The 56,605-nt window shown below is 71.1% G+C and carries 54 protein-coding genes and 1 pseudogene (2 of these 55 running past the window's edge); 28 read left to right on the top strand and 27 right to left on the bottom strand.

Translation table 11 applies throughout. The annotated features are described in order from the left end of the window. The 9 genes from L3Q67_RS20865 to L3Q67_RS20905 all read left to right on the top strand — a co-directional run. A protein-coding gene (locus L3Q67_RS20865; protein WP_499191063.1) for a helix-turn-helix domain-containing protein crosses the window boundary here: on the top strand, window positions 1-187 show its final stretch. The gene continues 644 nt to the left of window position 1, outside the view; only the last 187 of its 831 coding nucleotides appear in the window; the start codon falls outside the window, past its left edge; the stop codon is at window positions 185-187. Window positions 188-192: 5 nt separating this feature from the next. After that, the gene (locus L3Q67_RS20870; protein ID WP_499191064.1) at window positions 193-591 is read left to right on the top strand and encodes a VOC family protein; all 399 of its coding nucleotides are present in this window, start codon (window positions 193-195) and stop codon (window positions 589-591) included. An 84-nt stretch (window positions 592-675) separates the two neighbouring features. After that, on the top strand, window positions 676-1,530 hold the full coding sequence (locus L3Q67_RS20875; protein WP_499191065.1) for a GNAT family N-acetyltransferase: 855 nt from the start codon (window positions 676-678) through the stop codon (window positions 1,528-1,530). A gap of 13 nt (window positions 1,531-1,543) precedes the next feature. After that, complete coding sequence (locus L3Q67_RS20880; protein WP_499191066.1) at window positions 1,544-1,999, top strand: hypothetical protein; 456 nt, start codon at window positions 1,544-1,546, stop codon at window positions 1,997-1,999. Window positions 2,000-2,028: 29 nt separating this feature from the next. Further along, window positions 2,029-3,789 (top strand): penicillin-binding protein, encoded by a 1,761-nt coding sequence (locus tag L3Q67_RS20885; protein ID WP_499191067.1) that lies wholly within the window; start codon window positions 2,029-2,031, stop codon window positions 3,787-3,789. Window positions 3,790-3,806: 17 nt separating this feature from the next. After that, the gene (gene map, locus L3Q67_RS20890; protein ID WP_499191068.1) at window positions 3,807-4,664 is read left to right on the top strand and encodes a type I methionyl aminopeptidase; all 858 of its coding nucleotides are present in this window, start codon (window positions 3,807-3,809) and stop codon (window positions 4,662-4,664) included. A gap of 202 nt (window positions 4,665-4,866) precedes the next feature. Next, entirely contained in the window at window positions 4,867-5,619 is a 753-nt protein-coding gene (locus L3Q67_RS20895; protein WP_499191069.1) for a 3-hydroxybutyrate dehydrogenase, read from the top strand. Between the two features lie 41 nt (window positions 5,620-5,660). Beyond that, window positions 5,661-7,007, top strand: a complete 1,347-nt coding sequence (locus L3Q67_RS20900; protein WP_499191070.1) for an MFS transporter — start codon at window positions 5,661-5,663, stop codon at window positions 7,005-7,007. A 4-nt stretch (window positions 7,008-7,011) separates the two neighbouring features. Beyond that, a complete protein-coding gene (locus L3Q67_RS20905) occupies window positions 7,012-8,778 on the top strand; it encodes a helix-turn-helix domain-containing protein (RefSeq protein WP_499191071.1) in 1,767 nt (588 codons plus the stop codon). Here L3Q67_RS20905 and L3Q67_RS20910 read toward each other — a convergent pair. After that, window positions 8,762-9,418, bottom strand: coding sequence for a FadR/GntR family transcriptional regulator (locus L3Q67_RS20910; protein ID WP_209669423.1), 657 nt, complete (start codon window positions 9,416-9,418; stop codon window positions 8,762-8,764). The two genes, L3Q67_RS20905 and L3Q67_RS20910, sit on opposite strands and share 17 nt — an antisense overlap. Before the next feature lie 74 nt (window positions 9,419-9,492). Between L3Q67_RS20910 and L3Q67_RS20915 the strand changes: the two genes are divergently transcribed. After that, a complete protein-coding gene (locus tag L3Q67_RS20915; protein WP_499191072.1) occupies window positions 9,493-10,734 on the top strand; it encodes a CynX/NimT family MFS transporter in 1,242 nt (413 codons plus the stop codon). Between the two features lie 3 nt (window positions 10,735-10,737). Here L3Q67_RS20915 and L3Q67_RS20920 read toward each other — a convergent pair whose 3' ends face one another. Together L3Q67_RS20920 and L3Q67_RS20925 are read right to left on the bottom strand one after the other, a co-directional pair. Continuing rightward, window positions 10,738-12,132 carry a mycothione reductase gene (locus tag L3Q67_RS20920; protein WP_499191073.1) on the bottom strand — a complete coding sequence of 465 codons (1,395 nt, stop codon included), beginning with the start codon at window positions 12,130-12,132 and terminating at the stop codon, window positions 10,738-10,740. 70 nt (window positions 12,133-12,202) lie between these two features. After that, the gene (locus L3Q67_RS20925) at window positions 12,203-12,865 is read right to left on the bottom strand and encodes a M15 family metallopeptidase (protein WP_499191600.1); all 663 of its coding nucleotides are present in this window, start codon (window positions 12,863-12,865) and stop codon (window positions 12,203-12,205) included. A gap of 311 nt (window positions 12,866-13,176) precedes the next feature. Here L3Q67_RS20925 and L3Q67_RS20930 point away from each other — a divergent pair, with 311 nt between their 5' ends. Together L3Q67_RS20930 and L3Q67_RS20935 are read left to right on the top strand one after the other, a co-directional pair. Then, on the top strand, window positions 13,177-13,956 hold the full coding sequence (locus L3Q67_RS20930) for a S1 family peptidase (protein WP_499191074.1): 780 nt from the start codon (window positions 13,177-13,179) through the stop codon (window positions 13,954-13,956). A 58-nt stretch (window positions 13,957-14,014) separates the two neighbouring features. Continuing rightward, window positions 14,015-14,437: a GNAT family N-acetyltransferase gene (locus L3Q67_RS20935; protein ID WP_499191075.1), complete on the top strand. Its 423-nt coding sequence runs from the start codon at window positions 14,015-14,017 to the stop codon at window positions 14,435-14,437. On the opposite strand, the gene L3Q67_RS20940 is transcribed toward L3Q67_RS20935, so the two are convergent. Further along, window positions 14,434-15,594: an 8-amino-7-oxononanoate synthase gene (locus L3Q67_RS20940; RefSeq protein WP_499191076.1), complete on the bottom strand. Its 1,161-nt coding sequence runs from the start codon at window positions 15,592-15,594 to the stop codon at window positions 14,434-14,436. The genes L3Q67_RS20935 and L3Q67_RS20940 overlap by 4 nt on opposite strands. Before the next feature lie 66 nt (window positions 15,595-15,660). Here L3Q67_RS20940 and L3Q67_RS20945 point away from each other — a divergent pair, with 66 nt between their 5' ends. Next, window positions 15,661-16,356, top strand: coding sequence for a PIG-L deacetylase family protein (locus L3Q67_RS20945; protein ID WP_499191601.1), 696 nt, complete (start codon window positions 15,661-15,663; stop codon window positions 16,354-16,356). Between the two features lie 356 nt (window positions 16,357-16,712). Here L3Q67_RS20945 and L3Q67_RS20950 read toward each other — a convergent pair whose 3' ends face one another. Together L3Q67_RS20950 and L3Q67_RS20955 are read right to left on the bottom strand one after the other, a co-directional pair. Beyond that, window positions 16,713-18,194 carry a DEAD/DEAH box helicase gene (locus tag L3Q67_RS20950; RefSeq protein WP_499191077.1) on the bottom strand — a complete coding sequence of 494 codons (1,482 nt, stop codon included), beginning with the start codon at window positions 18,192-18,194 and terminating at the stop codon, window positions 16,713-16,715. A gap of 322 nt (window positions 18,195-18,516) precedes the next feature. Then, window positions 18,517-19,470 carry a serine protein kinase RIO gene (locus tag L3Q67_RS20955; RefSeq protein WP_499191078.1) on the bottom strand — a complete coding sequence of 318 codons (954 nt, stop codon included), beginning with the start codon at window positions 19,468-19,470 and terminating at the stop codon, window positions 18,517-18,519. 249 nt (window positions 19,471-19,719) lie between these two features. On the opposite strand from L3Q67_RS20955, the gene L3Q67_RS20960 reads away from it, so the two are divergent. Both L3Q67_RS20960 and L3Q67_RS20965 read left to right on the top strand, forming a co-directional pair. Next, window positions 19,720-21,246, top strand: coding sequence for a phytoene desaturase family protein (locus L3Q67_RS20960; RefSeq protein ID WP_499191079.1), 1,527 nt, complete (start codon window positions 19,720-19,722; stop codon window positions 21,244-21,246). Window positions 21,247-21,286: 40 nt separating this feature from the next. Continuing rightward, complete coding sequence (locus L3Q67_RS20965; RefSeq protein WP_499191080.1) at window positions 21,287-22,399, top strand: NAD(P)/FAD-dependent oxidoreductase; 1,113 nt, start codon at window positions 21,287-21,289, stop codon at window positions 22,397-22,399. Here L3Q67_RS20965 and yaaA read toward each other — a convergent pair. After that, entirely contained in the window at window positions 22,386-23,129 is a 744-nt protein-coding gene (yaaA, locus tag L3Q67_RS20970; protein ID WP_499191081.1) for a YaaA family protein, read from the bottom strand. The genes L3Q67_RS20965 and yaaA overlap by 14 nt on opposite strands. Window positions 23,130-23,196: 67 nt before the next feature. Here yaaA and L3Q67_RS20975 point away from each other — a divergent pair, with 67 nt between their 5' ends. Next, on the top strand, window positions 23,197-24,180 hold the full coding sequence (locus L3Q67_RS20975) for a GNAT family N-acetyltransferase (protein WP_499191082.1): 984 nt from the start codon (window positions 23,197-23,199) through the stop codon (window positions 24,178-24,180). A gap of 657 nt (window positions 24,181-24,837) precedes the next feature. On the opposite strand, the gene L3Q67_RS20980 is transcribed toward L3Q67_RS20975, so the two are convergent. Then, the gene (locus L3Q67_RS20980) at window positions 24,838-25,191 is read right to left on the bottom strand and encodes a VOC family protein (protein WP_499191083.1); all 354 of its coding nucleotides are present in this window, start codon (window positions 25,189-25,191) and stop codon (window positions 24,838-24,840) included. A gap of 101 nt (window positions 25,192-25,292) precedes the next feature. On the opposite strand from L3Q67_RS20980, the gene L3Q67_RS20985 reads away from it, so the two are divergent. Beyond that, window positions 25,293-27,041: a proline--tRNA ligase gene (locus L3Q67_RS20985; RefSeq protein WP_499191084.1), complete on the top strand. Its 1,749-nt coding sequence runs from the start codon at window positions 25,293-25,295 to the stop codon at window positions 27,039-27,041. Further along, complete coding sequence (locus tag L3Q67_RS20990; RefSeq protein ID WP_499191085.1) at window positions 27,038-27,823, top strand: DUF8017 domain-containing protein; 786 nt, start codon at window positions 27,038-27,040, stop codon at window positions 27,821-27,823. The genes L3Q67_RS20985 and L3Q67_RS20990 overlap by 4 nt, the downstream gene beginning before the upstream one ends. Window positions 27,824-27,952: 129 nt before the next feature. Here L3Q67_RS20990 and L3Q67_RS20995 read toward each other — a convergent pair whose 3' ends face one another. Next, complete coding sequence (locus tag L3Q67_RS20995) at window positions 27,953-28,654, bottom strand: HAD family hydrolase (protein WP_499191086.1); 702 nt, start codon at window positions 28,652-28,654, stop codon at window positions 27,953-27,955. A 118-nt stretch (window positions 28,655-28,772) separates the two neighbouring features. Between L3Q67_RS20995 and L3Q67_RS21000 the strand changes: the two are divergent. Continuing rightward, a pseudogene (locus L3Q67_RS21000) lies at window positions 28,773-29,759 on the top strand (ABC transporter permease). Here the strand turns inward: L3Q67_RS21000 and L3Q67_RS21005 are convergent. The 6 genes from L3Q67_RS21005 to L3Q67_RS21030 are packed head-to-tail and all read right to left on the bottom strand — an operon-like array spanning window position 29,697 to window position 34,538. Continuing rightward, complete coding sequence (locus tag L3Q67_RS21005) at window positions 29,697-30,107, bottom strand: secondary thiamine-phosphate synthase enzyme YjbQ (RefSeq protein WP_209669382.1); 411 nt, start codon at window positions 30,105-30,107, stop codon at window positions 29,697-29,699. The pseudogene L3Q67_RS21000 and the gene L3Q67_RS21005 overlap by 63 nt on opposite strands. Before the next feature lie 16 nt (window positions 30,108-30,123). Next, on the bottom strand, window positions 30,124-30,768 hold the full coding sequence (locus L3Q67_RS21010; protein ID WP_499191087.1) for a response regulator transcription factor: 645 nt from the start codon (window positions 30,766-30,768) through the stop codon (window positions 30,124-30,126). Between the two features lie 10 nt (window positions 30,769-30,778). Continuing rightward, entirely contained in the window at window positions 30,779-32,026 is a 1,248-nt protein-coding gene (locus tag L3Q67_RS21015) for a sensor histidine kinase (RefSeq protein WP_499191088.1), read from the bottom strand. 50 nt (window positions 32,027-32,076) lie between these two features. Further along, on the bottom strand, window positions 32,077-32,313 hold the full coding sequence (locus L3Q67_RS21020) for a hypothetical protein (protein ID WP_499191089.1): 237 nt from the start codon (window positions 32,311-32,313) through the stop codon (window positions 32,077-32,079). 15 nt (window positions 32,314-32,328) lie between these two features. Continuing rightward, entirely contained in the window at window positions 32,329-33,447 is a 1,119-nt protein-coding gene (locus L3Q67_RS21025; protein ID WP_499191090.1) for a fatty acid desaturase family protein, read from the bottom strand. Between the two features lie 17 nt (window positions 33,448-33,464). Beyond that, the gene (locus L3Q67_RS21030; RefSeq protein WP_499191091.1) at window positions 33,465-34,538 is read right to left on the bottom strand and encodes a ferredoxin reductase; all 1,074 of its coding nucleotides are present in this window, start codon (window positions 34,536-34,538) and stop codon (window positions 33,465-33,467) included. A gap of 126 nt (window positions 34,539-34,664) precedes the next feature. On the opposite strand from L3Q67_RS21030, the gene L3Q67_RS21035 reads away from it, so the two are divergent. The 4 genes from L3Q67_RS21035 (at window position 34,665) to L3Q67_RS21050 (ending at window position 38,172) form a co-directional block, all read left to right on the top strand. Further along, window positions 34,665-35,291 carry a TetR family transcriptional regulator gene (locus tag L3Q67_RS21035; RefSeq protein WP_499191092.1) on the top strand — a complete coding sequence of 209 codons (627 nt, stop codon included), beginning with the start codon at window positions 34,665-34,667 and terminating at the stop codon, window positions 35,289-35,291. 99 nt (window positions 35,292-35,390) lie between these two features. Continuing rightward, window positions 35,391-36,491 (top strand): NAD(P) transhydrogenase subunit alpha, encoded by a 1,101-nt coding sequence (locus L3Q67_RS21040; RefSeq protein ID WP_499191093.1) that lies wholly within the window; start codon window positions 35,391-35,393, stop codon window positions 36,489-36,491. Further along, window positions 36,491-36,793 (top strand): NAD(P) transhydrogenase subunit alpha part 2, encoded by a 303-nt coding sequence (locus L3Q67_RS21045; RefSeq protein ID WP_209669375.1) that lies wholly within the window; start codon window positions 36,491-36,493, stop codon window positions 36,791-36,793. The genes L3Q67_RS21040 and L3Q67_RS21045 overlap by 1 nt, the downstream gene beginning before the upstream one ends. Then, window positions 36,790-38,172: an NAD(P)(+) transhydrogenase (Re/Si-specific) subunit beta gene (locus L3Q67_RS21050; protein ID WP_499191094.1), complete on the top strand. Its 1,383-nt coding sequence runs from the start codon at window positions 36,790-36,792 to the stop codon at window positions 38,170-38,172. Before L3Q67_RS21045 ends, L3Q67_RS21050 begins: the two co-directional genes overlap by 4 nt. A gap of 55 nt (window positions 38,173-38,227) precedes the next feature. On the opposite strand, the gene L3Q67_RS21055 is transcribed toward L3Q67_RS21050, so the two are convergent. Continuing rightward, window positions 38,228-38,989, bottom strand: coding sequence for a histone-like nucleoid-structuring protein Lsr2 (locus tag L3Q67_RS21055; RefSeq protein ID WP_499191095.1), 762 nt, complete (start codon window positions 38,987-38,989; stop codon window positions 38,228-38,230). Between the two features lie 127 nt (window positions 38,990-39,116). Between L3Q67_RS21055 and L3Q67_RS21060 the strand changes: the two genes are divergently transcribed. Then, the gene (locus L3Q67_RS21060) at window positions 39,117-40,508 is read left to right on the top strand and encodes a dihydrolipoyl dehydrogenase family protein (RefSeq protein ID WP_499191096.1); all 1,392 of its coding nucleotides are present in this window, start codon (window positions 39,117-39,119) and stop codon (window positions 40,506-40,508) included. A gap of 16 nt (window positions 40,509-40,524) precedes the next feature. Here the strand turns inward: L3Q67_RS21060 and L3Q67_RS21065 are convergent, their stop codons facing one another. Further along, the gene (locus L3Q67_RS21065) at window positions 40,525-42,042 is read right to left on the bottom strand and encodes a hypothetical protein (RefSeq protein WP_499191097.1); all 1,518 of its coding nucleotides are present in this window, start codon (window positions 42,040-42,042) and stop codon (window positions 40,525-40,527) included. 234 nt (window positions 42,043-42,276) lie between these two features. Between L3Q67_RS21065 and L3Q67_RS21070 the strand changes: the two genes are divergently transcribed. Continuing rightward, window positions 42,277-42,780 carry a DUF3145 domain-containing protein gene (locus L3Q67_RS21070; protein ID WP_209669365.1) on the top strand — a complete coding sequence of 168 codons (504 nt, stop codon included), beginning with the start codon at window positions 42,277-42,279 and terminating at the stop codon, window positions 42,778-42,780. 21 nt (window positions 42,781-42,801) lie between these two features. Further along, window positions 42,802-43,401, top strand: coding sequence for a hypothetical protein (locus tag L3Q67_RS21075; protein WP_499191098.1), 600 nt, complete (start codon window positions 42,802-42,804; stop codon window positions 43,399-43,401). A 271-nt stretch (window positions 43,402-43,672) separates the two neighbouring features. On the opposite strand, the gene L3Q67_RS21080 is transcribed toward L3Q67_RS21075, so the two are convergent. The 7 genes from L3Q67_RS21080 to L3Q67_RS21110 form a co-directional block, all read right to left on the bottom strand. Further along, window positions 43,673-44,905, bottom strand: a complete 1,233-nt coding sequence (locus tag L3Q67_RS21080) for a beta-ketoacyl-[acyl-carrier-protein] synthase family protein (protein ID WP_499191099.1) — start codon at window positions 44,903-44,905, stop codon at window positions 43,673-43,675. A 32-nt stretch (window positions 44,906-44,937) separates the two neighbouring features. Next, window positions 44,938-45,183 (bottom strand): acyl carrier protein, encoded by a 246-nt coding sequence (locus L3Q67_RS21085; RefSeq protein ID WP_113693432.1) that lies wholly within the window; start codon window positions 45,181-45,183, stop codon window positions 44,938-44,940. A gap of 64 nt (window positions 45,184-45,247) precedes the next feature. After that, a complete protein-coding gene (locus L3Q67_RS21090; RefSeq protein ID WP_499191100.1) occupies window positions 45,248-46,231 on the bottom strand; it encodes a beta-ketoacyl-ACP synthase III in 984 nt (327 codons plus the stop codon). Then, entirely contained in the window at window positions 46,228-47,151 is a 924-nt protein-coding gene (locus L3Q67_RS21095) for an ACP S-malonyltransferase (RefSeq protein ID WP_499191101.1), read from the bottom strand. The genes L3Q67_RS21090 and L3Q67_RS21095 overlap by 4 nt, the downstream gene beginning before the upstream one ends. A 166-nt stretch (window positions 47,152-47,317) precedes the next feature. Continuing rightward, window positions 47,318-48,532, bottom strand: a complete 1,215-nt coding sequence (locus L3Q67_RS21100; RefSeq protein ID WP_209669357.1) for a PucR family transcriptional regulator — start codon at window positions 48,530-48,532, stop codon at window positions 47,318-47,320. A 17-nt stretch (window positions 48,533-48,549) separates the two neighbouring features. Next, on the bottom strand, window positions 48,550-48,792 hold the full coding sequence (locus tag L3Q67_RS21105; RefSeq protein WP_499191602.1) for a type II toxin-antitoxin system antitoxin: 243 nt from the start codon (window positions 48,790-48,792) through the stop codon (window positions 48,550-48,552). A gap of 4 nt (window positions 48,793-48,796) precedes the next feature. Beyond that, window positions 48,797-49,729, bottom strand: a complete 933-nt coding sequence (locus tag L3Q67_RS21110; protein WP_499191102.1) for an SPFH domain-containing protein — start codon at window positions 49,727-49,729, stop codon at window positions 48,797-48,799. 95 nt (window positions 49,730-49,824) lie between these two features. On the opposite strand from L3Q67_RS21110, the gene L3Q67_RS21115 reads away from it, so the two are divergent. Together L3Q67_RS21115 and L3Q67_RS21120 are read left to right on the top strand one after the other, a co-directional pair. Continuing rightward, window positions 49,825-49,983 carry a hypothetical protein gene (locus L3Q67_RS21115; RefSeq protein WP_499191103.1) on the top strand — a complete coding sequence of 53 codons (159 nt, stop codon included), beginning with the start codon at window positions 49,825-49,827 and terminating at the stop codon, window positions 49,981-49,983. Between the two features lie 605 nt (window positions 49,984-50,588). Further along, entirely contained in the window at window positions 50,589-51,224 is a 636-nt protein-coding gene (locus tag L3Q67_RS21120; RefSeq protein WP_499191104.1) for a nicotinamide mononucleotide transporter family protein, read from the top strand. On the opposite strand, the gene L3Q67_RS21125 is transcribed toward L3Q67_RS21120, so the two are convergent. The 3 genes from L3Q67_RS21125 to aceE form a co-directional block, all read right to left on the bottom strand. Then, complete coding sequence (locus L3Q67_RS21125; protein WP_499191105.1) at window positions 51,205-52,815, bottom strand: L-lactate permease; 1,611 nt, start codon at window positions 52,813-52,815, stop codon at window positions 51,205-51,207. The genes L3Q67_RS21120 and L3Q67_RS21125 overlap by 20 nt on opposite strands. 150 nt (window positions 52,816-52,965) lie before the next feature. Further along, window positions 52,966-54,177 (bottom strand): alpha-hydroxy acid oxidase, encoded by a 1,212-nt coding sequence (locus tag L3Q67_RS21130; protein ID WP_499191106.1) that lies wholly within the window; start codon window positions 54,175-54,177, stop codon window positions 52,966-52,968. A gap of 82 nt (window positions 54,178-54,259) precedes the next feature. Further along, window positions 54,260-56,605 carry the 3' portion of a pyruvate dehydrogenase (acetyl-transferring), homodimeric type gene (gene aceE / locus L3Q67_RS21135; RefSeq protein WP_499191107.1) on the bottom strand. Its footprint extends 462 nt past the window's final position, so 2,346 of the gene's 2,808 nt are visible here — the last part of the coding sequence; its start codon lies beyond the right edge, outside the window; it ends in the stop codon at window positions 54,260-54,262.

Below are 56,605 nucleotides of genomic sequence, written 5' to 3' on the forward strand. Positions count from 1 at the left end.
CAGCGAATCGCTGCTGCGTTCCGGCGGCTGGCGCACCCTGGCCGACGTCGCCGCGCAGGCCGGTTACTACGACCAGGCGCACATGGCCAACGAGTGGCGTTCACTGGCCGGTTGCCCGCCGAGCACCTGGATCGCCGAGGAGCTCCCGTTTCTCCAAGCCGGTGGAACCGCCCTGCTCGCAGACTGACCGGCATGAGCGAACTCAACAATCCGGGTGTGTGGCCCGCCCTGAAGTACGACGACGCCGAAGCCGCGCGGGTGTTCCTCACCGAGGTGTTCGGCTTTACCGAGGCGCTCACCGTGCGCGGCGAAGACGGCGTGTCGATCGCGCACGGCGAGCTGAAGTGGCCCGAGGGCGGCGGCGTCATGTACGGCTCGATGCTCGGCGAAAACGACCTGCCCAAGCCGCGGGCCGGGGGCCAGTGGCTGTGCGTGGCCACCGATGACCCCGACGCGGTGCACAAACGCGCGTCGACCAGCGGAGCCAAGGTGCTGGCCGAGCCCTACGAGACCGAATACGGCTCACGCAACGTCACCATCGCCGATCCCGAGGGCAACGTGTGGACCTTCGGCACCTACCGCGGCGCCTGAACCAAGGGCCGAGAGGGTGAAACCGGTCGCCGCGCGCGGCCGGTTCACTTTCCGTCGTCCGGCCTCATCTGGCAGGCTGAGGGGGTGTTGCGGCTAGCAGGTGCGCGGCTCCTCGATGATCGGGACTTTCCGGCGGTCCGCGCCGCACTGGCCGCCGATCCCGTGGGCAGCTGCATGGTCAGCGCCCGGATCGAGGTGGCAGGTCTCGACCCGTGGCGCCTCGGTGGCGAGCTCTGGGCCGCCGAGTCCCGGCCGCTGCGCTCCGGTCGCATCCAGGGCCTGTGCTTTTCCGGGCCGAACCTGATCCCGCTGCGGGGCAACGCCTCGGCGCTGCGCTCGTTCGCCGATCGCGCGCTGCGCCGCCAGCGCACCTGCTCCTCGCTGGTCGGCCCGGCCGAGCAGGTGCTCGGGCTGTGGGAGGAACTGACCACCGAATGGGGTCCGGCCAGGGAGGTGCGCCACGACCAGCCGCTGCTCGCGCTGGACTCCGCGCCCACCTGCACCCCCGACCACCTCGTCCGCCCGGTCCGGCCGGACGAACTGGAGCGCTACCTGCCCGCCGCGATCGCGATGTTCATCGAAGAGGTCGGCATCGACCCGCGGGCCGGGGACGGTGGGGCCAGCTACCGCGCCAGGGTCGCCGAGCTGATCGCCGGCGGCCGGGCGTTCGCGCGGTTCGAGAACGGCGAAGTGGTGTTCAAGGCGGAGATCGGCGCGATGTCGGCGACCGTGGGGCAGATCCAGGGTGTGTGGGTGCGCCCGGACCGCCGCGGCCACGGGCTGGGCACGCAGGGCACCGCCGCGGTGGTCTCACGGCTGGTCCGGGGTATGGGCCGCACGGCGAGCCTGTACGTCAACGCCTACAACGACCCGGCGCTGGCCGCCTACCGCAAGATAGGGTTCCAGCAGGTCGGCCGCTACGCGACGGTGTTGTTCTGATGGGGGTGCCCTGATGTCGACGATGGCGACCCTGCGCATGCTGGCCGACGACCGCAAGCGCTACTCGGCGCTCAAACCGGCCGACACGCGTGCCCGGCTCCTGACCCTCGGCGTGCTGGCGGTGTTCGCCGCGATCGCCGTGCTCTGCGCGCTGACGCTGGGGTTCTGGGCGACCGTGCCGCCGGCGCTGGTGCTGCCGGCGGTGGTCGGCTGGTACCGCGGTTCACGGGTGGCGCTGCTGGTCAACGCCGCCGGGATCCGGGTGGACAAGGACTTCGTGGCCTGGGACGACCTCGACGCGGTGACCGTGCGCCCCGGGCCCGCGGGTTCGGTGGAGGCCGAGGTCGGCGAGTTCCGGGTGCTGGTGGACGGGAAGCGCTACCAGGGTGACCGGCTGGCGAGCCTGGTCGCCACGCACGCGCCCGAGCACGTCCGGTTCTCCGACACCACGGGTGTCGTGACGGCCTGAGCGGGCTCTCACCGGCGATACTGCTGCGGGTGCGGGCTCTGCGCGGACTGGCGGTGGCGGTGGTCACGGTGCTGACCGCTTCCGGGTGCTCGTGGTTCGCCGACGGGCCGCAGGAGATCACCGAGCGGTTCCTCGCCGCGCTCGCCTCCGGTGACACCGCCGCCGCGGCGGCGCTGACCGACTCCCCGGAGTCCGCGAAGGCCGCGCTCGACCAGGCTCGGACGGCGCTCGAACCGGAGAAGGTCGACCACGCCGTCGAGCACGTGGGCCAGTCGAGCCCGGCCGCCGCGCGCTACCGGCTCGAGTGGCGGCTACCCGGCGGGCGCACCTGGGCCTACGCCGCCGAGGCGGAGTTGTACGCGGTGGACGACACCTGGAAGGTGCGCTGGCAGCCGTCGGTCGTCCACCCGGACCTCGCCACGCGCCAGCAGCTCGCGCTGCGCGTGGACACCCCGCGCCAGGCGCCCGTGCTCGACCGCGACGGTCAGCCGCTGCTGGAGCCGCAGACGGTGGTGGCGGTGCTGCTCGACCCGGCACACGCCGCCACCACCGCGAAGCCGCTGGCCGAAGCGCTGAGCCCGATCGACGCGAGCCTCACCGAGCAGTCCATTGTGGAGGGCGCGAGAGCGGCCCAGCAGGCGTATTCGGTGGTCACGTTGCGTCAGTCCGACTACCTCGCGGTGAAACCGGCCATCTACGAACTGCCCGGCCTGCGCTTCAGCGAGCAGCGCCGCCTGCTGCCGGTCGACCCCTCGCTGGCCGAGCGGTTGTGGCCGTCGATCCGGTCCACTGTGGAGGCGCAGGTGGCCGGGAACGCGGGCTGGCGCGTGCTCACCACGGACACCGGCGGCGGCGAGGTCGCCGAACTGCACGCGCAGGAGGCGAAACCGGCCGACGCGGTGACCACCACGATCAGCCGCCGGACGCAGGCGGCGGGAGAGCGGGCGATCGACGCCGTGCCGGGCGCGGCGATGATCGTGGCGATGCAGCCGTCGACCGGTGAACTGCTCGCGGTGGCCCAGAACGCGCCCGCCGACCAGCAGGGTCCGATCGCGCTGACCGGCCGGTACCCGCCGGGGTCCACGTTCAAGATCGTCACCGCGGCCGCCGGGCTGAGCGCGGGCAAGGTCACCGCGGCGACGCCGGTGGACTGCCCGGCCACGATGGTCGTGGACGGCAGGCTGATCCCGAACAACGACCGGTTCGCGCTCGGCACCGTGCCGCTGAGCCGGGCCTTCGCGGAGTCGTGCAACACCACCTTCGCCACGCTGTCCACCGACCTGCCCGCGATGGCGCTCACCGACTCGGCGCGCGACCTGGGGCTGGGCGCCGACTTCGTGGTCCCCGGCCTGACCACGATCACCGGCTCGGTGCCGCCGGCCGGGAGCATCGTGCAGCAGGCGGAGAACGGGTTCGGCCAGGGCACCGTGCTGGCCAGCCCGTTCGGCATGACGGTGGTCGCCGCGACCGTGGCCAGTGGCCGGATCCCGGTGCCGTCGCTGCTGCGCGGCGGGGTGACCGAGGCGAAGAACCTGGGCGCGCCCGTGCGTCCCGACGTGCTCGAGGCGCTGCGCGCCATGATGCGTGAGGTGGTCACCGGCACGGCGTTGCGGGACCTGCCGGACGTCCGGGGCAAGACGGGCACCGCGCAGTTCGGCGACGGCAGCGACGCACACGGGTGGTTCGTCGGTTACTCGGGTGATCTGGCCTTCGCCGTGCTGCTCACCGGAGCCGGTTCCTCGGGGCTCGCGGTCGAGGCGGCCCACCGGTTCCTCACCGCGCTCGGCTGAAGTCGTAGGCTGGAGGCATGTTTCAGCGTGCCCCTCTGAAGCCCGGTGTGCAGTCGCCGCGCCGCGCCGTCCCCGCGTCCATCAAGCGTCCCGAGTACGTGGACCGGCCGGCCCCGAAGCGCGACACCGGCAACGGGGTGCGCACCCCCGAGGTGATCGAAGCGATGCGGGTGGCGAGCCGGATCGCCGCGCAGGCGCTGCAGGAGGGCGGCAAGGCGGTCAAACCGGGCGCCACCACCGACGACGTGGACAAGGTGGTGCACGAGTTCCTGCTAGACCACCACGCCTACCCCTCGACGCTGGGCTACCGGAACTTCCCGAAGTCGTGCTGCACCTCGCTGAACGAGGTGATCTGCCACGGCATCCCGGACTCGACGGTGATCGAGGACGGCGACATCTGCAACATCGACGTCACCGCCTACATCGGTGACGTGCACGGGGACACGAACGCCACCTTCCTGGCCGGTGAGGTGCCGGAGGAGGCGCGGCTGCTGGTCGAGCGCACGCACGAGGCGACCATGCGCGCGATCAAGGCGGTCCGGCCGGGGCGGCAGCTGAACGTGATCGGCCGGGTGATCGAGGCCTACGCGAAGCGGTTCGGCTACGGCGTGGTGCGCGACTTCACCGGCCACGGCGTCGGCCCGGCGTTCCACACCGCGCCGACGGTCCTGCACTACGAGGAGCCGACGGTCACCACCGAGATCCTGCAGGGCATGACCTTCACCATCGAGCCGATGATCACCCTGGGCACCATCGACTACGACATCTGGTCCGACGACTGGACGGTCACCACCAAGGACAAGAAGTGGACCGCCCAGTTCGAGCACACCATCGTGGTCACCGAAACCGGCTCGGAGATCCTCACCCTCCCATGACCCCAGCGCGGTAACCGGCCGAGCCCACGTCCCCGCCGCCGAGTTGACGGCGAACGCTATGAGTGGGGCATTACTTGCGTTCAACGCAAGTAATGCCCCACTCATAGCATTGAGGAGTGTGGGGAGGGGCCACCATGGGCGGGATAGGTGTGGGCGGCGGGCACATGGTTCGCGTGAAGCGCGGCTCGTAGCGTTCCCTGGCATGAACGAGCCCTCGCTCCGCGGCCGGACCGCGCTGGTCACCGGTGGCGCGGCCGGGATCGGCCGGGCGTGCGTGGTCGCGCTCACCGCGGCCGGTGCCAAGGTGCACTTCGCCGACCTCCACGCCGGGCAGGCGGCCGAGGTCGCCGCCGAGACCGGGGCCATCGCGCACGTCGCCGACCTCACCGCGCCCGGTGCCGTCGAGGCGCTGCCCGACGACGTGGACATCCTGGTCAACAACGCCGGCGTGCAGCACGTGGCACCCATCCACGAGTTCCCGCCGGAGCGGTTCGCCGCGATGCACGAGCTGATGGTGCAGGTCCCGTTCCGGCTCATGCGGCACTGCCTGCCCGCGATGTACCGCCGCGGCTGGGGGCGGCTGGTCGCCGTGTCCAGCGTGCACGGTCTCCGGGCCAGCCCCGGCAAGTCCGCCTACGTGGCGGCCAAGCACGCGCTCGAAGGGCTGAGCAAGGTCGCCGCGCTGGAGGGGGCCGAGCACGGGGTCACCAGCAACTGCGTCAACCCGGGTTATGTGCGCACGGCACTGGTCGAAGGCCAGGTCCGCGCGCAGGCCGAGCGGCACGGCATCGGCGAGGACGAGGTGCTCGACGAGGTCTTCCTCCGCCGGACCGCGATCAAGCGGCTGATCGAACCCGAGGAGGTCGCCGCGGTCGTGACCTGGCTGTGCGGTGACGCCGCCGAGTACCTCACCGGTGCCTCCGTCCCGCTCGACGGCGGCTGGACCGCCGGCTGAGCTCTTGAAACCCCCCGTCACACAACGAAGTGGTGATGTACATGGCTGAAACCGCGTCCCCGCCGCGCCGGAAGATCGTCAAGATCGTCGGCGCCAGCCTCGTCGGGACGACCGTCGAGTGGTACGACTTCTTCCTCTTCGCCTCGGCCGCGACCCTGGTGTTCAACAAGCTCTTCTTCCCCGGCTCCGACCCGCTCACCGGCACCCTGCTGGCACTGGGCAGCTACGCGATCGGCTTCCTCGCGCGACCGCTCGGCGGGCTGGTGTTCGGCCACTACGGCGACAAGATCGGCCGCAAGAAGCTGCTGGTGCTCAGCCTGCTGCTGATGGGTGGCGCCACCTTCGCGATGGGCCTGCTGCCCACCTACGCCACCATCGGCGTGGCCGCGCCGATCCTGCTCACGTTGCTCCGGCTGGTGCAGGGCTTCGCGCTCGGCGGTGAGTGGGGCGGCGCGGTGCTGATCGTCTCCGAACACGGCGACCCGGAGCGGCGCGGCTTCTGGGCGTCCTGGCCGCAGGCGGGCGCACCGGGCGGGAACCTGCTCGCCACCGGTGTGCTGGCGATCCTCGCCTCCGTGCAGACCGACGCCGCGTTCGAGTCGTGGGGCTGGCGCATCCCGTTCCTGCTCTCCGGGCTGCTGGTGGCGATCGGGCTGTGGATCCGGCTCTCGGTCGAGGAATCGCCGGTGTTCATCGAGGCCGCGAAGAAGGCGGGCGGCACGGTCGAGAAGGCGCCGATCATCACGGTCCTGCGCTACAGCTGGCGCGAGGTGCTCATCGCGATGGGCGCGCGCTTCGCGGAGAACGTCTCCTACTACATCCTGACCGCGTTCATCCTGGTCTACATCACCGTCGGGCTGGAGATGCCGAAGAGCGTCGGGCTGAACGCGGTGCTCATCGGCTCGGCGGTGCACTTCGTGACGATCCCGGTGTGGGGCGCGCTGTCCGACCGGCTCGGCCGACGCGCGGTGTACCTGTTCGGCGCGAGCGCCATGCTGGTCTGGTCGTTCGTCTTCTTCGCCATGCTGGACACCAAGTCCTTCGGCCTGATGGTGCTGGCGACCACGATCGGCCTGGTGCTGCACGGCGCGATGTACGGCCCGCAGGCGGCGTTCTTCTCGGAGCTGTTCGATACCAGGGTGCGGTACTCGGGTGCCTCGATCGGCTACCAGCTGTCGTCGATACTGGCCGGCGGGCTGGCCCCGCTGATCGCCACCGCCATGCTGCGCGACCTCGGCGGCAGCCTCCCGGTGTCCATCTACGTCGCCGCGACCTGCGTGCTCACCATCGTGGCGGTCTACCTCGCCAAGGAGACGAAGGGCAGCTCGCTGGCCGAGCCGGAGCGGCCCGCGTCGGTTCCCGAGGACCGCACGCCGGTGACACCATGACCGGATGAGCGTGGAGCTGCTGGGCCTGATCGCCGCCGGGGCGAGCGCGCAGGAACTGGCGGCGGCGGGCGCGGATCCGCGGGCCACCGAGGCGGCCCTGCGGATCCACGCCACGCTCGCCGGGCACACCCGGCGCGAGGCCGAACTGGCGGCGTTGTTCGACACCGCCAGCGACCTCGCCCGCCTGCGTGACACCGACGCGGTGCTGCAGTCGATCGTGCACCGGGCGCGGATGCTGCTGCGGGTGGACGTGTCGTACCTCAGCATGAACCGCCCCGGCGCCGGCGGCACGTACATGCGGGTCACCGACGGGTGCACCTCGGCGTTGTTCAAGGCGTTGCGCCTCGGCATGGGGGAGGGCCTCGGCGGGCTGGTCGCGCAGACCGCCCGCCCGTACGCCACCGCCGACTACCCGACCGATCCGCGGTTCCGCCACACCGGCCCGATCGACGAGGCCGTGCGCGACGAAGGGCTCATCGCGATCATCGGCGTGCCGCTGGCGCTCGGGGACGAGGTGATCGGCGTGCTCTACGCCTCCGACCGCCGCCCCCGGCAGTTCTCCCCTGCCGAGGTGGCGCTCCTTTCGTCGCTGGCCGACCACGCCGCCATCGCGATCGACAACGCGCGCCTGATCGAAACCATCCAGGAACACCACGCGACGATCGCGCGGGCACAGGAGGCACACGACCGGCTGACCGCGCTGGTGCTCGGCGGCAGCGGGGTGCGCGAGGTCGCCGAGGCCGTCGCCGGGGTGCTGGGCGGCGCCATCACCGTGCACGACGCGACCGGCACCGAACTCGGCCGCTCCGGCGTTCCGGCGCGGTACCCGTCCGCCGAGGTCGTGGCCGCGTCGCAGACCAGCGGGCGGGCGGTGGCCGAGGACGGCGTGTGGACCTGTGCCGCGCTCGCCGGGCCCGAACTGCTCGGCAGCATCACGCTCACCGGCCGCGCGGACCTGGTCGACGCCGACCGCAGGCTGTTCGAGCGGGCGAGCGTGGTGACCGCGCTTTTGCTGCTGCTTCGCCGATCCACCGCGGAAGCCGAGGACCGCGTACGCGGCGAACTGGTCGCCGACCTGCTCACCGCTCCGGACCGCGACCCCGGGGCGCTGATCGACCGGGCCCGCCGCGTCGGCGTCGACCTCGGTGCCGGGCACGTGGTGCTGGTGCTGCAGTCCGACGCGTGTTCACGCGGCAGGCTGGCCGCCGCGGTCGCCGGGCACGCGGCACTGGCCGGGCTGCACGCGGAACAGGTGGTCGCGCTGGTGCCGCCGAAGGAGGCCGCCGCCGATCCGGGCAAGCTGGCTTCGATGCTGGCCGGACCGGCCGGTGGCCCGGTGACGGTCGCCGCCGCGGGACCGGCCGCCGGTCCCGCCGGACTCGCCGCCGCGCACGCCGAAGCCGCGCGCTGCCTGCGGGCGATGCTCGCGCTCGGCCGTGAAGGTGATGGCGCGACGGCAGGCGAACTCGGTTTCGTCGGCGTGCTGCTCGGCGATCGGGCGGACACCGCCGGATTCGTGCGTTCGGTGCTCGGCCCGGTACTCGACTACGACGCGCGCCGCGGCACGGAACTGGTCAAGACGCTGGACCGCTACTTCGCCGCGGGCGGGAACCTGGTGCGGGCCAAGGACTCACTGCACGTGCACGTGAACACGGTGGCGCAGCGGCTGGAACGGATCTCCGCGCTGCTCGGACCGGACTGGTCGTCACCGGCGGGCGCGCTGGAACTCCAGCTCGCCCTGCGGCTGCACCGGCTTACTCGATCTCCTTGAGCAGTTCGTCGAGGAAACCGCCCGCTTCGGTGACCGCGCGCTGGGGGTCGCGGGCGGCGATCGCTTCGAGCAATCCGGTGTGCTGGACGTTGTCCGCGTGCTTGGTCGCCTCGACCGAGGCCGTGACCACCTCGCTCAGCCCGCGGTAGAGCTCGGTCAGCAGCGTGTTCCGTCCACATTGGACAACGGCGAGGTGGAAGCTCGCGTCCGCTTGGACGAATTCGTCGTACTCCTTGGCCGACTGGTGCGCGTCGCGGATGCGGAGCAGTTCGGTGAGCCGTTCCAGTTCGGCTTCGGTGCGCTCGGTGGCGGCCAGCCGGGCGCCTTCGACTTCGAGCGTCCGGCGCACCTGGAGCACTTCGCGGAGTTCGGATCCGCACAGGCGGCGAACCGCACCGGAGACCTCGCTGGTCGCGCGGACGTAGGTGCCGTCACCCTGGCGCACCTCGAGCAAACCGCTGTGGGACAAGGCCCGGACGGCCTCACGCACCGTGTTGCGGCCGACACCGAGTGCGGTCACCAGTTCGCTTTCCGGCGGGATGCGTTCGCCCACCGGCCATTCGCCCGCGGTCACGGCTTCGCGCAACTGCCCGATCACCTGGTCGACGAGCCCGGTCCGGCGGGTGGTGGCCAACGGCACTGTGACATTCCTTTCGCGTGCTCCAGGTATTTTCGGGGTTCAACCAATCATCCTACGTCTGTCATACTAACTCCGTGTCCGTCGAACCCGAGGTTGCGATCGAGCAACGTGCCCTGGCCGGCACGATCGAACCCGTCCGCCGGTCACGGAACCTCGCCGTCGCCGGTGGCACGCTCATCGCACTGGCCGTGGTGCTCGCCGCGCTGAACCTGCGACCCGCTATCACCAGTGTGGGGCCGCTGCTCGACGAGGCAAGGGTTTCCCTCGGTGCTTCCGGCACCTGGGCCGGATTGCTCACCACTTTGCCAGGGTTGTGCTTCGCCGTCGCGGGACTCGCCGCACCGCGGTTGGCGCGCAAGGTCGGGATGGGCAGCGCGGTCGCGCTCGCCCTCGGTGTGCTGGGCGTCGGCCTGATCGTGCGGGTGCTCGACGGCCCGCTGGTGGTGCTCGGCGGCACGCTGGTGTCCAGTGCGGGCATCGCGCTGGCGAACGTGCTCGTGCCGGTGGTGGTCAAGGACTCGTTCCCCGCCAGGGTCGGCCTGATGACCGGCATCTACACCGCTTCGCTGAACCTCGGCGGTGCTTCGGGTTCCGCGCTCTCGCCCGAGCTCGACGCGTTGCTCGGCGGCTGGCGCCCGGCGCTGGCGGCGTGGGCGGTGCTCGCCTTCCTGGCGCTGGTGGTCTGGAAGATCGCCATTCGCGGTGGTTCCCGGCACACCGAGCACACCGAAACCGTCGGCGAACCGCGACGGTCGCTGCTGCGCAGCCCGCTGGCCTGGATCGTCACCCTCTTCTTCGGCCTGCAGTCATTCCTGGCCTACATCGTCATGGGCTGGTTCCCGCAGGTGCTGATGGACGCCGGGCTGAGCCGCGGTGACGCGGGCATGGCCGTCGGGCTGATGTCGTTGCTGGCGGTGCCGATCAGCCTCACCGTGCCCGCATTGGCGGCGCGGCAGCGCAACCAGACCTGGTGGATCGTCGGCCTCAGCCTGTTCTCCATGGCGGGGCTCGGCGGCCTGATCCTGGCCCCGACGGCGGCACCGCTGCTGTGGGCGATCCTCACCGGGATCGGCATGAGCGTGTTCTCGATGGCGGTCATGGTGATCGCACTGCGCGCGCGGGCCGGGGACGAGACCGCGCGGCTGTCCGGCATGGTGCAGGGGCTCGGGTACCTGCTCGCCGCGATCGGTCCCTTCCTCTTCGGCCTGCTGCACGACGTCACCGCCGGGTGGACCGTGCCGCTGGCCGTGGCCTTCGGCGTGGTGGTCGCGCAGACGATCTTCGGCGGCCTGGCGGGCCGCGACAAGCTCGTCTGACCCTCAGTCGTCCAGCGGCAGGTTGAGCAGGGCGTTCTCGATCAGCTCCGGCATCGCCGGGTGGATCCAGTACTGGCCACGGGCCATCTGCCGCGCGTCCAGGCCGAAGCTCATCGCCTGGATCACCGGCTGGATGAGGGTGCCCGCCTGCGGCCCGATGATGTGCGCGCCGAGCAACTGCCCGGTGGCCGGGTCGGCGAGCAGCTTCGCGAAACCGGTGGTGTCCTCCATCGCCCAGCCGTAGGCGATGCCCGCGTAGTCCTGCGTGTAGGTCACGTAGTTCACGCCCTGCGCCTTGGCTTCGCCTTCGGTGAGGCCCACGGCCGCGATCTGGGGCGCGGTGAACACCGCGTGCGGGACGAACCGGTGGTCCGCGGCGACGGGGTCGTCGGGGTGGAGCAGGTTGTGCTGCACCACGCGCTGTTCGTGGTTGGCCACGTGCTTCAGCTCGTGCGCCGAGGAGATGTCGCCGAGCGCGTAGATGCCTTCGACGGCGGTGCGCTGGTACTCGTCCACCTCCACGTGTCCACTGTCCCTTGTGGACACCCCGGTGGCGGCGACGTCGAGCAGGTCCGAGTTCGGCCTGCGGCCGGTGGCCACCAGCAGCAGGTCCGCGTCGAGCGTCTCGGTGCCCTCGGGTCCTTCGAGGTCCAGTGAAACCCCGGTCGAGGTGCGACGGACCTTGGTGGTGCGCCGGTTGAGCCGGACGTCGTACTTCTCGGCGGCCAGTTCGGTGAACCGCTCGCTGACCGCTTCGTCCTCCGCCCGCAGCAGCGCGCCGGACCGGGCGATCACCGTGACCGCGACGCCGAACGAGGAGAACACGTGCGCGAACTCGGCGGCGATGAACCCGCTGCCGAGGATGACCAGCCGCTCGGGCAGTTCGTCGATCCGCATCACCGTGTCCGAGGTGTGGTAACCGCTGTCGGCCAGCCCGGGGATGTCCGGGACCACCGGGCGGCCGCCCGCGGCGAGCACGAACCGGTCCGCGGTCAGCGTTTCGGTGCGGCCGTCCGGGAAGTTCACCTGGAGCTCCTTCATCCCGGTGAACCGGCCTTCGCCCTCGTAGACGGTGACGTTGGCGTTGTCCTCGTGCTCCACGCGGTACTGCCTGCCCCCGGCGGCGATCGGGTCGATCCGGCCGAAGATCCGGTCGCGGATCTCGCGCCAGCGCACCTCGTTCAGCTTCATGTCCACGCCCAGCTTCGCGCCGGCGGGCACGGCCGCGGCGAGATCGGCCGGGTAGACGAACATCTTGGTCGGGATGCAGCCCACGTTCAGGCAGGTGCCGCCGAAGGTGCCCTTCTCCACGATCGCCGTCTTCCAGCCGGCGAACCGCGGGTCGAGCACGGAGTTGCCGGAGCCGGTGCCGATGATCACCAGGTCGTAGTGGGGCACTGCAGCCATCCTGTCGGTCGGGGGTCGTCTTCTGGTCGGTCAACCGCGCCCGGGGCCCGGTTTGTTCCCGTCAGCCGCCGGTGGCGGAGAAGTGCATCAGGTCCTTCGGCGAGGTCCAGGTGCCACCCCAGGTCCAGCCGATGGCGCGGAACGCCCGGACCGCCACCCCGCCGGGCAGGATCATGCCCGGCCGCTCGCGTGCGCGGTCGGTGTAGGCCGAGGCCAGTTCGGGCAGCACCAGGTCCGCTTTGAGGTAGGGGTTGCAGAACGGGTTCACGTCGACGGCCAGTCCGGAGGCGTGCGCAGACCAGGTGGTCTGCCCGCGCACCGGGCGGCAGACGAACGCGCTGGTGTTGTTGCCGTCCCCGGTCGGGGCCGCGTCCAGCTCGTCGGCTCTGGTCACCCGCATCTCCTCGATCGGGAACTTCGCCGCGAACAACGCGCCGAATGCTTCGGTGACCGGCTGCGCGACGGAGGCGTTGACCAGCATCTCGCCGGTGTGCACGCGGCCGTCGAAGCCCCAGAAGGACATCGTCAGGTACCGCAGTTGCGCGGCGCCGACCGGGCATTCGGGCTGCCAGGTGCTCCGCGCGAGCACTTCGCCCGGCACGGGCTCGACGGCTGACGCGTACTCGCCATCGGGCGGCGGGGGCAGCAGGTCCGCGGTCGGGAGGTGGCGGTCGGCCAGTTCAGCAGGGGTCGGCAGCACCTGCCCGTAGCCGTCGGCACGCAGCGGCAGCGGGTGGGCGCCGACTCGCCAGCTCGGCTGGGCCGGGGGCGGCTCACTCGATCGAGGAACCGGCGCCTGCGGGGTGGTTGTGGTCGCCACGGGCGGCGAAGGTGCTGGTGGAGGCTCTGCGCCGCAGGCGGAGAGCGCGAGCAGCAGCACTCCGAGAACCGCGGCGGGGGCCTTTAGTCGCACGGTTCCACTGTGACAGAGCCGCAGCGTGACCGGCAGTCCACCCGGTTCAGGGACACCGCTGACGCCCTAGGCCATTTAGGCTAGCCGGACCGCTTCCGACCCCTGTGAGAGGACTCTCCCCGATGCCGAACAAGTCCCGCCGCCGCGGGGTGCTGACGGCGGCCGCGGCCATGCTGGCCGCAGCGGTGACGCTCATCCCGTCGGCCGCGGCGACCAACACCCAGCCGTACATCGTGGGCGGGACCGAGGCCTCCATCGCCGACCACCCGTACGCGGTCTACCTCACCGATCGCGACAACCAGCAGTTCTGCGGCGGTGTGCTGGTCTCGCCGAGGGGCGTGCTCACCGCGGCGCACTGCGCACAGGCGGTGAAGCGCGCGCAGATGCGCGTGGTCGCCGGGCGGCAGGACCAGCGCACCAGCGCCGGCGTGGTCAGCGGGGTGGAGAACGTGTGGATCTCCCCGCAGTTCCAGGACCCGACCAACGGCAGCGACATCGCCCTGCTGACCCTGGAAAAGGAAATGCCCTACACCGCCGCGAAGATGCCTGCCGCGCAGGACACCGCGCTGTACAGCGAAGGCACCAAGGCCCGCGTGCTCGGGTGGGGTCGCACGGCCGAGGACGGGCCCCGCTCGGACACGCTGCGCGGCGCGGTCGTGCCGGTCATCTCCGACGAGGGCTGCCTGCAGACGTTCAGCAACTTCGACAAGACGACCATGCTCTGCGCCGGGTACCCCAACGGCGGTGTCGACGCCTGCCAGGGCGACTCCGGCGGCCCGCTGCTGGTCGGCGACACGGTGATCGGCATCGTCTCCTGGGGCGAAGGCTGCGCCCGGCCGAACCGCCCCGGTGTGTACACGCGGGTGGCCGCGTTCACCTCGGAGGTCCGCTCGCAGGACTGAACCCTCCGCTCCCGGCCCCGACCACGGCGTGTGCTAGGCATACGCCGTGGTTGAAAGCATGGTTCGGGCGGCTACCGGGGACCAGGTGTCCGCCGGCGATCTCTATTCCTTCCTCAAACTGCGCGTCGACGTCTTCGTCGTCGAGCAGGAGTGTCCCTACCCCGAACTGGACGGCAGAGACCTGCTGCCGGGCACCCGGCACCTCTGGCTCGACGGCGAATCCGGGGTCGACGCCTACCTGCGTGTGCTCGAGGAGCCCAGCGGTGGCTTCCGCATCGGCCGGGTCGTCACAGCGGGGGCCGCGCGGGGCGGAGGCCTGGCGGGGCAACTGATGTCCGCCGCACTGGAGTCCATTTCGGACGCTCCGGCGGTGCTGGACGCGCAGACCTACGCCAAGGGTTTCTACGCGAAGTTCGGCTTCGAGCCGACCGGGGAGGAGTTCCTCGAGGACGGCATCCCGCACGTGACCATGCGCCGCTAGCGGGGCGCGCAGTCCACGATCACCTTCACCGCGGCGTCCACATCGGACTCCGTCAGGTCGGCGCGCGCGGTCAGGCGCAGCCGTGAGATGCCGTCCGGCACCGACGGCGGCCGGAAGCAGCCCACGCGAACACCTTGCTCCGCGCAGCTTTCCGCCCAGGCGACGGCTTTCTCCGGCGACGGCGCGTGCACCGACACCACCGCGGCGTCCGGGGTGCTCACGGTGAACCCGGCTTCGGCGAGCCGCTCGGACAGGCGGTTCGCCACCGCGAGCACCTTGCCGGGCAGGTCGGGTTCGGCACGCAGCACGTTCAGCGCGGACAGCGCGGCGGCGGCACTGCCGGGCGCGAGCGCGGTGTCGAAGATGAAGCTGCGCGCGGTGTCGACCAGGTGCTTGATCACGCGACGCGGGCCGAGCACCGCACCGCCCTGCGCGCCGAGCGACTTCGAGAGCGTGAGGGTGGTGACCACGTCCGGAGCCCCGGCCAAGCCCGCCTGGTGCACCGCGCCGCGGCCGCCTTCGCCGAGCACGCCGAAGCCGTGCGCGTCGTCGACCAGCAGGGCCGCGCCGTGCTGGCGGCAGGCTTCGGTGAGTTCACCGAGCTTCGCCAGGTCGCCGTCGACGGAGAACACGGAATCGGTGACCACCAGCGCGCGCGGCTTGCGCCGGGTGGCGAGCGCGTGCGTGATCGCGGCGGTGTCGTTGTGCGCGACGGCGGCGACGTCCGCGCGCGACAGGCGGCAGCCCTCGATCAGCGAAGCGTGGATGTACTTGTCGGTGACGATCGCGGAGTCCGAACCGGACAACGCGGTGACCGCGCCGAGGTTCGCGGTGAAACCGGAGGAAAACACCAGCGCCGACTGCGTCCCGCAGAACCGGGCGAGTTCGTGTTCCAGTTCGGCGTGCAGTTCGGTCGAGCCGGTGACCAGGCGCGAACCGGTGGACCCGGCGCCCCAGCGCAGTGCGGCGGCGGCGGTGGCCCCCGCGACGCGCTTGTCGCGGGCCAGCCCGAGGTAGTCGTTGCCGGCGAGATCGACCTCGCCGGTGTTCGCCGGCCGGGGCCGCAACCGGCGGACCAGCCCGGCGGCGGCGCGCTTCTCCGCCTCGGTGTCGAGCCAGTCGAAAACGTGGTCGGGGGCTGGACCGGGTGCGTTCACGCCTGGCAGTCTCGCACGCGACCGGAACGAGGAGGACGCACGGTGACCACGGACCAGCTGGAGCCCATGCCGGAGGACTGGGAGCGCGCGCTGGCGGTGGTCGCGCACCCGGACGACCTGGAGTACGGCGGGTGCGGCGCGGTGGCGAAGTGGACCGACGCGGGCAAGTCGGTGACCTACCTGCTGGTGACCCGGGGCGAGGCGGGCATCGACAGCCTGCCGCCCGAGGAAGCGGGCCCGCTGCGCACCGCCGAGCAGATCGCCAGCGCGGCCGTGGTCGGCGTGCACGACGTGGAGTTCCTGGACCACCCCGACGGCGTGCTCGAGTACGGCTTGCCGCTGCGGCGGGACATCGCGGCCGCGATCCGCAGGCACCGGCCGGAACTGGTGCTGATGACCAACCACCGCGAGACCTGGCCGGGCGGTTACCTGAACATGGCGGACCACCGGGTGGTCGGCGAGGCCACCCTGGACGCCGTACGCGACGCGGCGAACCGCTGGGTCTTCCGCGATCTCGACCTGGAGCCGTGGCAGGGCGTGCGGTGGGTGGCGGGCGCGTCGTCCCCGCGGTCGACGCACGCCGTGGACATCACCTCGACGCTGGACCGGGCGGTCGCCTCGCTGAAGGAGCACAAGGCCTACCTGGCCGCCCTCGGCGGTGACATGAGCGAGCCGGAGACCTTCCTGCGAGCCGCCGCGGAAGAAACCGGCAAGCGCTTCGGGGGCTGCCTGGCTACCGACTTCGAACTCTTCCCGATGTAGCCCTGAAGCTCCGCCCCGGTTTTCGATTGTGACTACGGCGAAGACCTCGATGTCAAGGCGGGAAAGATGCCCTGACATCGAGGTCTTCGCCGTGTTTTGGCTGTGGACCGGGGCGGGGTGGGGGGCTGGGCGGGTGCTCACGTAAGTGCCCCGGCCGCACTGGTCATCGCCCGGGTCCCCGATGTAGCTGCCCACTCCGTGGCAGACCTCCGTACCAATGCTATGAGTGGGGCATTACTTGCATCCAACGCTAGTAATGCCCCACTCATAGCATTGAGCCGGGCGGCGCCGGGCCGGTGGAAAGCAGGAAGCCCCGCCGGTCACGAGGACGGGCGGGGCTTCCTGGTGGCACAGGATCAGTCGTTCGACCAGCCGCGGCGGGCCGGGCCGCGGCCCGGGCGCTGCGGGCGGCCCGTACCGGTGCCGGTGCCGGTACGCGGCTGGCGGCCACGACCGCCGAAGCTCGGACGACCGCCACGGTTTTCACCGTAGGCACGCGGGCCGCCCCGGCGCGGGGTGTCCCGGCGGTGCTCGCGCTCGATGACCGGCTCACCACTGGGCTGGCGGGCCCCGGTGATCCGGGCCAGCTCGGTGTCACCGGGCCGCACAGTGGCGTTCTCGGCGCGCACGCCGGCGCGGTCGGTCAGGCGCTTCATGGTGCGGCGCTGGTCGTGCGTGATCAGCGTGACCACGGTGCCCGACGCCCCGGCCCGCGCGGTGCGACCGGCGCGGTGCAGGTAGTCCTTGTGGTCGGCGGGCGGGTCCACGTGCAGCACCAGGCTGATGTCGTCGACGTGGATGCCGCGCGCGGCGACGTCGGTGGCCACCAGCACCGGGGTGAGCCCGGCCTTGAAGTCGGCCAGCACCCGGTTGCGCTGCCCCTGGGTCTTGCCGCCGTGCAGGGCGGTGGCGTGCACCCCGGAGGCCCGCAGGCGCTCGGCGAGGCGGTCCACGTGGTGCTTGGTCCGCACGAACATGATCGTGCGGCCCTCACGGGCACCGATCTCGGTGATGACGGCCTGCTTGTCCGGGTAGGACACCTGGAGCACGTGGTGGTCCATGGTGGTGACGCTGGCGGTGACCGGCGCGACCGAGTGCTCGACCGGGTCGGTCAGGTAGCGGTCGACCAGCTTCTTGACGTCACCGTCGAGCGTGGCCGAGAACAGCAGCCGCTGCCCGCGCGCCGGGGTGAGGTCGAGGATCTCCCGCACCTGCGGCAGGAAGCCCATGTCGGCCATCTGGTCGGCCTCGTCGAGCGCGACGAAGTTGACGTCGCCGAGCACGCAGGTGCCCTGCCGGACGTGGTCCGACAGCCGGCCAGGGGTGGCGATCAGCAGGTCGACGCCACGCTGCAGCGCGTCCGCCTGCCGGTTGAAGGCCATGCCGCCGACCGCGGTGCGGCACCACAGGCCGAGCGACTTGGCCAGCGGGGTCAGCGAGTCGGCCACCTGCATGGCCAGCTCACGGGTCGGCACCAGCACCAGCGCACGCGGCCGCTTGGCGCGGGCCTTGCCGCCCTCGAGGCGGGCCAGCAGAGCCAGGCCGAAGGCCAGGGTCTTGCCGGAACCGGTCTGCGCGCGGCCGAGCACGTCGCGCCCGGCGAGCGCGTCGGGCAGGGTGGCCGACTGGATGGGGAACGGAGAGTTGATGCCGGCTTCCCGCAGCACGCGCAGCAGCGGCTCCGGGACGTTGAGCTCGGCGAAGGACTTCAGGGGTGCTGCGGGTGCTGCGGGTGCTGCGGTGACGGCGGCGGCGGGGCCACCGTCGGTGTTCCGAATCCGCGGCTTGCGGTTGCCGTGGCGCGCGGAGGTGTTGCCGGAATCGAGCGTGACTGTCACAAATGCCTCTCGGACGTGGCACGTCGCAAGGGAGGCCCGGTTGTCCGCACGCAGGCAGGACAAGGTGGTGTTGCTGTGGGCTTTCTCGAGGACATACCCGGCACGCGGTGTTCTGCACACCACGCGCCGCTTGATGGTTACCGCGGGCCGGACGTTTTGGCCTTGGAGGCGACGGACACCACTCATCCACGCCGCCGAATGCGGTCTTCTCACAGAATAGCGGAGAGTGTTTCCGACTGCCGCGCGGAGGCGGGGATTGTGGGCAACGCCCCATTGCGGTAACGCGGGAAGGTGAGCGGGCTCACCTTCCCGCGCCCCCCGATCAGGGCAGTCCTGCCGCCCGGCGTAGTTCGCCGACCAGCGCGTCCGCGTCGAGCACGTCCGCCGGGAGACCTCGCGCGGCGAACCAGTCCGCCACGTTGCGCACGTCCCTGGCGAGGAACTCCAGTCCACGCGGATTGGCCACGATGTCCACCACCTGTGGCAGGTCGATCAGCACCAGCCTGCCGTGGTGGACCATCAGGTTGTAGGCCGAGAGGTCGCCGTGCGCCAGGCCGTGCGTGGCCATCGTCTCCAGCGCGGAGACGAGCTGGTACCAGAGGTCGCGCAGTTCCGCTCCCTCCGCACGCACCTGCGCCAGCCGCGGCGCGGCCGTGCCGTCCTCGTCGCCGATGAACTCCAGCAGCAGTTCGGTGCCGCTGCGCTGGACCGGGTAGGGCACCGGCACGCCGGCGGTCCACAACCGGGACAGCGCGGCGAACTCGGCGGAGGCCCACTGCTCGGCGATCAGGTTGCGGCCGAAGGCGGTGCGGGTCTCGATCGCCCGCATCTCCCGCGACCGCCGCATCCGGCGGCCTTCCAGGTAACCGGCGTCACGGTGGAACATCCGGTGCTCGTTGCTGCGGTACCGCTTGGCGGCCAGCAGCGACTGCGGGCCGTCCGGCAGCCCGCGGCGCACCAGGTGGACGTCGGCTTCCTTGCCGGTCTTGAGCACCCCGAGCTCGGTGTCGACCGCGGCCAGCTGGGTGAGCACCCAGCTCGGGCGCGGCAGCGGCCCCTGCTCGCCGTCGGCCCAGGTGGACCAGCGGTCACCGCCACCGGGGATGGCGGTTTCGGTGTAGGCGTCGGCGCGCTGGTGGGCGAGCCGGACGCGTTCTTCTTCGGTGAGCCGCCCGCGGCGGCTCGGTTCGGGTTCGTCGTCGAAGCGGGCGCGGCGGCTCTTGCGGCGCGCGGGCTGACTTTCGAGGTGGTCGAAATCGAGGTCGTGCTTGCGCACTGGAGGGCTCCTGATCAGGGATTGCCCCGCCGGCGCTGAAGTGGACGCGCGCGCGTCAGCCGGCCAGGGCGGTGGATGGGGCGCAGGGCAAGCCCAGGACAGTCCTAGCCACAGGGCACCTCCTCCGCTCTCCACCGGCGTACCGGCTCGTCCATCGATCGCCACGATCTTGCCCATCTCCGGGGAGCTCCGCAACCGAATTAACTGGGGACAGTGAGGATCAGGCATTCGGGAAGAGGAGGGACGCCGGTGACGGGGTACGACGTGGTGATCGCCGGTGGCGGGCACAACGGGCTGGTCGCGGCCGCCTACCTGGCCAAGGCGGGCCGGTCGGTGCTGCTGCTGGAGCGGCGGGCCGAACTCGGTGGCGCGGCGGTCTCGTTCCGCGCGTTCGAGGGCGTGGACGTGCGGTTGTCGCGGTATTCGTACCTGGTCAGCCTGTTGCCGCGGCGCATCGTCACCGAACTCGGGCTGCCGGTGGACCTGCGCCGCCGCCGGATGTCGTCCTACACGCCCGTCGGCGCGGGCGGCCTGCTCGTGGACACCGGCGACACCACGCGGACCGCCGCCTCCTTCGCCGCGATCACCGGTGCTGACGCGGATTTCGAGGCCTGGCAGCGGTTCTACGAGATGACCGGCCGGGTCGCCGAGCGCACCTTCGACACGCTCACCGAACCACTGCCCACCAAGGACGAACTACGCGCGCGAGTAGCCGACGACCAGGCGTGGACCGCGTTGTTCGAACGGCCTCTCGCCGAGACGCTGGAAGCCACGTTCACCGACGACACCGTGCGCGGCGTGGTCCTGACCGACGCGCTGATCGGCACGTTCGCCGCCGCCGAGGATCCCCTGCTGCGCCAGAACCGCTGCCTGCTCTACCACGTGATCGGCAACGGCACCGGCGACTGGGACGTGCCGGTCGGCGGCATGGGCGCGGTCACCGGCGCGCTCGCGGACACCGCCCGCGCGGCCGGGGCCGAACTCCTGACCGGCGCCGAGGTGCTCGGCATCCAGCCGGACGGCGAGGTCCGCTACCGCCACGGCGACGCCGAGCACGTGGTGCACGGCGGTCACGTGCTGGCCAATCTCGCCGCGCCCACGCTGGCGCGGCTGCTCGGCGAACAGCCGCCGCGCGAGGCGCCGGAAGGGGCCCAGCTCAAGGTCAACATGGTGCTCACCAGGCTGCCGCGCCTGCGTGACGCCGGGGTCGCCGCGCACGAGGCGTTCGGCGGCACGTTCCACGTCAACGAGGACTACCGGCAGCTCGCGACCGCCCACGCGGAAGCCGCGTCCGGCGAGATCCCCGCATTGCCGCCGTGCGAGATCTACTGCCATTCGCTGACCGATCCGTCGATCCTCGGCCCGGCCGAACGCGCGGCGGGCGCGCAGACGCTCACCCTGTTCGGCCTGCACATGCCCGCCCGGCTGTTCCGTGAAGACAACGACGCGGCCAGGGAAGCGGCGTTGACCGCCACGCTCGCCTCGCTGAACAGCGTGCTCGCCGAGCCGATCGAGGACTGCCTCTGGCGGGACGCGGACGGGCGGCCGTGCGTCGAAGCGAAGACCCCGCTCGATCTGGAGGCCGAACTCGGCCTGCCGGGCGGGCACATCTTCCACCGCGACCTGTCCTGGCCGTACGCCACCGAGGGCACCGGCCGCTGGGGCGTGGAGACCGCGCACGAGCGGATCCTGCTGTGCGGGGCGGGCGCGGTCCGCGGTGGCGGGGTGAGCGGGATCCCCGGGCGCAACGCGGCGATGGCGGTGCTCGGCCGGTAAGGGTTGTCCCGCGCTGATCCTCTACCCCAGGGTGGTGCCCATGCGCGTCCTCGTGATCGGCTCCGGCATCGCCGGGGCGTCGACGGCCTATCAGCTCGCCCGCCGCGGTGCCGAAGTGGTGCTGGCCGGGCACGACCGCGACGGTGTGGCGACGTCGGCGGGCGCCGGCATCGTCTCGCCGTGGACATCGCGCCGCAGCGACGAGGAGTACCACCTGGCGGCGCGTGCGGCGGCGTTCTACCCGAACCTGGTCGAGCAGCTCGCCGAGGACGGCCGTGAGGACTCCTCGTTCGAGATCGTCGGCGCGATGGTGGTTTCCGCGGACGAGGCCGAACTGGACGCCGCGGAGAAGCGCGTCACCGAGCGGGCGACCACGGCACCGGGGCTGGGCGAGGTCCAGCGGCTCGATCCGGTCGACGCCAGGGCGTACTTCCCGGCGCTGGCACCGGAACTCGGCGCGGTGCACATCTCCGGCGGCGGCCGGGTCGACGGCAGGCACCTGCGCGCGGCGCTGCTCGGCGCGGTGGAAACGCGAGGTGTGCGGTCGATTTCGGGGGCCGCGGAACTGGTGGTCGACGGCGGCAAGGTGACCGGCGCGCGCATCGGCGACGAGGTGGTCTCCGCCGACGCCGTGGTAGTGGCTGCCGGGGCGTGGACCGACGAACTGCTCGCCCCGGTGCACCTGCGCCTCGGCATCGAGCCGCAGCGCGGGCAGATCAGCCACCTGGAGCTGCCCGGCACGCCGACCGACGCGTGGCCGGTGGTGCTGCCGATCTCGAGCCACTACCTGCTGGCGTTCCCGGGATCGCGGGTGGTGGTCGGCGCGACCAGGGAGACCGACTCCGGCTTCGACTACCGCGTCACGGCGGCTGGGCAGCGTGAGGTGCTCGACAACGCGCTGGCCGTCGCGCCGGGACTCGCCGACGCGACGCTGCTGGAGACGCGGATCGGCTTCCGGCCCGCGTCACCCGACGGGTTGCCGGTGCTCGGCAGCCCCGAAGGACATCCCGAGCTGGTGATCGTGACGGGCTTCGGCCCGGCCGGGCTGACGCTGGCGCCGTACTCGGGGCACGTGATCGCCGCGCAGCTGCTCGGCGCGCCGGTCGACAGCGACCTCGCGGCCTACCACCCGGACCGGTTCACTCGCCGGTGAGCATCTCCAGCTCGTGCTCGCCGGTGCGTTCCACGCTCAACCCGGCCTTGGCGGCCACCTTCACCAGCCCGTCCACAGTGGACGGCGCACGCCCGGCCCTGGCCAGCACGGCGGCGAGCTTTCCCTTGTAGGCCTTGTTGAAGTGGCTGACCGTCTTGCGCTGCCCGCGGCCGTCCTCGGTGACCACGCGCACGGTGACCGCGCCGGGGATGCGGGCGAGTGCCGCGTAACCGCCCGAGCGGAGGTCGACCACCAGGCCCTCGACCCCGGCGAACACCGGCTCGAGCGCGGGACGCCACAACGGCCGGAGCCCACCCAGCGCGGGCAGCGTGCTCCCGGCGGAGAGGCGGTAGGCGGGGATGCGGTCGGTCGCGCGGGCGATGCCGAACAACGCGGACGCGACGGCCAGGCGTTCGTTCGCCCTGGTCAGCTCGGCTTTCTTGAAGCTGGTGATGTCCAGGGCGTCGTAGAGCACGCCGGTGTAGCGGCGCAGCGCGGGCAGGGTGGGGGAGGTCCACAGCTCGGCGTTGCGCTGGACCTCGTCGGCCTGGCGCTCGGAGATGCCGAGCGCGGCGAGGCTGGCCGGGACGTCGCGCGCGAGGTCGGTCAGCGCGTCGGCGATCTTGGCGCGCACCGGGTTCAGCTCGGGGGAGGACAGCGAGTCCAGGTCCAGGGGTGGGCCGTCCCCGCCGGTCGCCTTGGTTTCGGAGGGAGGGAGCAGCACCAGCACGTCAGCAGGGTAACCGGCGCGGAAATTCGGTGGGCCGGGCGATGGGGGCCGATTTAGGCTGCGTCACATGGAACGCTCCGAGGTGACCCGGCGACCGCTGACCCTGCCCGACGTGGCGGCGCTCGCCGACCTGTTCGCCATCGCGGAGGCCGCCGACCCGACGGGGGAGCACGAGAGCGCCGAGGACATCAGCGAGAGCATCACCAGCCCGAACGTCGACCTGGAGCACGGTTCGCTGAGCTGGTGGGCGGGGGAGCAGCTGATCGCCTACGCACTGGTGCGGGTCCGCGACGGCGCCGACCCGGTGCACCAGCTGCGGTTCGAGGCGACCGTGCACCCGGAGCACCGGACGGACGAACTCGGCGCGCGGGTACTGGCCTGGGTGGAGCGAGCGGGCCGCGAACGTCACCTGAAGGTGTTCCCGGACGCGCCGCTGGAGCTGCACGGGCACGGGCACGAGAACCAGCGGTGGTACTCCGGGCAGCTGGAGAAGGCCGGTTACCGCCGGGCGCGCGACTTCTTCGACATGCGCGCGGACCTGGGCGCGCTGCCGCCGAAGCGGGCGCTGCCGTCCGAGTTCTCGCTGGTGACCTACGAGGACGAGTACTTCGACGCGGTGCTGACCGCCCGGAACATCACGTTCGCCGAGCACTGGGGCAGCACCGTGCAAAGCCCGGAGGCGTGGCGGCACCTGGTGACGAACAGCGCCTCCTTCCGCCCGGAGCTGTCGTTCCTGTTGCTGCGCGGGGATGAGGTCGTCTCCCTGGTGCTCAGCGACTTCTACGAAAGCGACGCCAAGGCGACGGGTGTGCGGGAGCTGTACATTTCGCACGTGGCCACCTTGCCCGAGCTGCGAGGCCGGGGCGTGGCTTCGGCGCTGCTCGGGCACACCCTCGAGGAAGCGCGGGCAGCCGGGTACGAACGAGCTTCGCTGGGCGTGGACGCGGAAAACGCGAACGCCGCCGTGGGCATCTACGAACGGTGCGGCTTCGCCATCTCCTCGCGCTGGCACGGATACGTCCGGCCAGTCGACACCACGCAGGGTTCCTAGGGGGCGACACTGATGGGTCCCTCGATCGCCACAGGTCCGAAGGTGGCCTGCGACGCCTGAGCGCGCCGGACCCTGTCACTTACGCGCGCCCCTCACGCCTCGAACGCACACCCCCGGCCGCCCGATGTCACCCCAGGCAGAACTCGGCTACCCCGAACAAATCTCGCCGAGCCGAGCGTGGAACTCGGCTACCCGAGTGCGGAACTCGGCCGCCCGAGTGTGGGACTCGGCTACCTCAGTGTGGGACTCAGCTACGCGAGTGTGGAACTCGCCGGACCGGGCCCGGCCTCGGCTGCCCCGGACGCGGAACACCGTCGGCCCGAGCGTGAACCTCGGCTACCCGAGTGCGGAACTCGGGTGCCTGAGTGTGGGACTCGCCGTACCGGGCGCGGCCTCGGTTGCCTCGAACGTGGAACTCCGTCGGCCCGAGCGCGAACCTCGGCTATCCGAGCGTGGAACTCGGCCGCCCGAGCGCGAACCTCGGCTATCCGAGCGTGGAACTCGGCCGCCCGAGTGTGGGGTTCGGCTGCGTGAGTGTGGGACTCGGCTGCGTGAGTGTGGGACTCGCCGGACCGAGCGTCGGCCGGGCTGCTTGAATGCCGAACTCAGCTCCCCGAGTGTGGGGTTCGGGCTCGCGGGGGCGAACGTGGGGCCGGGTTATTCCGCGCTGCCTACGCAGAAGATGTTGTCTTCAGGGTCGGTGAGGACTGTCCATGCCAGTCCCGGGGCGTGGTGCTCTTCGATCTCCGTGGCGCCCAGTGCGACCAGTCGCTTCACCTCCGCTTGGCGGTCCTCGGTGCGCAGGTCCATGTGCACCCGGCTCTTCCCGCCCCGCGGCTGCTCCACCCGCTGCAGGCCGATCATCACCCCGTCCGGCGAGGCGGGGGTGAGCAGCAGGTACTCGCCCCCGTGGTCGACGACGACCTCCGAGCCGAGCGCTTCGGTCCAGAACTCGGCGAGCTTCCGCGGATCGGCGCAGTCGATGGTCACCGCGCCCAGCTGAACAGTCATGGGGGCACGGTAGGCGCCACCACCGACAATCAGCCCGTTGCAGCTGTTCGGCGCCGGTTGACTATCCTGCGCTGAACGCCCGTGTGCCCCTAGGAGCCGTAGTGATCACCAGGATGTCGTCGTTGTTCCTCCGCACCCTGCGCGAGGATCCGGCGGACGCCGAAGTGCCCAGCCACCGCCTGCTGGTCCGCGCCGGCTACGTCCGCCGGGTCGCCCCCGGCGGTTACTCCTGGCTCCCGCTCGGCCTGAAGGTGCTGCGGCGCATCGAGGACATCGTCCGCGAGGAGATGAACGCCTTCGGCGCGCAGGAGATCCAGTTCCCCGCGCTGCTGCCGAAGGAACCCTACGAGGCCACCAACCGCTGGACCGAGTACGGCGACAACCTCTTCCGCCTCAAGGACCGCCGCGGCGCCGACTACCTGCTCGGCCCCACCCACGAGGAGCTGTTCACGCTCACCGTGAAGGGCGAGTACAGCTCCTACAAGGACTACCCGGTCACGCTGTACCAGATCCAGACCAAGTACCGCGACGAAGCGCGCCCCCGCGCGGGCATCCTGCGCGGCCGCGAGTTCGTGATGAAGGACTCCTACTCCTTCGACCTCGACGACGAGGGCCTCGAGCGGTCCTACCAGGCGCACCGGGCCGCCTACATCAGGATCTTCGACCGCCTCGGCCTGGAGTACGTCGTGGTCGCCGCGACCTCCGGCGCCATGGGCGGTTCGGCCTCCGAGGAGTTCCTCGCGGTCGCCCCGACCGGTGAGGACACCTACGTCCGCAGCACCGAGTCCGGTTACGCGGCCAACGTCGAAGCGGTCACCACCCCCGCGCCCCCCGCGCTGCCGGTCGACGACCAGCCCGCCGCGCAGGTGCACCACACGCCGAACACGCCGACCATCGAGACCCTGGTCGACTTCCTCAACCAGGCGGACCTCGGCAGGCAGTTCACCGCCGCCGACACGCTGAAGAACGTGCTGGTGAAGACCCGGGAGCCGGGCGCCAAGGAGTGGCAGCTGCTGGCCGTCGGCCTCCCCGGCGACCGCGAGGTCGACATGAAGCGCCTCGAAGCCGCCGTCGAGCCCGCCGAGGTCGCCCTGCTCGAAGAGGCCGACTTCACCGGGAACCCGTTCCTGGTCAAGGGTTACATCGGGCCGAAGGCGCTGCTGGACAACAAGGTCCGCTACCTGGTCGACCCCCGCGTGGTCACCGGCACCGCCTGGGTGACCGGCGCCGACCAGGCCGACCACCACGTGGTGGACCTGGTCGCCGGCCGCGACTTCACCCCCGACGGCACCATCGAAGCGGCCGAGGTCCGCGAGGGCGACGCGTCGCCCGATGGCCAGGGCACGCTGGTCGCCGCCCGCGGCATCGAGATCGGGCACATCTTCCAGCTGGGCCGCAAGTACGCCGACGCCTTCGAGCTGGACGCGCTGGGCCCCGATTCGAAGCCGGTCCGGATCACCATGGGCTCCTACGGCATCGGCGTCTCGCGCCTGGTCGCCGCCATCGCCGAGCAGCACCACGACGAGCTGGGCCTGGTCTGGCCGCGCGCGGTCGCCCCGGCGGACGTGCACGTGGTCATCGCGGGCAAGGACGAGACGGTGGCGGCCGGGGCCGAGAAGCTGGCGGCCGAGCTGGACGCGGCGGGCGTGCGGGTGCTGCTCGACGACCGCAAGGCCACGCCCGGCGTGAAGTTCGCCGACGCCGAACTGGTGGGCGTGCCGACGATCCTGGTGGTCGGGCGCGGCCTGGCCAACGGCGTGGTCGAGGTGAAGGACCGGCTGTCCGGCGAGCGCGCCGAGGTGGCCGTGGACGCGGTCGTCGAGCACCTGAAGCAGCTCGTCGCCAAGTGAGCGAGCAGCCGCGCCGGTCCTCCGGCGCGGCGTTCGGGTTCTTCGCGGTGATCCTGTTCGGCGCCGGGTACTTCCTCAGTCAGCAGGGTTCGGACGCGACGGACCACACGCCGCCGCCGCCGACCTCCCGCGCGCCGTACACGCCGCCGCCGAAGGTGGTCGTGCCCGCGGTGGTCGACGGCTGGCAGTCGGTCGCAGGTGGGGAAGGTGCCTACGCCTATGACGTGCCCGCCCGCTGGACGCCGAAGCCGGGCACGGTGCACGGCTGGGAGGGCGAAGGCCAGCCGAAGGTCGTCATGTCGACAAGTGCCTTCTACGGCGACGGCTTCTGCCCGGCGGACGACGACGCGCGGCTGGGCGGTGCCGGGGCCAAGTCGGACACCCAGACCGATCCGGCGGCGGCCACCGAGCAGTTCGCGACCTCGGTGGCGAACCGGGCGTACACCTGGGACGGTCCGCCGCCGCAACTGCGAGTCGGCCCGCCCGAAGCGGCGGAGATGTCGCTCGGCGACGGCAAAACCCGCCCGGCCACGCTCCGGCTGGTCGACGTGACCACCAGCGGCGGGCACCCGTGCCTGGCGAAGCAGGCGGTGGTCGGGGTGATCGCGGCGAGTTCGGCGGACACCGCGAAACCGGGCACCGTGCTGCTCGCGGTCTACGCCGACCAGACCGCCCCGGACTTCACCACGAAGGACGAGATCCAGCGGATCCTGCGCAGCTACCGAGCCGTGCCCGCCGCGCAACGAACCACCGTCCCGGCAAGCCCCACCAGCCCACGCTGAATGCTATGAGTGGGGCATTACTTGCATTCAACGCAAGTAATGCCCCACTCATAGCATTCAGGGCCCTCTCCGGCTTGGCTGGCTTGAGGTCCTGAGCGTGGGGCTCGCGTGCGTGCGGGGGTGGCGGGGTTAGGCGGCGGTGAGGGCGCGGACGACGGCGTCGGTGTCCGACAGGTCGGTGAGTACGGTGTGCGCGCCCGAGTCCGCGAGTTCTTCGGCTGAGTGCCGTCCGGTGGCGACGCCGACGGCGATGGCGCCGTGTGCCAGTGCCGCCGTGACGTCGTGCGGGGTGTCGCCCACCACGGCGACCACTTCGGGGGCGAACGGCCGCCCGTGCTTTTCCGAGGCGCGCTCGATGGCGTGTGCGACCAGGTCCGGCCGGTGTGCCGAGAGCGTGCCGTAGCCGCCGATCTCCAGGTCGAGGTGGTCGTGCAGGTCGAACGCCGCCAGTTTGTGCAGCGCGATCTCCGGCAGGTTCCCGGTGACCAGTGACTGCACCACCCCCTGACCGGCCAAAGTGGACAGTGTGAGGGCGGCGCCGGGCAGCGCGTGGCCGAATTCGGCGAGCGTGGCCCGGCCGTGTTCGGACAGCCGCACCAGTTCGCGCCACATGCGCTGGATCAGCTCGTCGGTCGGTTCGATCCCGTGTGCGGTCAGGATTTCCGTGGTGATCGCGCGTTCGGTGCGCCCGGGGAACGACGGCAGTTCGCGCAGCGGGGTGCCGGTGACCGCGAGCAGCGCGTCGGTGTACCAGCGGCCGCCGAGGCCGCGCAGGTCCACCAGGGTCAGGTCGATGTCCCAGAGCACCAGCCGGTGAGGAGTGGGGTTCACCGGGCCGACGGTACCCGGGCGACTTTTCAACGCGTGTTGACTTCACCGCCACCGCGGGCCTACCTTGCGGACAGATTTCAACGGTCGATGAAAAGGAGGTGGAGAGATGGCCGAACGGATGGTGCCGGTGGCCGCGGCGCTGGCCGGCGCGGTGGTAGCCGTGGTGTTCGGGTTCCTGACCTTCGGCGCAGGCGACGGTGGCGCCGGACCGGTTGCCCGTCGCGGTGGCCGCGCCCGACGGGCCGCCGCGCGCGGTGGCGGAGTGGATCGCGGCGCAGGGCGGTGCCCAGCTGGCCTGGCGGATCGCCACGCCGGAGCAGGCGCGGCAACTGCTCGACGACAAGGCGGTCTACGGCGTCCTCGAACTGGGGCAGCCGCCGGTCGTGGTGGTCTCCGGCGCGGTCAACCCGGCCGGGACGCAGGTCGCGCAGCAGGCGCTCACCGGCGTGGCGCAGGCGCTCGGCGGTGGCGCGCAGGTCCAGACCGTGCACCCGGCGAGCGTGGCCGGGCGGACGGCACCGCTGGCGTTCAGCGCCCTCGCCTGGGCCGGTTGCTGGCCGCGGGTGCGGTGCTGGTCCTGGTGTCCACGCGGCGTGCGCACCGGCCGAGCGCGAGCACGCGGCTCACCCAGGTCGCGGCGACCAGCGTGCTCGTCACCGGGGTGGTCGCCGGGTTCGCGAAGCTGTGGGACTCGTCACTGCCGTTGGGCTGGGACGTGCTCGGTTTCCTGCTGCTGACCACCGCCGCCTTCGCCGCGCTGCAAACCGGGCTGCTGCGGTCGCTCGGCGTGCGGGCGATGGCCGTGCTCGGGCTGCTCTACCTGCTCGCGCCCGCGGTCGCCGGGCAGGTCCCGGAGCTGCTGCACGAGGGTTACCGCTGGCTGCTCTGGTCGTGGACCCCGTTCCGGTTCTCCGCCGAGGGCCTGCGCAGCCTGCTGCAGGGCACGCCGGGCGCACCCGACGTGGCGACCGGGGTCTGGGTGCTCGGCGCCCTGCTCGCGGCCGGGCTGGTGGTGCTGCTGTGGCCTACCAAGCCTGTCCGGTCAGCCCGCGAGGAAGCTGAAGCGGACGCGCCGGACGGGGTTGTCCACGTTGGTGTCCACTAGGCAGACCGACTGCCAGGTGCCCAGCGCCATCACCCCGCCGATCACCGGCACCGAGGCGTACGGCGGCAGCAGCGCGGGCAGCACGTGGTCGCGGCCGTGACCACGGGTGCCGTGCTGGTGCCGCCAGCGGTTGTCGCGGGGGAGCAGGTCGTCGAGCGCGGCGAGCAGGTCGTCGTCGCTGCCGGCGCCGGTCTCCAGGATCGCCAGCCCGGAGGTGGCGTGCGGCACCCACACGTGCAGCAGGCCGTCCTCCGCGCCGTGCTCGGCGAGGAACGACTCCGCTTCCTTGGTCAGGTCGTGCACCACGGCGGTGTCGCCGGTGCGGACCTCGATCTCCGTGGAATGCATGGCTCCCACGGTAACCTCACGACTCGAGGTACCGCAGCACGGCGAGCACGCGCCGGTTGTCCCCGTCGGACGGCGCCAGGCCCAGCTTGCCGAACAGGCTCGTCACGTACTTCTCCACCGAACCGGGGGAGAGGAACAGCGTGCTCGCGATCGCCGCGTTCGAGCGGCCCTGCGCCATCAGTTCCAGCACTTCCCGTTCGCGCTGGGTCAGCGTGGCCAGCACGCCCGCCTTCCTGGTGGCCCCGAACAGCTGGGTGACCACCTCGGGATCGAGCACGGTCTCCCCGGCGGCCACCCGGCTCAGCGCGGCCAGGAAGTCGGACACCTCGGCGACCCGGTCCTTGAGCAGGTACCCGACCCCGCCCGCGCGATCGGCCAGCAGTTCCGCCGCGTACTTCGTTTCGATGTACTGGGAGAACAGCAGGATCGGCTCACCCCGGTTCGCCGCCCGCAACGCGATCGCCGCGCGCAGCCCCTCGTCGGTGAACGCCGGCGGCATGCGGATGTCCACAATGGACACGTCCGGCCGGTGCGCGGCCACCGCGGCCCGCAGCGCCTCGCCGTCCTTCACCGCGGCGGCGACCTCGTGCCCGCGCAGGGTGAGCAATTCGGCCAGGCCGGCACGCAGGATGGTCGAATCCTCCGCGATCACTACCCGCACCAGCACCCCCCTAGACCGGAATCTCGACCACGACCACCGTAGGCCCGCCGGGCGGGCTGTCGATCGACAGGTAGCCGTCCACCGCCCGCAGCCGGTCGGCCAGCCCGGCCAGCCCGCCGGACGGGTGTACCCGTGCCCCGCCCCGGCCCCGGTCGGAGACGAACAACCGCAGCACCGAATCCAGTTCGAACAGTTGCAGTTCGGCGCGGTCCACCCCGGCGTGCTTGATCGCGTTGGTCAGCAGTTCCGCCGCGCTGAAGTACAGGATGGACTCGATCGCGGCCGGTGGGCGTTCGGGCAGCGACACCAGCACCTTCACCTCGGCCTCGCTGCGGGCGGCCAAAGTGGACAGTGCGACCTCGAGCCCGGCGTCCAGTGCGGCGGGGTGGATGCCGCGCGCCAGGTCGCGGAGTTCGGCCAGCGCGTCCTTCGCGCCGGTGTGCGCGGCGGTGACCAGTGCGCGCAACCGGTCGAGGTCCACCTGGGCGGCTTCCAGTTCGTCCTTGGCCACGCCCAGTTTCATCGCCAGCGCGACCAGTTGCGCCTGGGCACCGTCGTGCAGGTCCCGTTCGATCCGGCGCAGTTTCACGTCCGCGGTTTCGACCACGGCGGCCCGGCTCCGTTCCAGGTCGCGCACGCGTTCGCTGAGCGTGGTCGGGCCGAGCAGGGCGCGGGCCAGCAGCCGGTCCAGGCCCAGCACCAGGTGGACCAGCGCCGGGGTGGCCAGCAGCAGTGCGGCTGCGAGCAGCGCCAGCGGGAGGGACGGCAGCAGGCCCGCGGTGCCGATGTCGAGCAAAGGCAACGGCCGCCCGTCGAGCACGAACCACCAGAGCGGGTAAGTCAGCGTGCCCAGTCCGTACAGCAGCAGGAACGCCGTCACCAGCAGGTCGATCGTGGCCAGCGGGACGCGGAGCACCAGGTAGGCGACCGCGCGCCAGCCGGGACCGTCGGTGAGTGATGTCCGGAAAGTAGCTGGTTTACTGGTCGGACCAGTAAGTTTCAGACCCAGGAAGGTCCCCACCAGCCGCCGGTGCGTCCCGCCGAGTGCCCGGGCGGCGAGCAGCGCGCCGGCCACCATCGGCAGCCCGATCAGCAACGGGCTCAGCGCGATACCGGACAGCAGGACCAGCGCGGTGCCGATGAGGCTGAGCAGGGCCAGCGGCAGGCCGACCAGGATCCAGCCCAGTTCGGCCCAGAACCGCCCGCGCCACGGTTCGACGGCCCAGCGCCGGAAAAGAGGGGGACCCGCGTTCCGCACGAGGGTCAGCCTGCCTCTTCCGGCGCTGGGCCGACTACCGGGTTATCCCCCTACTTCTCCGGGTCGTCCACGCGCGGAACGGTTCCCGGAACACCGAACTCTTCGTCCTCGCGAGCACGCAGCGACGCCTCGCGCATCTCGATCACGTCCGTGAGCCAGTCGCCGGTTTCCCTGGCGATGTCACGCACCGCGCCGGTGATGATGGTCGCGATGTTGCCGATATGGGTGGCGGCCGATTCCGTGAGCTCCTGCACGGTGTCCTTGCCGCTTTCGAACTGACCCACCATGGTTGTCGTCCTGCCTCAAGCCGCCGCGGGTTGCCGGTCACCGACCACGGTACGGGGACCCGGCTCCGGCTGCTCCTTGCCGGGCAGCGCCAGCTTCACGATCTTGCGCGCCACCGAGAACAGCTGCTTGCGCAGCGGGCCGGTGTGGTACGGCAGGCCGTACTTCTCGCAGATGGCACGGACCTCCGGGGCGATCTGCGGGTACCGCCTGGCCGGGATGTCCGGGAACAGGTGGTGCTCGATCTGGTGCGAGAGGTTGCCGGACAGGATGTGGAACAGCTTGCCGCCGGAGATGTTCGCCGAGCCGAGGATCTGCCGCAGGTACCACTGCCCGCGGTTCTCCGCCTCGGTCTCGGCCTCGGTGAAGCTCTCCACCTCGGCCGGGAAGTGCCCGCAGAAGATGATGGAAAACGCCCACAGGTTGCGGATCAGGTTCGCGCCGGCGTTGCCCGCCAGCGTCAGCGGCGCCATCGGCCCGGTCAGCAGCGGGAAGAACACGTAGTCCTTGCCGAACTGCCGCGCGGCCTTGCGCACGATCTTCGCCCGGACCTCCTTGAAGTCCGACCACTTGCGCTCGCCCTTGAGCACCCGGTCCACCTCGAGGTCGTGCAGCATCACGCCCCACTGGAACAGCAGCGCCAGCAGCGAGGCGTAGACCGGGTTGCCCAGGTAGTACGGGTGCCACTTCTGCTCGGGGTCCATCCGCAGGATCCCGTAACCGATGTCGCGGTCCTTGTCGAGGATGTTGGTGTAGGTGTGGTGGATGTAGTTGTGCGAGTGGCGCCAGTTGTCCGAGGGCGCCACCGTGTCCCACTCGAAGTTCTGCGAGCTCAGCGCCGGGTCACGGGTCCAGTCGTACTGGCCGTGCATGACGTTGTGCCCGATCTCCATGTTGTCCAGGATCTTCGCCAGCGACAGCGCGCCGACCCCGGCGAGCCAGGCCGGCGGGAAGAAGCCGGCGAACATCAGCCCGCGCCCGGCGACCTCGAGGCCGCGCTGGGTTTTGATCATCTTGTGGATGTAGTCCACGTCCTCCTGGCCGAGATCGGCCACGATCCGCTGCCGCAACTCGTCCAGTTCGCGGCCGAATTCCTCGACCTGTTCGGGGGTGAGCCGGTCCTGCAAGCCAGTCATCGCAGAAGTCCTTTCGTTCACGCGTTGATCTCGACGTCCCCGCAGGGGGCGGAGATGCACAGCTGGATTTCCTCGTTGTCCTCGGCGGAGACCTCGCCCGTGCGCAGGTTGCGCACCGGGCCGCTGGTCTTCACCTGCGTGCACGAGAAGCAGATGCCCATGCGGCAGCCGTGCTCCGGCCGCAGGCCCGCGTCCTCGGCCTGCTCCAGCAGCGGCTTGCCGGTGTTGGCGAACTCCTTGCCGCTGCGGGCGAAACGCACCTGCCCGGTGACCTCACCGGCTTCGGCGGCGAAGGCGGGCGGGGTGAACTCCTCGGTGTGCAGTCGTTCACCCAAACCCTCGTCGGCGTACTCCTTGCGCACCGAGTCCATCAGCGGCACCGGGCCGCACAGGAAGGTCTCGGCCTCGCCGAACCACGGCGCCACCTGGTCCAGGTGCGCCCGGGAGAAGAAGCCGTGCAGGTCGCCGCCCCGCTCGGTCATCGTGCAGGCGAACCGGACCCGGAAGTTCGGCCTGCCCGCCACCAGTCCGGCCAGTTCGGCGCGGTAGGGCAGGTCCGCGGGCTCGTTCTCGTAGTGCAGCAGCGCGACCTGGCCGGGGTGGTCCTCGTCGGCCAGCGTCCGCAGCATCGACAGCACCGGGGTGATCCCGCTGCCGCCGCTGATCAGCAGCACGTGCCCGGGCCGCGGGTCCGGCAGGCCGAAGGTCCCGTCCGGCTCGGACAGGCCCAGCACCATGCCCGGCTCCGCGTGCCGGTGCAGGTAGCCCGAGACCAGGCCGTCGTCGATGGCCTTCACGGTCAGTTCGAGCTGACCGTCGGACCGGTACTGCGAGCAGGCGGGGGAGTAGCAGCGGGTGCGCCGGACCCCGTCGATGGTGACCGTCACCCGCACGTACTGACCGGCGCTGAAGCCGCGCCAGGCCCGGCTGGGGCGGATGGTCAGCGTCAGCGTGCTCGGCGTCTGCCGTCGCACGGCGGTCACCCGGCCCCGGATCTCCCGGCGCACCAGCATCGGATCGATGAGTTCCAGATAGCGGTCCACGCCGTGAGGGGTGAGCAGGGCCTCGGCGACCGAAGCGAGCTTGCCCATGGCACCTCTCCATTCAGTGAACATCTGTACACTGAACAGTGTGGAGCACCAGCCAGGGATGTCAACGTGAGCGCGCCCCGATGTGACGTGGGCGATAGTCCGGAGGCGGCGGATAGGCTTCGGCTCGTGACCGCCGAACCCGTCAGCCGCTCCGAGCGCAAGCAGCGGACCCGCCGCGCGCTGCTGGACGGGGCGCTGAACCTGCTGGCGGACCGCGTGTTCGCCACGCTGAGCCTGCGCGAGGTCACCAAGTCGGCAGGCATCGTGCCGACCGCCTTCTACCGCCACTTCGCTTCGATGGAAGAACTCGGCGTGGTGCTGGTCGAAGAGTCGATGCAGGCGCTGCGCGGGATGCTGCGCGCGGCTCGGCGGGACAAGCGGGCCTTCCAGGACGTCATCAGCGCGTCGGTGGCGCTACTCGAGGAGCACGTCCGCGAGCACAAGGACCACTTCCGCTTCCTGCTGCGCGAGCGCTACGCGGGTACCGGGGCGGTACCCGCGGCGATCGGGCTGGAACTGCGGTTGTTCTCCAGCGAACTGGCCGTCGACCTGGCCCGGTTCGACTACCTGCGCGACTGGGACACCGAGGACCTGCACATGATGGCGGAGCTCATCGTCGCCGCGATGCAGGCCACCGTGCTGGAGCTGATCGAGGCGAACGGGCCCGAGGCGACCGCGCGAGTGGTGCGAACGGCGGAGAAGCGGCTCCGGCTGATCGTGCTCGGGGTACCGAATTGGCAAAGGACCTCCTGAAGACGGGAGCGATCAGGCCACTCTGTGTGATACACCTGGAGTGATCCAGAACACAGTACGTGTTCGTTCGTGCTCCATCCTCAAGGTCGAGGAGGTCGCGTGGTGGCCGAGTCCGGGCCGGTGACGGTCGGTGTGGTGAAGGAGTCGCTACCTGGGGAACGCCGGGTGGCGCTGGTGCCGAAGGCAGTCGAGCGGCTGGTCGCCCGCGGGCTGAAGGTGATCGTGGAAAGCGGGGCGGGCGACGCGGCACTGATCACCGACAGTGACTTCGAAAGTGTCGGAGCCACGATCGGTGAGGCGTGGGCGGCCCGGGTGGTGCTCAAGGTCGCGCCGCCGACCGCGGTGGAGGCCACCCGGCTGGCGCCGGGCACCGTGCTGATCGGCTTCCTCGCTCCACTGTCCAATGTGGAGAGGATCAAAGAGCTGGCCGAGGGCGGCGTGACCGCCTTCGCGGTGGAGTCCATCCCGCGGATCACCCGCGCGCAGGCGATGGACGCGCTGTCCTCACAGAGCAGCGTCGCCGGGTACCGCGCGGTGCTGCTCGCCGCCGAGCGGCTCACCCGCTTCTTCCCGATGCTCACCACCGCCGCCGGCACCGTGGCACCGGCCAAGGTGCTGGTGCTCGGCGCCGGGGTGGCCGGGCTCCAGGCGCTGGCCACCGCGCGGCGGCTGGGCGCGCGGACCACCGGGTACGACGTGCGGCCCGAGGTCGCCGAACAGGTCCGGTCGGTCGGTGCGCAGTGGCTCGACCTCGGCATCGAGGCCGTCGGCGAAGGGGGTTACGCCCGCGAGCTGACCGCCGACGAACGCGCCGAGCAGCAACGACGGCTCACCGAGGCGATCACCCGGTTCGACGTGGTGATCACCACCGCGCTGGTCCCCGGGCGGCAGGCGCCGGTGCTGGTCACCGCGGAAGCCGTGCGGGGCATGCCTTCCGGCGGCGTGGTCGTCGACCTCGCCGGGGAGTCCGGTGGCAACTGCGAACTCACCGAAGCGGGCCAGGACGTGGTGCGCCACGGCGTGACGATCAGCTCACCGCTGAACCTGCCCGCCGGCATGCCCGCGCACGCCAGCGAGTTGTACTCGCGCAACCTGACCGAACTGCTCGGCTCGCTGCTGAACGACGAAGGCGCGCTGGCGCTGGACTTCTCCGACGAAGTGGTCGCCGGAGCGTGTGTCACGGGGGAGGGACGGGACTGATGCTGCAGAACCTGGCGATCCTGGTGCTCGCGGGCTTCCTCGGCTTCGCGGTGATCTCGAAGGTGCCGAACACGCTGCACACACCGCTGATGTCGGGCACGAACGCCATCCACGGCATCGTGCTGCTCGGCGGGCTGATCGTGCTCGGCCTCGGCGTGGACGGGGTGCTGAACAAGGTCCTGCTGGTGATCGCGATCGCGTTCGGCACGATCAACGTCGTCGGCGGTTTCCTGGTGACCGACCGCATGCTCTCGATGTTCAAGGGCAAGCGCGCGCCCGCCGCGAAGAAGGAGGACGCGTGACCGAGTTCATCGCGGTTCTCTACATCGTCGCGTTCGCGATGTTCGTCTACGGCCTGATGGGCCTGACCGGGCCGCGGACCGCGGTGCGCGGCAACTGGATCGCCGCCGCGGGCATGGTCCTCGCGGTGGTCGCGACGCTGCTCACACCCGGGATGGGCAACTGGGGTCTGATCGTGCTCGGCGTGGTGCTGGGCGTGCTGGTCGGCGTGCCCGCCGCGCGCAAGGTGAAGATGACCGCGATGCCGCAGATGGTGGCGCTGTTCAACGGCGTCGGCGGCGGGGCGGTGGCGCTGATCGCGTGGGTCGAGTTCCGCAGCACGGAGGGGTACGCGCACGAACCGGCGTACGTGGCGATCGCCTCGCTGTTCTCCGCGCTGGTCGGCTCGATCTCGTTCTGGGGCTCCAACATCGCCTTCGGCAAGCTGCAGGAACTGATCACCGGGCGGCCGGTGTCGGTGGGCAAGCTGCAACAGCCGCTGAACCTGCTGCTGTTGCTGGCCGCGCTCGGCTGCGGTGTGGCGATCGCGGCGGGTTCGGGTTCCGGCTGGTTGATGGCCGGGCTGCTGGTCGCGTCCGCGCTGCTCGGTGTGATGGTGGTGCTGCCGATCGGCGGCGCGGACATGCCGGTGGTGATCTCGCTGCTCAACGCGCTCACCGGCTTGTCGGCCGCGGCGATGGGGCTGGCGCTGGACAACACCGCGTTGATCGTGGCGGGCATGATCGTCGGTGCCTCGGGTTCGATCCTGACGAACCTGATGGCCAAGGCGATGAACCGGTCGATCCCGGCGATCGTGGCCGGTGGTTTCGGCGGGACGCCGGTGAGCGCCGGGAAGTCGGGCCCCGAGCGGCCGGTGCGCGCGACCAGTGCCGCGGACACCGCGATCCAGATGGCCTACGCCGGGCGGGTGGTGGTCGTGCCGGGGTACGGCATGGCCGTGGCGCAGGCGCAGCACGCCGTACGGGAGATGGCGGACCTGTTGGAGGGCAAGGGGATCCAGGTCTCCTACGCGATCCACCCGGTGGCGGGCCGGATGCCGGGGCACATGAACGTGCTGCTGGCCGAGGCGGACGTGCCCTACGAGCGGCTCAAGGAGATGGACGAGATCAACTCGGACTTCCCGCAGACCGACGTGGCACTGGTGATCGGCGCGAACGACGTGGTCAACCCGGCGGCGGAGACCGACCCGGGCTCACCGATCTACGGCATGCCGATCCTGAAGGTGAACACCAGCCGCTCGGTGATCGTGCTCAAGCGCTCGATGAACTCGGGCTTCGCCGGCGTGGACAACGACCTGTTCTACGACACCAAAACCAGCATGCTCTTCGGGGACGCCAAGAGCTCGGTCGGCGAAATCGTCGAAGAACTGAAAACGCTATGAGTGGGGCATTACTAGCATTTATCGCTAGTAATGCCCCACTCACAGCATTCGCGGACTACTCGGCGGCGGAGAAGGTGACGGGCGGGGCCTTGCGCGGGGCCCGCTTCGCCGGGGTCTTGGCGGCGGCGGGGGTGGCCTTCGCCGTCGCGGCCGGCGTCGCGGTCTTGGCCGCGGACGTGGTCTTCTTCGCGGCCGGCTTGTTGGCGGCAGCGGGCTTCTTCGCCGCGGCGGGCTTTTCGGCGACGGCTTTCTCGGTCGCCTTCTCCGCCGGGGCCTTCCTCGCGGTGGTCTTCTTCGGCGCCGCCTTCGCCGCGACCTTCGCAGCCCCAGCCTTCGCGGCCCCGGCCTTCGACGTTCCAGCCTTCTCGGACTGAGCCTTCGCGGTCCCAGCCTTCTCGGTCACGCCTTTCTCCGGCGCGGCCTTCCCCGCGGCGGCCTTCTCTGCCGCGGCCTTGCCCGCCGCGGCCTTGCCAGCAGTGGCCTTGCCCGCAGTGACCTTCTCCGCTGCGGCCTTAGCGGCAGTGGCCTTCTCGGTCGTGGCCTTCTTGGCGGCGGCCGGAGCCGCGGCGGTCTTCTTGGCGGCGGTGCGCTTCGCGGCCGCCCGGCCCTTCGCGGTGCGGCGCCGCGCGACCTTCTTCCGGCCGCCGGTGCGGCGCCCGTTGGTCACGAACGGGTCGAGGATTTCCCTGAGCCGGTCCGCGTTGGACCCGGACAGGTCGATGTCGTAGGTCACCCCGTCCAGTTCGAACCGAACCGTTTCCTCGGCGGGTTCGCCCGTGATGTCGTCCAGCAGTTGGACCGCGGTGTTCCTGGCCACGAAGTGCTCCCAGTGCTCGATGGTGATCGCAGGCGAAAGCGGCCTGTACGAAGTCGCTCGCGAGGATACCCGCCACGGCCGAGTGTCCTACTTGCGCCACGGCCCCGGCTGGTGTGCGCTGGCACCCATGGCAGACAACGGTTATGACGTCGTGGTGATCGGCGGCGGTCCCGTCGGGGAGAACGTCGCGGCCCGCGCGGTCCGCGGCGGGCTGACCGCCGCGCTCGTGGAATCCGAGCGCTTCGGCGGCGAGTGCTCGTACTGGGCGTGCATGCCCAGCAAGGCGTTGCTGCGGCCGGGAATCGCGCTCGCCGCGGCCCACCGGCTGCCGGGCGTGCCCGCCGGCGACCGGGTGGATCCGGCCGCCGTGTTCGCCCGCCGCGACTCGTTCACGTCGCATTGGGACGATGCCGGTCAGGTGAGCTGGGCCGAGGGCGCGGGCATCGTGGCGGTGCGCGGCGTGGGCAGGATCACCGGCGAACGCGAGGTCACCGTCGGCGACCAGGTGCTGCGCGCCCGGCACGCGGTGGTCGTGTGCACCGGCAGCGTGCCGCGCACACCGGACATCCCCGGCATCGCCGACGTGCGCACCTGGGGTTCCCGTGAGGCCACCTCGGCGAGTGAGGTCCCCGGCAGGCTGGCGGTGCTCGGCGGTGGCGTGGTCGGCGTGGAAATGGCGCAGGCCTTCGCGAAGCTCGGCTCGCGGGTGGACCTGATCATCACCGGTGAGCGCCCGCTGCCGCGGTACCCGGAGTTCGCCGGTGACCTGGTGGCCGAGGGCCTGCGGGCGGACGGCGTCCAGGTGCACGCGAACTCCGGCGCCGAGCGCGTGTCCGAAAAGGATGGTGTGATCCGCATCGAGCTGACCGGCGGCGGCGAGGTGCTGGCCGACGAGTTCCTGGTGGCGACCGGCCGCAGGCCCGCCACCGACGGCCTCGGCCTGGCCGTGGCCGGGCTCCGCGACGGCGACGCGCTGGCCGTGGACGACTCCGGCCGGGCGTCCGGTGTGGACGGTGGCTGGCTGTACGCCGCGGGCGACGTGACCGGCCGCGCGCCGCTGACCCACCAGGGCAAGTACCAGGCCAGGGTGGTCGGCGACGTGATCGCCGCCAGGGCGAAGGGCGAGCGGATCGAGCCGGAACCGTGGAGCGCCTACGCCACCACGGCCGACCACACCGCCGTGCCGCAGGTGGTCTTCACCGACCCCGAGGTCGCCTCGATCGGTCTCACCGACGCCGAGGACGGCAAGCCGCACCGGGTGGTCGACCTCGACATCGCGGTCGCCGGCTCGTCGCTGCACGCGGACGGGTACGAGGGCAAGGTGCGCATGGTGGTCGACACCGAGCGCGAGGTCATCCTCGGTGTGACGTTCACCGGGCCGGATGTCGCGGAACTGCTGCACGCGGCCACCATCGCCGTGGTCGGCGAGGTGCCGTTGAAGCGGCTGTGGCACGCCGTACCGGCCTATCCGACGATCAGCGAGATCTGGCTCCGCCTGCTGGAGGAATACGGCCTCTGAAACGTGCCCAGCGCGTTCAGCCGGGCAGTTGCATGGTGAGCCCGGCCTTGGCGGCCCTGCCGAGGCCGGGATCGTCCGAAGTGGACGGGCCGTCCAGCCAGCACGCCTGCGCGATGAGCACCGAGGACTGCGCGCCCGTGCTGGCGTAGGCCGCTCCGCTGAACGTCGGCGGCCTGCCGGTCCAGCGCTGGGTCTCCACCGCGAGGTCGGTGATGCCGCCGTTGCCGGGAAAGTCGACGAACTGCTTGAAGGTCTCCGCCTGCTCCGCGTTCGGGAAGTCGAGCGCGGCCAGGGTGACCGCGGCGCGGCGGCCGTCCACCGCCACCTCGAAGCTGGCGCGGCGCAGGCGTGCGCAGGGCGTGGTCTCCAGCACGGTCTTGGTGTCGCCGAAGGCGTGCGGGGTGCACTGGGTGCCCGCTTCGGCGGCGACCTGGGAAAAGCCCATGCCGTCGACGTTCTGCCCGGTCGGCGCGGCCGTGGTGGTCTGGCTCGGCCCCTGCTCCGGGGCGGCCGCCTCGCTGCCGTCCTGGTTCGACGCCACCAGCACGGCCGAGACCAGCAGCACCAGCAGCAGGCCGACGGCGGCGAACGGCAGCCAGCGCACCGGCTTGCCGTCCTTCATCAACGGCGGCAGCTTCGGCAGTTTCGGCAGCTGGAACGCGGGCTTGGCCGGTGCCTTAGGCGGGGGCGGCTGGACTTGCCGCGTCTGCCGCGATTGGTGGACCTGCGGGGTTTGCTGGGGCGGCCGGGCCTGCGGCGGTGGTGGCGGGGGCCCGGGGCGGCGCACGTTCGCCACCGCGACCGGCGGCGTCCTCGGGGGTGTGCGCACGATCTTCGCCTTCGCCGGCGGGTGCTCGGCGGGCACGGTCGGCGGGATGACGTGGAGCGGGCTGTCCACCGGCTCGGTCCGCTCGGGCTCGGCCAGGATCACCGGGGCGAAGCCTTCCGCGGCGAGCACCTCGTCGCTCAGCGCCGGGGCGTTCTCGGCCAGCGCGGCCAGCATCGCCCGCGCCTGGACCACCGTGCTCGGCTGGCTCGCGGAGGCGAGCGAGACGGTGGCGGCGAGCATCGCGGTCGGCGTCGGGTGCAGCACGCGGACCGCGCCCGCCAGATCCGCCGGGGGCTGGTCGACCTGCTCGACGTACGGGCCGACGGCGACGATGGTGCCGATCGTGGTGGTCGACGGCTCGGTGTCGCGCAGGTGGCGCGCGATCTTTTCGGAGGTGGCCAGCGCCTCGGTGGCCGGGTTGACCGTGTCCTCGGTGCCCACGAGCGGCCAGCCGTCGGCCTTCCACTGCCCGGTGAGCGGCGCGTGCAACCGCATCGCCGGATCGGGGAGGTCGACACCGACTACGATGAGCACGCCACGCGGGAGCAGGACCACGGCGTCCACCGGCTGGGCGAACCCGGGCGGCGACACCCCGATCAGCGCCACCCCGCCGACCACGGTGTTGCCGCGGCCGAGCGAGGCCAGCGCGGCGCGGATGTCGTCGGCCACCCGGGAGGGCTGCTGTGCCAGGCGGACGAGCCGCATGCCGGTCCTCCCCAGTGTCCTGCCGTGCTGCGCGGTGCTGCCGCAGCACACGGTAGCGGGTCCATCCGGGTGGCCGGGGCACCCCCGGGCGGTGATCTCCCTGCGACTTCTGGGGTTCATGTGGCCAAAAGGCATGGATGAGGTGCACAATGTGCGCAGCGCGTCACGAGTGGGCCGCCGAAGTTCGAGAGGTCGTAGGGGAAGACGCATCTCGTCGAGCAGCGGAGGTCACCAGTGAGCACCCGTGGAAACACCCGTGGCGTGGTGTACGTCCACTCGTCGCCGTCTGCGGTGTGCCCGCACGTCGAGTGGGCTATTTCGGGCACCCTGGGTGGCCGAGCAGATCTGCGGTGGACGGCCCAGCCGGCCGCCGCGGGACAGTTGCGCACCGAAGTCTCCTGGCGCGCACCGGCGGGCACGGCCGCGAGGCTGGCGTCCGCGCTGAAGGCGTGGCCGATGCTGCGCTTCGAGGTCGTCGAAGAGCCCAGCCCGGGCGTCGACGGCGAGCGGTTCTGCTACGCGCCGGTGATCGGCCTGTGGCACGGCCGCACCAGCGCCAACGGCGACATCGTCGTGGGCGAGGACCAGTTGCGCTCACTGGTGGCCCGCAGCCGGGCCGGTGAGCAGTTCGCGCACAAGCTCGACGAGCTGCTCGGCGCGGCATGGGACGAGGCTCTCGAGCCGTTCCGGCACGCCGGTGACGGCGCTCCGGTGACCTGGCTGCACCAAGTGGGGTAGGGGGTTTACTACGCTCTGGGTGTGCCAGCTTCGCCCCTCGCTCCCGCCCGTGGCCGCTGGCTGGTGCCCGCGCTGATCGTGGTCGTCTCGCTGACCGTCGGCGGCGGGTTGCTCGCCAGGGAGGTCTACCGCAAGCCGGACGCCGCCGCGGACACCGGGGTGATCGCCACGCGCACCTCGCAGTCGCTGGCGCCCGAGCAGCAGCCGGGCTCCCCGGTCGTCGAAATGACGCCGGACGCCGCCGCGCACCCGCACGCCGACGGGGTGCGCGCCCTGCTGCAGAACTACTTCGACGCGATCAACGCGCGCAACTACGAGCTGTGGAAGACCACGGTGACCAAACCGCGCGCGCAGGCGAAGTCCAAGGTGGAGTGGGAGGCCGACTACCGCAGCACCAAGGACGGCAGCATCCTCGTCTACCGCATCGAAGCCATGGGGGACGGCACGCTGCAGTCGCTGATCGGGTTCACCAGCACGCAGGACCCGCAGGACGGGCCGGTGGACCTGCCGGAGCCGTGCGTCCGGTGGCACCTGACCCTGCCGATGGTGCTGGAAAACGGCATGTGGAAGCTGGACGCCATCCCCGCGGGCACCACCCCCATGCACGAACGCTGCACCTGACCCCTCCCCAGCTCCCCGACCGCCGAACCCGAGTGTGGACTTCGGCTTCCTGAACGTGAGGTTCGCCCGCCCGAACGTAGAACTCGGCTGCCTGAGTGTGGAATTCAGCTGCACGAGTGTGGGACTCGTACTTCGGCGAGTTCCACGTTCAGGAAGCTGAACTCCACGTTCAGGCACGCGAGTTCCACGTTCGGGCAGGTGAGTGCGACGTTGGGGTGGGTGCGAAAAGGGGCACCCCTCGGTGGAGGGGTGCCCCTTTCGGGTGGAGAGGTCAGGCGGGGGTGAAGGCCAGGGCGACGTTGTGGCCGCCGAAGCCGAAGGAGTCGCTGATGGCGGCGCCGATGTCCATCTTCCGCGGTTCCCCGGCCGCGATCTCCTGCACGACGCCCGGGTCCTGGTTTTCCAGGTTCAGCGTCGGCGGGATGACACCGTCCCGGATGGACAGTACGGTCGCGATCGCTTCGACCGCGCCCGCGGCGCCCAGCAGGTGCCCCAGCGCGCCCTTCGGCGCGGTCAGCACCGGGTGCTCGCCGATCGCCTTGCGCACGGCGACGGTCTCCCCGACATCCCCGGCCGGGGTCGAGGTCGCGTGCGCGTTGACGTGGTCGATGTCCTTCGGGTCCAGCCCGGCCGAGCGCAGGGCCGCGGTGATCGCCCGCGCCTGTCCCGTGCCCTCCGGGTCCGGTCCGGTGATGTGGTACGAGTCGGCGCTGGTGCCGATCCCGGCCAGCCTGCCGTAGATCTTCGCCCCGCGCGCCTTCGCGAACTCCTCGCGCTCCAGGACCATGATCCCGGCGCCCTCGCCGAGCACGAAGCCGTCGCGGTTGACGTCCCACGGACGCGAAGCGCGCTCGGGGTCGTCGTTGCGTGTGCTCATCGTGCGCGCCTGGGCGAACCCGGCCATGGTGATCGCCGCGATGCACGCCTCGGCGCCACCGGCCACCACCACGTCGGCCTCACCGGTCTTCAGCATCCGCCAGCCCCAGGCCAGCCCTTCGGCGCCCGAAGCGCAGGCCGACACCGGCGCGTGCACCCCCGCCCGCGCCTTCAGCTCCAGGCCGACGTGGGCCGCGGGCCCGTTCGGCATGAGCATGGGCACGGTCAGCGGGGACACCTTGCGCAGACCGGTGGTCTCCAGCAGGTCGTCCTGGTCGAGCAGGGTGTTCGCGCCACCGATACCGGTGCCGACCACGACGGCGAGCCGTTCGGGTTCGACGGTGTCCTCGTTGTGCCCGGCATCCGCCCACGCCTGGCGGGCCGCGATCACCGCGACCTGCTCGCTGCGGTCCAGCCGGCGGGCCTGCACCCTGGGCAGCACCTCGGTGGGTTCGACCGCGAGCCGAGCGGCGATCTTCACCGGCAGGCCGAACTTCTCGACCCACTCGGCGTGCAGGGTGGACACCCCGCTGCGGCCGGTCAGCAGACCGTCCCAGGTGGACGCGACGTCCCCGCCGAGGGGCGTGGTCGCGCCCAGCCCGGTGATCACGACGTCGTTGTTGCTCATCGGTTTCTCCCCGAGGTCGGCACCGGCAGGTGTTACTTCGAGTTCGAGGCGACGTAGTTCACGGCGTCGCCGACGGTCTTGAGGTTCGCCAGCTCGTCGTCCGGGATCTTGACGCCGAACTTGTCCTCGGCCTGCACGGCGATCTCCACCATGGACAGCGAGTCGATGTCCAGGTCGTCCACAAAGGACTTCTCGGCGCTCACGTCGTCCTGGGCCACACCGGCCACCTCTTCGACGATCTCGGCGAGCCCGGACAGGATCTCTTCTTTGTCAGCCACTGCTATCCCTTTCCTGTTTACCTGAGAATTCTTTCCGGCCGGCGCCCGGCCGGAATGCTGGGGGTTACGGGCAGATGACAACCTGGCCGGCGTACGAAAGCCCGGCCCCGAACCCGACCATGAGTATCACGTCTCCGCGCTTCACCGTGCCCGCGGTGCGCATGTGGTCCAGCGCGAGGGGGATCGAGGCCGACGAGGTGTTGCCGCTGTAGCGGATGTCGTCGGCGACCACCATGTCCTCGCGGGCACCGTTGGCGCGCAGCTTCTTCGCGATCGCCTCGACGATGCGCAGGTTCGCCTGGTGCGGGATCAGAACGTCCACTTCGGACGGTTTGACCCCGGCGACCTCCAGCGCGCGCAGGGCGATCGGCGCGATCTGGGTGGTCGCCCAGCGGAAGACCGACTGGCCCTCCTGGTAGATGTACTTGCCTTCGCGCATGTAGATCGTGTCGACCAGGTCGCCGGCGCTGCCCCAGGCCACCGGCCCGATGCCCGGCTCGTCGGCCGGGCCGACGACCGCGGCACCGGCGCCGTCGGCGAAGATGATCGCGTTGGCGCGGTCGGTCGGGTCGACCGAGTCGGTCAGCTTCTCCGCGCCGATCACCAGCACGTGCTTCGCCGACCCCGACCGGACCAGGTCGGAGGCGACGCCGAGGCCGTAGCAGAACCCGGCGCAGGCGGCGTTCAGGTCGAACGCGCCTGCCTTCGACGCCCCGATCCGCTCGGCCACCTGGGCGGCCGCGTTCGGGATCAGCGTGGGCATGGTGCAGTTCGGCAGGATCACGGTGTCCACATCGGACGGATCCAGCCCGGCGTCGGCCACGGCGCGGGACCCGGCGGTGACCGCCATGTCCACCAGCAGTTCGTCCTTCTCGGCGAACCGGCGTTCGACGATGCCGACGCGGTCCCGGATCCACTGGTCACTGGTGTCCATCAGCTGGGACAGGTCGTCGTTGGTGACGATCTTCTCCGGCTGGTAGCTGCCCACGCCGAGGATGCGGCTGGCGGCTGGTCCGTGGAAAAGTCGCAGCGCGGGGCGCTGGCTCATTCGGTGTCCTCCTGGGGGCTCAACTTCGCCACGTCCTCGGGCGTCTTGAGCGCGATGGGGCTGGTGACGGTGCCTTTGAGCTGGCGCTTGACCAGGCCGGTCAGCGTGCCGGCCGGCGGGAGCTCCACGGTGCGGGTGACGCCGAGGGCGGCCAGGCCGCCCATCGTCAGGTCCCACCGCACCGGGCTGGTGACCTGGGTGATCAACCGCTCCAGGTACTCCGCGCCGCTGGTCACCACGGTGCCGTCCGCGTTGGACAGCAGCGGGCGGACCGGGTCGGTGGTGGTGATCTCACCGGCGTGCTCGCGCACCGCGGCCTCGGCCGAGGCCATGTACTCGGTGTGGAAGGCACCCGCCACCTTCAGCGCGCGCACCTTCGTACCCGCCAGCGGTTCGGCGACGATCTTCTGGATCGCGGCCGCGGCGCCGGAGGCCACGATCTGGCCGGCACCGTTCTGGTTGGCGGGAGTCAGTCCCTGTTCGGTGAGCCAGGCCACGACGGCCTCGGGCTCACCCAGCATGACCGCCGCCATGCTGGTGGGCTCGGCCTCGCAGGCCTTCGCCATTTCCGCGCCGCGCACGGCGGCCAGTGCGACGGCCTCCTCGGCCGGGAACACCCCGGCGATCGCGGCCGCGGCCAGCTCGCCGACCGAGTGCCCGGCCACCGGCGCGTCCGCGGGCACCAGGCCCTGCGCGTCGAGCTGGTGGAACGCCAGCAGCGACAGCGACACGATCAGCGGCTGGGCGATGGCGGTGTCCTGGATCTCTTCCGCGTCCGCCTCGGTGCCGAGCCGGAGCAGGTCCAGGCCGGTGCGGTCGGACCAGTGCCGCAGGCGTTCGCGCGCACCGTCGAACTCGAGCCATGGCGTGAACATGCCGGGGGCCTGGGAGCCCTGTCCGGGGGCGAGGAGGGCGGTCATCACTCCTCTAGGGAACACGCTAACCCCCGTTCCCTATCATGCCGCCGCTCACCAAGTCGTCTCGCCGGAATTGTAGAGACCCTACAAATGTGACCGGGTGATGAACCTCTGGTACCCGGATGTCTTGTCGGGTTCGGGCAGATTTTTGGTGAGCCGCGTCACTCGCTCACCAGATGCCGCGGGCTCGCGCGAGCCTGCCGACGGTCAGCGCGATCCGCAGGACCAGCGCGTCACGGGGGTCGGCGGCGTGCCGCCCGGTCAGCTCGGCCGCCCGGCGCAGCCGGTACCGCACGGTGTTGGGGTGCACGAACAGCGTGCGGGCGCAGATCTCCAGCACCCCACCGCTTTCGAGGTAGGTCTCCACCGTCTGCAACAGTGAGGTGCCCGCCTCTTCCAGCGGGCGGGCGATTTCCTCGATCAGCAGGCGTTCGGCCTCGGCGTCACCGGCCAGCGCGCGTTCCGGCAGCAGCTCCCACGACCTCGCCGGGCGGGGGGCACCCGGCCAGCCGACCACCGCGCGCAGGCCGGACAGCGCTTCGGCGGCGCTGGTGTGCGCCTCGGCCAGGCTCGGCACGGTCGGCCCGGCGACCACCGGGCCCTCGGCGAAGGCCGTGGCCAGCTTCTCCAGGACTTCGCGTTCCTTGATCCCGCCCTCGGTCGGCCCGGCGACCACCACGACCAGCCGCGACCCCTGCACGCTGAGCAGCACCGGGCGGCCGATCCGGGCGGCCCGGCTGCGCACGTCGAACACCACCGCGGGCGGGTCGTCCGAGGAGGGGGTGCCGACCAGCACGGTCGCCTCGGCCGCCGGTTCCCAGCCCAGCGCCGAGGCGCGGGAGAGCACCGACTCCTCGGCGTCCCCACGCACGATCCCGTCCACCACCAGCGCTTCGAGCCGGGCGTCCCAGGCACCGCGGGCCTCCGCCGCGGCGGCGTAGGAATTGGCCGCGGCGAAGGCGATCTCCCTGCCGTAGCGCAGGATCGCTTCGGTCAGGGCGGCGCGTTCGCTGTCGTCGGCGGCGAACTCGGGCAGTTGCTCCTCGAACACCTCGATCGCCAGCCGCACCAGCCCGACCGCCTGCCGCAGGCTCAGCCAGCGCGACAGCTCGGCCGGGGCACCGCGGAAGGCGTCGGTGGTGAACTTCAGCGCTTCCTGCGAATCCCGCAGCCAGCCGACGAACCCGGCCACCCCGGACTGGGTGATCAGCAGCACGCTGGCCCGCTGGTCGGCCGACATGCGGCCGAACCAGGGCAGGCGCTCCTCCATCGCGGCGACGCTGGCCGCGGCCAGCCTGCCCGAAGCGCGCTCGAGCCGGCGCAGCGTCTTCGCGGACAGGCCGTGCCGCTCCTCGACGCGGCGGCGGGGACTGGGTGCGGTCATGGTGCCCAGATCGTAGTTCAGGAGGCTTCCTCGTCATCCGGCTCGGACCGGGAGGACGGCGGCGGCTCCTTGCGGGGCCGTCCCCTCGGCCGCATCCGGCCCGCGGTGCCCGGCAGCCGCCCGGCGTCGGCCAGCGCCTGCCGGAGCAGGAACTCGATCTGCGCGTTGGTGCTGCGCAGTTCGTCCCCCGCCCAGCGGGCGATGGCGTCGTGCACGGCCGGGTCGAGCCGCAGCAGGACCTTCTTGCGTTCGGTCACCAGTGGCCTACTGGTAGAGGGTCCCGGCGTTGACCACCGGCTGGGTGTCGCGATCGCCGACCAGCACCACCAGCAGGTTGCTCACCATCGCCGCCTTGCGCTCCTCGTCCAGTTCCACCACGTCGTGCGCGGCGAGCCGGTCGAGCGCCATCTCGACCATGCCGACCGCGCCTTCGACGATGCGCTGCCGGGCCGCCACCACCGCGCCCGCCTGCTGGCGCCGGAGCATGGCCTGGGCGATCTCCGGTGCGTAGGCCAGGTGCGTGATCCTGGATTCGATCACGTCCACCCCGGCCGAGGCCACCCGGGCGCCGATCTCCGCCGAGAGCTTCTCGGTGATCTCGTCGGCGTTGTCCCGCAGGGAAAGGGTGGCCTCCCCGTGCGTGTCGTACGGGTAGTTGTTGGCGATGTGCCGGATCGCGGTCTCGGTCTGGATGGCGACGAACTCGACGAAGTCGTCCACCTCGAACATCGCCTGCGCGGTGTCGGCGACCTGCCAGACCACCACCGCGGCGATCTCGATCGGGTTGCCGTCGGCGTCGTTGACCTTGGCCACCGCGGTCTCGTGGTTGCGGATCCGGGTGGAGACCTTGTGCCGTTCGGTCAGCGGGTTGACCCACTGCAGTCCGTCGGTGCGCAGGGTGCCGGTGTAGCGGCCGAGGAACTGGATCACCCGCGCCTCGCCGGGGGCGACCGGGGTCAGGCCGAACGCGAGCACGCCGGCGGTCACCACCAGCAGCCCGCCGAGCACGAGCATCGCCACGCCGACGCCGGGGTTGCCGTCGATCACCTGCGGCAGCCCGAACCCGACCAGTGCCAGCCCGCCGAGCACCCCCGCCGTGGAGACGGCGAACATCGTGTACCCGTTCACCGTCCGCACCTCGCGCTCCCGCGTCTGCGGGGCCGGCATCTCCACCTGCTCCAGAACTTCGCTGGTCATCGTCGTCCTCCTGCTGCCCTCGAGGGCTTGTGCCCTGCCGCGAAGCCTAGCATAGTGATATCACTTTAATAGCTACCCGGGGCAGGGGTGAGGGCATGGCTGCGACGCGCACGGCCGTGGTGGGACAGGCGTTGCTGATCGGGCTGGCCGCGGTCGCGGTGGCGGTGGCGAAACTGGTGTTCGCCGAACCGGGCGGGGGCGGGCTGGTGTGGCGCGTGGTGACCGGACTGGCACAGAGCGCGGCGCTCTGCTGAACGGCGGCCGAGAAAGGTGAAGGAACTTCGCCGCCCGCGCGGGGCGCGACACCCGGACCCCGGAAATACTCGAGGCCGCCCGGCGCCTGCGTTTTCGCTGCGCCGAGCGGCCTCGTCTCCCCGGTCCCCACCGGTAGTTCAACTATGGCCTGAGTTTTCTGCTCGCGCCACCTGTCTCACCCGATCGTGCCCTCACCGAGTTGCTCCCGCCCGGCCGGTGTTCAAGGCTTGCCGAAACCGGGATTCCGCGGACGTGCGAGGAGGACACCGTGGGTGAACAGCTCGAAAACGGGCTGGGCAGTCGTGGAACCCGGTGGCCACGTTCGCCCCTGAATTGGTCGTTTTCCTGATCACCCTGCTGATCACCCGAGCCGTGCCGAAAGCGCCGAGAAAGCCGACGACGCCCGCCGGCCTCCCGCGTCCGGAGCACTGATCCCGAACAGTTCCTCCGGGCTGTCGCGGTTCGCGACACGAATGTGGCTTTCGGAGCGGAATCCGCCCCGAAAGCCACATTCGTGTCGGGGGCCGGGTGGGACCGCTCACAGGGGCTTGGGAATGCGGCGCGGGGGGAGCATGTTGGGAGCGGTGACGGAAAGGGGTACGGCGTGGACTTCTTGCTGGACCACGGGCTGACCGTGCTCGGCCAATGGGTCTCCATCGCCGAACTGGCCGGGCAGTTGTGCGCGCTCGCGGTGGTTTTCCTGGCGCAGCGCCGGACGCTTTGGACCTGGCCGGTGCAGGTGGGCGCGACCGTGCTGCTGTTCAGCGTCTACCTTTCCGCGCACCTCGGCGGCCTCGCCGGACGGCAGGTCGCGATCCTGGCCATCTCGCTCTACGGCTGGTGGGCGTGGACCCGCCGCCGTGACCCGGTCTACGGCGTGGTGGTCCGCACGGGCAGCCTGACCGAGCGGCTCGCCCTCCTCGGCGCCTTCGCCGCCGGCACCGCCGCGATGGCCGTGGTACTCGATCTGCTCAACGCTTCCTGGGCGCCGTGGCCGGACGCCGCCATTTTCGTCGGCACCCTGGTCGCCTTCGCCGCGCAGGGCCTCGGCCTGGTCGAGTTCTGGCTGGTCTGGCTGGTGGTCGACGCGATCGGCGTGCCGCTGCAAATCGCCTCCGGCCTCTGGTTCTCCGCGGCGATCTACTTGGTCTTCGCGGTGCTGGTGGTGCACGGCTGGTGGAGCTGGAACCGCACCGCCAAGCAGGTGGCCGCCGACCGCGTCAGGGCAGCATCCCGCTGAGGAAGCTCGCCTGGGCGGCCACGATCAGGCACATCACCAGCAGCAGCCCGATGCTCCACGGCAGCACCTTCCGCAGCAGGTTGCCCTCCTGACCGTTCATCTGCGCCGCCGCGCAGGCGATGGTCAGGTTCTGCGGCGAGATCATCTTGCCCAGCACGCCGCCCGAGCTGTTCGCCGAGGCCAGGAGGTCGGGGGAGAAGCCGGCCTGGTTCGCCGCGGTCACCTGCAACGCGCCGAACAACGCGTTCGCCGAGGTGTCCGAACCGGTGACCGCCACGCCGAACCAGCCGAGGATGGGGGAGAGGAAGGCCAGCGCGCCACCGGCTCCGGCGATCAGGTTGCCGATGGTGGTGGTCTGCCCGGACAGGTTCATCACGTACGCCAGCGCGAGCACGCTGGTCACGGTCAGGATGGCGAACCGCAGTTCGTGCGCGGTGGCGCCCCATTCGCGGGCAGTGTCCTTCAGCTTCACCCTGAGCACCACCGCGGTGATCAGCCCGGCGAGCAGCACCAGCGTGCCGCCGGTGTTCAGCAGCGGCAGGCTGAAGGTGTTGCCGGAAACCGGTTTGCCGTTCGACGCGACCACGTCCAGGAACGGCCAGTCGAACTTCCAGGTGGCCGAGTCGAGCAGCTTCTTCACCGGGGGCAGCTGGCCGATCGAGAAGATCGCGATGATCAGCAGGTAGGGTGCGTAGGCCTTGACGACGTCGGCGCGTTCGTCCTTGCCGTCGAAGGTTTCCGTGGCCGATCCGGTGAGCACGGCCGCGCGCACCTCGGCTCGCGCCGGTTTGCGCGCCGAGGGCACCAGCATCACCGCCGCGACCCCGGCGAGCGCCGCGCCGATGTCCGCCAGCTGCGCCGAGACGAAGTTGGACGCCAGGAACTGCGCGAGCCCGAACGCCAGCCCGCAGGTCAGCGCCGGGACCCAGGTCTCACGCAGCCCGCGCCAGCCGTCGACGATCAGCACCAGCAACAACGGCACGACCACCGCGAGCAGCGGCGTCTGCCGTCCGACGATGGACGAGACGCTCTCCAGCGGCAGGCCGGTGACCTGCGCGAGCGTGACCACCGGGGTGCCCATCGCGCCGAACGCGACCGGCGCGGTGTTCGCCACCAGCGCCACGATCGCCGCCTTCACCGGGGCGAAGCCGAGCGCCACCAGCATCACCGTGGAGATGGCCACCGGGGCGCCGAACCCGGCGAGCGCCTCCATCAGCCCGCCGAAGCAGAAGGCGATGATCAGCGCCTGGATGCGCGGGTCGTCGGAGATCCGGCCGAAGGACCGGCGCAGCACGTCGAAGTGCCCGGTGCGCACGGTCAGCCGGTAGATCCACAGCGCGTTGACCACGATCCACATGATCGGGAACAGGCCGAAGGCCGCGCCCTGCACCGCGCCGGAGATGGTCTGGCCGATCGGCATGCCGAAGACCACGACCGCGATCACGGCGGCCACCAGGAGCCCGATGAGCCCGGCCACGTGTGCTTTCAGCCGGACCGCGCCGAGCAGGACCAGCACGGTCGCCAGCGGGAGGGCCGCGACGAGCGCGGACAGGGCGAGTGAGCCGAGCGGGGCGAGTTCCTGGACGAACACCTCGGACCTCTTTCTCCGGAGCCAGCCACGGATTCCGCATGGTGAAAGCAAGCTTTCACCAATTGGCCGAGATCCTTGTCACGTTCCGCCGCCCGCGTCAAGGGCCCTGTTCCACCTCGTGGACCGGCAGCCCGCCCCGATGCCACTGGGTCAGCGGATGCGGGCGTGGTCCTTCGTCAGCTCGTCCAGCGAGCGCACCCCGAGCAGGCGCATGGTCCGCACGATCTCGGTCTGCAGGATTTCCAGCGCCCGCTGCACCCCGCGTTCGCCCCCGGCCATCAGCCCGTACAGGTAGGCGCGCCCGACCAGGCAGGCGTCGGCGCCGTTCGCGAGCGCGGCGATGATGTCCGCGCCGGAGAGGATGCCGCCGTCCAGCCACACCTCGCCGCCGCCCTCGACGGCGTCGAGCACGCGGGGGAGCAGTTCGAGCGGCGTCGGCGCGCGGTCGAGCTGGCGGCCGCCGTGGTTGGACACGATCACCGCGTCCGCGCCGAGCTTGACCACCTCGCGCGCGTCCGCCGGGTTCTGGATGCCCTTGACCACCAGCTTCCCCGGCCACAGCTCACGCAGCCAGGCCAGGTCGTCGAAGTTGAGCGCCGGGTCGAACAGGGTGTTCAGCAGTTCGGCGACGGTGCCGTTCCACGAAGTCAGCGAGGCGAAGGTGAGCGGCTCGGTGGTGAGCAGGTTGAACCACCACGCCGGGTGCATCGCGCCGTCGGCGAAGGTCTTCAGGGTCAGGGCGGGCGGGATGGTCAGCCCGTTGCGCACGTCCCGCATCCGCGCCCCGCCGACCGGCACGTCGACGGTCAGCAGGAGCGTGTCGTAGCCGCTCTCCCCGGCGCGCTGCACCAGGTCCTTACCGGCCTCGCGGTCGCGCCAGACGTAGAGCTGGAACCACTTCCGCGCGTTCGGCGCCGCTTCGGCGACCGCCTCGATCGAGGTGGTGCCCATGGTCGACAGCGCGTACGGGATCCCGGCCCGCTCGGCGACCCTGGCCACCGCGGGCTCGCCCTCGTGGTTCATCATCCGCGTGAAACCCGTTGGCGCGAAAGCGAACGGCAGGGCGGAGCGCTGCCCGAGGATGTCCTTCGAAGTGTCCACATCGGACACATCGCGCAGCACGTGCGGCTGGAACTCCACCCGCCGGAACGCCTGCCGCGCGCGGAGCAGGCTGTCTTCCAGCTCGGCCGCGCCATCGGTGTAGTCGAACACCGCACGCGGGCTCCGCCGGCGCGCGATGGTGCGCAGGTCGGCGATCGTGTGCGCGTTCGCCAGCCTGCGCTCGGCCGGGTTCAGCTTGAACGGCTTCGGGCGCAGGATCTCGGCCAGTTCGGCCGGGCGGGGCAGGCGGCGCTTCGTCACGCGATCATCTCCCTTTCCGAGCAAGCAAGCGGGCCCCGGCAGACATCAGATGTCTGCCGGGGCCCCTTTCTAGCACCTTCGGTCAGGCGTTGCCCGCGTCCGAGGTCTGCGGACCGGCCGCGGTGACGTCGTCGATGCGGTACTTGCGCGACGCCTCGACCACCTTCGCCTTGTCCACCTTGCCCTGCCTGGCCAGCGCGGTCAGCGTGCCGACCACGATCGACTGGGCGTCGACCAGGAAGTACCGGCGCGCGGCGGGCCGGGTGTCGGAGAACCCGAACCCGTCGGTGCCCAGGGTCAGCATGTCGCCGGGGACCCACGGGCGGATCAGGTCCGGCACCGAGCGCATCCAGTCCGACACCGCCACCACCGGGCCCGCCGCGTCCTTCAGCGCCTGCGTGACGAACGGCACACGCGGCGAGTCGGCCGGGTGGAGCAGGTTGTCCCGGTCCGCGTCCACCGCTTCGCGGCGCAGCTCGGTCCACGAGGTGGCCGACCACACCGCGGCCCGCACGCCCCACTCCTCTTCGAGCATGGCCTGGGCCTTGAGCGCGTCCGGCATGGTCACACCGGAGACCAGGATCTGCGCCTCCGGACCGTCGCCCGCGGGGGCCTCGGCGTACCGGTACAGGCCCTTGAGCAGCCCGTCCACGTCGAGGTTCTCCGGCTCGGCCGGCTGCTGGTACGGCTCGTTGTAGATGGTGATGTAGTAGAAGATGTTCTCGCCGTTGCCGTCCGGGCCGGTCTCGCCGTACATCCGGCGGAGCCCGTCCTTGACGATGTGCGCGATCTCGAACGAGTAGGCCGGGTCGTAGGCGATCACGGCCGGGTTCGTCGAGGCGAGCAGCAGCGAATGCCCGTCGGCGTGCTGCAGGCCCTCACCGGTCAGCGTGGTGCGACCGGCGGTGGCGCCCAGCACGAACCCGCGGGTCATCTGGTCGGCCGCCGCGTACAGCCCGTCGCCGGTCCGCTGGAACCCGAACATCGAGTAGAAGATGTAGATCGGGATCATCGGCTCGCCGTGCGTGGCGTACGAGGTGCCCACCGCGGTGAACGAGGCCGTCGACCCCGCCTCGTTGATGCCCTCGTGCAGCAGCTGACCCTGCTCGGACTCCTTGTACGCCAGCATCAGCTTGGCGTCGACCGAGGTGTAGGTCTGCCCGTGCGGGTTGTAGATCTTGGCCGTCGGGAACATCGAGTCCAGGCCGAAGGTGCGGGCCTCGTCCGGGATGATCGGCACGATCCGCGCGCCGATCTCGCCGTCCTTGGCCAGCTCGCGGATCAGCCGGACGATGGCCATCGTGGTGGCCACCTCCTGCTTGCCCGAACCCCGGCGGATGCCCTCGTAGACCTTGTCGCCGGGCAGCACCAGAGCCTTGGCCTTGCCGCGGCGCTCCGGCAGGAACCCGCCGAGCGTGCGCCGCCTGCTGAGCAGGTACTCGATCTCCGGCGAGTCCTCGCCCGGGTGGTAGTACGGCGGCAGCTTCGGGTCGCGCTCGAGCTCCTCGTCGCTGATCGGGATGCGCTGGGAGTCCCGGAAGAGCTTGAGGTCGTCCAGGGTGAGCTTCTTCATCTGGTGCGTGGCGTTGCGGCCCTCGAACGCCGGGCCGAGGCCGTAGCCCTTGATGGTGTGCGCCAGGATCACCGTCGGCTGGCCGTGGTGCTCCAGCGCCGCCTTGTACGCCGCGTAGACCTTGCGGTAGTCGTGCCCGCCGCGCTTGAGGTTCCAGATGTCGGCGTCGGACAGGTCCTTGACCAGCTCCTTCGCCCGCGGGTCGCGGCCGAAGAAGTGCTCGCGGACGAACGCGCCGTCGTTGGCCTTGTAGGTCTGGAAGTCACCGTCGGGCGTGGTGTTCATCAGGTTGATCAGCGCGCCGTCGCGGTCGCCGTGCAGCAGGGCGTCCCACTCGCGGCCCCAGATGACCTTGATCACGTTCCAGCCGGCGCCGCGGAAGTACGACTCCAGCTCCTGGATGATCTTGCCGTTCCCGCGGACCGGCCCGTCGAGCCGCTGCAGGTTGCAGTTGATCACGAAGGTCAGGTTGTCCAGGCCCTCGCCGGCGGCCACGTGGATCAGGCCGCGCGATTCCGGCTCGTCCATCTCGCCGTCGCCGAGGAACGCCCAGACGTGCTGGTCGTTGGTGTCCTTGATGCCGCGGTCGCGCAGGTACCGGTTGAACCGGGCCTGGTAGATCGCGTTCATCGGGCCGAGGCCCATGGACACCGTCGGGTACTCCCAGAAGTCCGGCATCAGCCGCGGGTGCGGGTACGACGGCAGGCCGCCGCCCGCGCCGGCGTGCGAGAACTCCTGGCGGAAGCCGTCGAGCTGCTGCTCGCTCAGCCTGCCTTCGAGGAACGCGCGGGCGTAGACACCCGGCGAGGCGTGGCCCTGGATGTAGATCTGGTCGCCACCCCCCGAGTGGTCCTT

Origin of the sequence: Saccharothrix sp. AJ9571 (assembly GCF_021725495.1) — a bacterium.
Lineage (GTDB): Bacteria > Actinomycetota > Actinomycetes > Mycobacteriales > Pseudonocardiaceae > Amycolatopsis > Amycolatopsis magusensis.

Excerpts from the sequence above, each read along its gene's own strand:
- L3Q67_RS20870 (WP_499191064.1), top strand. The coding sequence starts at position 193 with ATGAGCGAACTCAACAATCCGGGTGTGTGGCCCGCCCTGAAGTACGAC.
- L3Q67_RS20880 (WP_499191066.1), top strand. The coding sequence starts at position 1,544 with ATGTCGACGATGGCGACCCTGCGCATGCTGGCCGACGACCGCAAGCGC.
- map (WP_499191068.1), top strand. The coding sequence starts at position 3,807 with ATGTTTCAGCGTGCCCCTCTGAAGCCCGGTGTGCAGTCGCCGCGCCGC.
- L3Q67_RS20895 (WP_499191069.1), top strand. The coding sequence starts at position 4,867 with ATGAACGAGCCCTCGCTCCGCGGCCGGACCGCGCTGGTCACCGGTGGC.
- L3Q67_RS20900 (WP_499191070.1), top strand. The coding sequence starts at position 5,661 with ATGGCTGAAACCGCGTCCCCGCCGCGCCGGAAGATCGTCAAGATCGTC.
- L3Q67_RS20905 (WP_499191071.1), top strand. The coding sequence starts at position 7,012 with ATGAGCGTGGAGCTGCTGGGCCTGATCGCCGCCGGGGCGAGCGCGCAG.
- L3Q67_RS20930 (WP_499191074.1), top strand. The coding sequence starts at position 13,177 with ATGCCGAACAAGTCCCGCCGCCGCGGGGTGCTGACGGCGGCCGCGGCC.
- L3Q67_RS20935 (WP_499191075.1), top strand. The coding sequence starts at position 14,015 with ATGGTTCGGGCGGCTACCGGGGACCAGGTGTCCGCCGGCGATCTCTAT.
- L3Q67_RS20945 (WP_499191601.1), top strand. The coding sequence starts at position 15,661 with ATGCCGGAGGACTGGGAGCGCGCGCTGGCGGTGGTCGCGCACCCGGAC.
- L3Q67_RS20965 (WP_499191080.1), top strand. The coding sequence starts at position 21,287 with ATGCGCGTCCTCGTGATCGGCTCCGGCATCGCCGGGGCGTCGACGGCC.
- L3Q67_RS20975 (WP_499191082.1), top strand. The coding sequence starts at position 23,197 with ATGGAACGCTCCGAGGTGACCCGGCGACCGCTGACCCTGCCCGACGTG.
- L3Q67_RS20980 (WP_499191083.1), bottom strand. The coding sequence starts at position 25,191 with ATGACTGTTCAGCTGGGCGCGGTGACCATCGACTGCGCCGATCCGCGG.
- L3Q67_RS21005 (WP_209669382.1), bottom strand. The coding sequence starts at position 30,107 with ATGCATTCCACGGAGATCGAGGTCCGCACCGGCGACACCGCCGTGGTG.
- L3Q67_RS21020 (WP_499191089.1), bottom strand. The coding sequence starts at position 32,313 with ATGGTGGGTCAGTTCGAAAGCGGCAAGGACACCGTGCAGGAGCTCACG.
- L3Q67_RS21025 (WP_499191090.1), bottom strand. The coding sequence starts at position 33,447 with ATGACTGGCTTGCAGGACCGGCTCACCCCCGAACAGGTCGAGGAATTC.
- L3Q67_RS21030 (WP_499191091.1), bottom strand. The coding sequence starts at position 34,538 with ATGGGCAAGCTCGCTTCGGTCGCCGAGGCCCTGCTCACCCCTCACGGC.
- L3Q67_RS21045 (WP_209669375.1), top strand. The coding sequence starts at position 36,491 with ATGCTGCAGAACCTGGCGATCCTGGTGCTCGCGGGCTTCCTCGGCTTC.
- L3Q67_RS21060 (WP_499191096.1), top strand. The coding sequence starts at position 39,117 with ATGGCAGACAACGGTTATGACGTCGTGGTGATCGGCGGCGGTCCCGTC.
- L3Q67_RS21065 (WP_499191097.1), bottom strand. The coding sequence starts at position 42,042 with ATGCGGCTCGTCCGCCTGGCACAGCAGCCCTCCCGGGTGGCCGACGAC.
- L3Q67_RS21080 (WP_499191099.1), bottom strand. The coding sequence starts at position 44,905 with ATGAGCAACAACGACGTCGTGATCACCGGGCTGGGCGCGACCACGCCC.
- L3Q67_RS21090 (WP_499191100.1), bottom strand. The coding sequence starts at position 46,231 with ATGAGCCAGCGCCCCGCGCTGCGACTTTTCCACGGACCAGCCGCCAGC.
- L3Q67_RS21095 (WP_499191101.1), bottom strand. The coding sequence starts at position 47,151 with ATGACCGCCCTCCTCGCCCCCGGACAGGGCTCCCAGGCCCCCGGCATG.
- L3Q67_RS21100 (WP_209669357.1), bottom strand. The coding sequence starts at position 48,532 with ATGACCGCACCCAGTCCCCGCCGCCGCGTCGAGGAGCGGCACGGCCTG.
- L3Q67_RS21110 (WP_499191102.1), bottom strand. The coding sequence starts at position 49,729 with ATGACCAGCGAAGTTCTGGAGCAGGTGGAGATGCCGGCCCCGCAGACG.
- L3Q67_RS21115 (WP_499191103.1), top strand. The coding sequence starts at position 49,825 with ATGGCTGCGACGCGCACGGCCGTGGTGGGACAGGCGTTGCTGATCGGG.